Here is a 54,102-nt window from a genome sequence, read left to right as displayed (position 1 = left end):
CAGGAAAAAGCCGTCCCACCCGGCCTCCTCCGCAGCCACCCCCAGCGACACCAGCACCGACGGATCACCCAGCGACTCACCGAACGAAGGAACATAGATCGCGTATCGCATGCCCCGAGTGTCCCAACCACCCCCGACAAGATCATCAACAAGAACCCGACCAGCGCAAACGACCTAACGACCCTCGCCGGTCGCCCCGTCGAGCTGCTCCCGCAGGATGTCCGCGTGACCCGCGTGCCGCGCCGTCTCCGTCGTCACGTGCACCAACACGTTGAACAACATCACGTCAGGACGCGGCCACCACGGCACATGACCGGGGGAGTCCACCGCCACAGCCCCGATCGTCGCGTCCGAATGCGCCCACACCCGCCGATAGCGCGCCACGATCTCCTCACGCGACTCCTGATCCGTCGCCCGCATGTCCTGACCTCGCGCCGACAGGTCGTCCCACCGCGGCATCGGCTCCGGGAACGGCCGGCCGAACACCTCACCGAAGTAACGCGACTCCGACAACGCCAGGTGCTTCACCAACCCCAGCAGGTTCGTGCCGGACGCGGTCAGCGGCCGCCGCACGTCCGCCTCGCCGAGCCCCTCGAGCTTCCACACCAGCACCTCGCGCAACTCACGCAGATCGCTGTGCAGGTACGCCTTCGCGAAGTCATCGATCATGGCCGAGCAGCCTGCCACCGCGGCCGCACGAGTCCCTAACGCCACGGTGACGAAAGGCGGGAATGCGCCGCCGAGAGAGCGGCAGGCGTCCGACGCCGGCGGTTCCGAGCAAGCCGGCGGACGGACGGGACGAGCGGCCGACGCGAAACGCCCGCAGAAGCCGTCTGGGCGAACCGGCGCGGTGCCGCCGGGTGTCGTCAGGGCCGGAGGCGCCGGAGGAGACCGCCGGGACGGCAGCGGAGGCGGGCCCGATCTCGGTTACTTGACATAATGTAGATTATCGGCGAAACGGTGACCTGCGAAGATCGCATCGGAAGGGGCTGGAACGCCCGTGTTGGCGCGTCTGCAAGGCGCAGCCGACGGGCAGGCCCGCTGCACTTGCAGACGCCTCAACATCAGATCCACGGCGATGTCGGAGCGCGGTCGACACCGACGTGTCATCAGTGAGACGTACGCGCGGGGGCGCCATTACGCTCACGATCCCCGACAAGTGACGCCGCCCGGTTCAGGGTCGTCCGGCCGCCTGGTCGATCCCGGCGAAACGGACATTTGATGCATAATGGCGATTATCCAGCACAGCGGACCTGGTGAACCTGCTCGCGCCGGCCGTTCCGCATGAACGCCGCGACGAAGCGCCGTCAGGGCCCCGCAGCGCTCTCCCGTTCGCTCGATCGTGATCGTCCGACGCTGGGGTGAAAACACCGTCGCCGCAGCTCACGCGGCTGCGCACCGTGCACCACTCCCCTCCCCTCGTGCGGAATTGTCGGTGCCGTGCGGTACAAGATCCATATGCACGTGCTCGCCGCCCAGGACGCCTTCTTCCTCGCCCGCCGGACCCGCAAGGACTCGCCGCACACCACGGCCGCCTACCAGCGGGATCTCGCCGGCGTGAACGCGCTGCTGGCCGAGACCCTCTCCTGCCCCGTCGAGGACCTGACCACCGCGCACCTCAGCGGGTCGCACCTGCGGCAGGCCTTCGGGTTGTTCGCGGACACGCACGCCAAGAGCTCGGTGCTGCGGGCGTGGTCGACGTGGAACCAGTTCCTGACGTTCTGCGTGGCCGAGGACCTGATCGCCGGCAACCCGATGGGGGCGGTCGCCCGGCCGAAGACGCCGCCGCTGGTGCCGAAGCCGCTGCGGGGTGAGGACACGCCCGAGCAGTTGCTGACGGCCGCGGCGGAGGGGGCGCGGAAGGGGCGTGACCCGTGGCCGGAGCGGGACGTGCTGGTGATCGCGCTGGGGTTGGTGGCGGGGTTGCGCAGTGCGGAGATGCGGACGTTGACGCTGGCGTCGATCGTGGGCCGGGAGGGTGACCGGCGGTTGCACGTGAAGGGCAAGGGCAACCGGGACCGGTCGGTGCCGATCGAGCCGCCGATGGAGCGGATCGTGGAGGCGTACCTGCAGAGCTGCAAGCGGCGGTTTCCGCAGGGGCGGTTCGACCGGGACAGCGCGTTGCTGCGGGATCGGCACGGTGAGCCGATCGGGCGGGGTGGGCTGGAGTACCTGGTGAAGTCGTGTTTCCGGTGGGCGGGGTTGCACGACCGGGTGCCGACGGGGGCGAATCTGCACGCGTTGCGGCACACGTTCGCGACGCGGCTGGCCGAGGACGGGGCGAGTGCGAGCGAGATCATGGCTTTGCTGGGGCATGCGAGTCTGGCGACGAGTCAGAACTACATCGAGGCGACGGCGCGGGAGCGTCGGGCGGCGGTGGCGAGCAACAGGACGTATCGGGCGTTGAAGGACATGTAGTCCGGGATCGTCCGGTGGGCCGGGTCGGGGGTCGCCCGGTTGCCGGGCAGGTGGGCCGAGTGGGTGACCTGGTGGTGCGGAAACCGCATTTCAGGGGTACTCAATGAGGATGAGATCCGTGTGGCGTGGGGCCATCTCGTTCGGCTTGGTGACGATCGCCGTGCGTCTTTACACGGCTGTGGAGGAGCACGACTTCCGGTTCAACCAGGTGCACCGGGAGGACGGCGGGCGCATCAAGTACAAGCGCGTCTGTTCGGTGTGCGGTGAAGAGGTCGAGTATTCGGACATCACCAAGGGCTACGAGTTGGACGACGGCCGGATGGTGATCATGGAGAACGAGGACTTCGAGAAGTTGCCGGTGAAGACCGACAAGTCGATCGACGTCCTGGAGTTCGTGCCGGCGGAGGAGATCGATCCGATCTACTTCCAGAAGACCTATTACCTGGAGCCGGACAAGGCTGCGGCGCGGCCGTACGTGTTGCTCAGGGATGCGTTGGTGAAGACGGGTCAGCTGGCGGTTGTGAAGATCACGATCCGGCAGAAGGAGACGTTGGCGACGATCCGGGCGCGGGATGACGTGCTGGTGATGCACACGATGTTGTGGCCGGACGAGATCCGCAAGGCGGAGTTCGACTTCCTGGATTCGGACGTGGAGGTGCGGCCGCAGGAGTTGAAGATGGCGACGTCGCTGGTGGAGTCGATGGCGGGTGACTTCGATCCGGGCACGTTCACCGATGACTACCGGGACGCTCTGGAGAAGGTGATCGCGGCGAAGGCGGAGGGTGCGGAGTTGCCCGAGCAGCCGGAGGCCGAGGACAAGGGTGATGTCATCGATTTGATGACGGCTCTGGAGCGCAGTGTGGAGAAGGCGAAGGCGGGGCGGAAGGGCGCGAAGAAGGCGGCTCCGAAGAAGAAGGCTTCGTCGGCGTAGATGGCCGGGCTCGAGGAGTACCGGCGCAAGCGGGATCCGGGGCGGACTCCGGAGCCCGTGCCTGCTGCTGCGGATGTGTTGCCGAGGGGTGGCGATGACACGTTCGTGATCCAGGAGCACCACGCGAGCAGTCTGCATTGGGATGTGCGGCTGGAGCGTGACGGGGTGTTGGTGTCGTGGGCGGTGCCGAAGGGGTTGCCGCCGACGACTGATGTGGTGCGGCTGGCTGTGCACACCGAGGATCACCCGTTGGAGTACGCCGAGTTCTCGGGTGAGATTCCGAGGGGTGAGTACGGCGGCGGTGAGATGTTCATCTGGGATCGCGGCCGGTACGAGACGGTGAAGTGGTCGGACCGCGAGGTCGACGTGGTGTTGCACGGTGAGCGGGCCCGGGGTCAGTTCGTGTTCTTCCGGTCGGGTGCGGAGGGCAGGAACTGGATGGTGAAGCGGCGGCATGCGGCGGTGCGGCCGGATTGGCAGGTGTTGCCGGAGCAGGTCAAGCCGATGCTGGCGGTGCCGGGGCCTCTTCCCTCCGATGATGACGGCCAGTGGGCGTACGAGTTCAAGTGGGACGGGGTGCGGGCGGTCCTGCGGGTGGAGGGTGGCCGGGTGCAGGCGTGGTCGCGGTTGGGCAACGAGATCACGGTGGCGTATCCGGAGTTGCAGGGTGTGGGTGAGCAGCTGGGGTCGACGGAGGCGTTGCTGGACGGGGAGATCGTGGCGTTGCGGGATGGGCGGCCGAGTTTCAGCGCGTTGCAGAACAGGATGCACGTGAGCAAGTCGGATGCGGCTCGGCGGGCGGCGCGGCAGTACCCGGTGACGTTGTTGTTGTTCGACCTGTTGCACCTGGATGGCACGTCGCTTCTGGGTTTGCCGTTTTATCGGCGTCGTGAGTTGTTGCGGGGGTTGGAGTTGAGGGGGCCGCATTGGCTGACTCCCCCGTCGTACGACGAGGACGGGGCGTCGGTGCTGGCGGCGAGCCGGGAGCAGGGTCTCGAGGGTGTGGTGGCGAAGCGGCTGGATTCGGTGTACCAGCCGGGGGCGCGGTCGCCGGTGTGGCGCAAGATCACGGATCTGATGGCGCAGGAGGTGGTGATCGGCGGCTGGCGGATGGGTGAGGGCAAGCGGGCCGGGGTGATCGGCGCGTTGTTGCTGGGTATTCCGCAGGACGGTGGGCTGGCGTTCGCGGGTTCGGTGGGGACCGGGTTCAACGACGCGGAGCTGGCGGTGCTGACGCCGCGGTTGGAGGCGTTGGCGCGGCGGTCGTCGCCGTTCGTGACGGAGATGCCGAGGGAGAGGTCGAGGGGCGCGAGGTGGGTGGAGCCGGAGCTGGTGGCGGAGGTGGTGTTCCGGCAGTGGACGCCGGACGGGCGGATGCGGTTCCCGGCGTGGCGGGGGTTGCGGCCGGACAAGTCTCCCGGGGAGGTGCGGCGGGGTGAGCGGTGAGGTGCCGAAAGAGGTCGTGGTGCGGGTCGAGGACCGGGTGCTGAAGCTGACGAACCTGGACAAGGTGCTGTATCCGGGGTTCGGGTTCACCAAGGGTGAGGTGATCGACTACTACACGCGGATCGCGCCGGTGCTGCTGCCTCATCTGAAGGATCGTCCGGTGACGTTGAAGCGGTATCCGAACGGTGTGGACGGGAAGTGGTTCTTCGAGAAGAACGCGCCGGAGCGCCGTCCGGAGTGGGTGCGGACGGTGCGGTTGGAGTCGCCGGGCAGCACGAAGGGCAACGAGTCGGTCAACTACGTGATGGTGGACGAGTTGGCGACGTTGGTGTGGCTGGCGAATTTGGCGGCGTTGGAGTTGCACGTGCCGCAGTGGACGGTGGGGCCGCGTGGGGGTAAGCGGGATCCGGATCTGCTGGTGTTCGACCTGGATCCGGGTGCGCCGGCGACGGTGGTGGAGTGTGCGCGGGTGGCGGAGCGGATCCGGGTGGTGCTCGACGACGACGGGGTGGACTCGTGGGTGAAGACGTCGGGGAACAAGGGGATGCAGATGTACGCGTACGCGCCGGCGAAGGACACGTCGGAGTACGCGCGGGCGGTGGCGTTGCGGTTGTCGAGGGAGATGCCGGAGCTGGTGGTGGCGACGATGGCGAAGGCGCAGCGTCCGGGGAGGGTGTTGATCGACTGGTCGCAGAACAACCCGGCGAAGACGACGGTGGCGCCGTATTCGTTGCGGGCTCGTGAGCGGCCGGCGGTGTCGACGCCGGTGACGTGGGACGAGGTCGAGGAGTGCGAGGTCGTGGAGGACCTGGTGTTCACGGCGGATGAGGTGCTGGAGCGGGTCGGGGTCGTCGGGGACCTGTTCGGGAGTTGATGGTGTGGCGGGTCAGTGCGGGGGTGCCGGGCTGAAGCGGCGTCGGTAGTCGGAGGGGGTGAGGCCGGTTTCGCGGCGCAGGACGGTGCGGAGGTTGGCGGTGGTGCCGAGGCCGGTGCGGCGGGCGATGACCTCGAGGCGCCTCTCCCCCAGTTCGATCAGGCGGCGGGCCAGCGTGACGCGTTCGGCGGTGAGCCACGCGAGGGGTGTGGTGCCGAGTTGTGCCTGGAAGCGGCGGTGCAGGGTGGCGGGGCTGACGGCGGCGCGGGCGGCGAGCGCACCGACGGTGAGCGGGGTGTCGAGGTGGTGCTGGGCCCAGGCGAGGACGGGGGCGAGGGATTCGTCGGGCAGGTCGGGGACGGGGCGTTCGACGAACTGGCGCTGTCCTCCGTCGCGGTGGGCGGCGAAGACGAGGCGGCGGCTGACGGAGTGGGCGGTTTCGGCGCCGTGGTCGCGGCGTACGAGGTGCAGGCCGAGGTCGAGGGCGGCGGCGCTGCCGGCGGAGGTGAGGATGTCGCCGTCGTCGACGAAGAGGACGTCGGGTTCGAGGTGGACGTGGGGGAAGCGGGTGCGGAACTCGCCGGTCCACTGCCAGTGGGCGGTGGCGCGGCGGCCGTCGAGGACGCCTGCTTCGGCGAGGGTGAAGGCGCCGCTGCAGAAGCCGACGAGGCGGGTTCGGCGGGCGTGGGCGCGGCGGACGGTGTCGAGGACGTCGGGGCGGCGGGGTGTGTCGACGTCGGGTCGGTTGGGGACGATGAGGGTGTCGGCGGTGTCGGCGAGGGTGAGGTCGGCGACGCCGGTGAGGGTGAAGAAGCCGTCGCGCATGAGCGTGTGCGGGTCGGGTGAGCAGAGGCGGAAGTCGTAGAGCCGGCCGCCGAGTTCGGGGCGGTGCAGGCCGAAGATCTCGGTGGCGCAGCCGAGTTCGAACGGGTTGGAGTTCTCGTCGACGATCACGACGACGCGGTGCGAGGATTCTTGCGGCATGTGCGATTCCTAGCACTCACGGTCGTGTGGTGGCATGCGCGAGGGTCGTCTGCATGAATCCCATCGCTTTGGATGACGCCCTGGCTTTGTTCGACGTCCTGTGGAGTCCTCGGATCGTCACGCGTGTCAACGACTACGACGTGCGGATCGCGAAGGTCGAGGGTGAGCACGTGTGGCACGTGCACGACCACACCGACGAGTTCTTCCTGGTGCTGCGCGGCGAGTTGCGGATCGTGCTGCGTGAGGAGTCCGGGGAGCGCACGGTCGTGCTGCCGCGGGGTGCGGTGTTCACCGTGCCTCGCGGGACTTACCACAAGCCGGTCTCCCCCGGTGGTGCGTCGATCTTGATGTTCGAGCCGTCGGGGACGCTCACGGTCGGTGACCGCCATGACGAGGTTCCCGGTCATGTGGACGCGACGACGGGGCACGAGCTGTGACGCGGGTCAGCCCAGGCGCAGGACGAGCTCCTGTGGCCGAACAGTGTGATGCCAGGCCCAGGGCGGTGCCGACCGTGATCATGGGTCTCGTGCCGGGTTGTCTCCGTTCGTGAGTTCGTCCCGACCGAACGGAAGCAGTCCGCACGTGGCGGAGCTGATATGCGGCGTCACCGGGATGCGTCGACGGTCGGCCTGATCGGCCCGGCTCCCGTTTCGCCCGTGCGGAGCGCGTGGCTGGGGAACAATCTTGCCCGTGAGGTTCGGGGTGCTCGGTCCGGTGCTGGTCGACGGTGTGGGGGTGGCGGCGCCGCGGCAACGCGCCCTGCTGGCGATGCTGGTGTTGGGCGCCGGGCGGGTCGTGGGCCGCGATGAGCTGATCGGCGGCTTGTACGCCGAGCCTCCCGCCGGGGCGGCCAACGCCCTGCAGTCGCAGGTCTCGCGGCTGCGGCGCACCGTGCCGGGCCTGGTCGTCGAGCACCACCCCGCGGGGTACCGGCTCGTCGCCGATCCGGCCGAGGCCGACCACCGGCGGTGCCGCGACCTGCTGGCCGCCGGACGGGCGGCCGAGGCGCTGGCGTTGTGGCGCGGGCCCGCGCTCGCCGATGTCGAGGCGCCGTTCGCGCAGGTCGCGCGGCAGGGGTTGACGGAGCTGCTGATCGACTGCGCGATCGCGGGCGGCACGACGGCCCAGTTGGGCGACCTGCTCGCCGGGCACCCGTTGCGCGAGGACCTGCGGGCGGCGCTGATCCGGGCCCTGCACCGCGACGGGCGGCAGAGCGAGGCGCTGGAGGTGTTCGCGCGGGGCCGTGAGCTGCTGGCCGACGAGCTCGGGGTCGACCCCTCCCCCGTGCTGGCCGCCGCGCACCTGGCGGTGCTGCGCGCGCAGGCGCCGCACCGGGGTGTGCCCGCTCAGCTGACCAGCTTCGTCGGCCGGGACGACGACCTGCGTCGCGTCGCCCGGTCGCTGCGGGAGTCGCGGCTGGTCACGCTCACCGGCCCCGGCGGCACGGGCAAGACCCGGCTGGCGGTGGAGGTCGCGCACCGCGAACCGGGCGAGGTGGCGTTCGTCGATCTCAGCGCCACCACCGACGTCGCCCGCGCGCTGCTCGACGGCATCGGTGTGCGCGAGGCCGGGCTGTTGCCGGCGGGACCGGTCGGTGCCGAGGCGCGGCTGCGCGAAGCGCTCGCGGCCCGCGAGGTCGTGCTGGTCGTCGACAACTGCGAACACGTCGTCGAGGAGGCCGCCCGCGTGCTCGGCGGTGTGCTCGCCGCCTGCCCGGACGTGCGGTTCCTCGCGACCAGCCGCGAAGCGCTCGGGATCACCGGTGAGACGCTGAGCCCCGTGGGCGCGCTGGACGACGCCGCCGCCACCCGCCTGTTCCTCGACCGCGCCCGGGCCGTGCGGCCCGGCTTCACCGCCGACCCCGCCCTGGTCGCGGAGGTGTGCCGCCGCCTCGACGGCATCGCTCTGGCCGTCGAGCTGGCCGCCGCCCGCGTCCGGTCCCTGCCGCTCGCCGAGATCCTCGCCCGCCTGGACGACCGGTTCCGGCTGCTGTCGCGGGGCAGCCGCACCGCCGTGCCCCGCCACCGCACCCTGCACGCCGTCGTGGAGTGGAGCTGGGAGCTGCTGACCCCCGCCGAACGCGACCTCGCCGCCCGCTTCACCGTCTTCAGCGGTGGCGCGACCCTCGACGCCGTGCTGCGGGTGTGCGGGTCCGACGTCGACACCCTGACGTCGCTGGTGGACAAGTCCCTCGTCGAGGTCACCGGCGAGCGCTACCGGATGCTCGACACGATCCGCGCGTTCTGCGCGGAGCACGCGCCGGACCTGCGCGAGCGGCACGCCCGCTGGTTTCTCGCCTGCGTCCAGCAGGCCGAGCCGCACCTGCGCGCGCACGAGCAGATCGGGTGGCTGGCGCGGCTCACCGCCGAGCACGACAACCTCGCCGCGGCGCTCACCTGGGCCACCACGGGCGACCTCGGTCTCGCCTTGGAGCTGGTCGCGGCGCTGGCGACCTACTACTGGTGCCGGGGGCTGCGCACCGAAGCGGCCCGCCACGCCGACGCCGTGCTGCACGCGTGCGGCGAGAATCCGCCTTCTGGCCGTGAGCAGGAGTACGTGCTGTGCCTGCTGCTGGCCTGGCCCGTCGCCACCGGCGACCAGAGCGCGCGCATCCGGCAGGCCGGCGTCCTGCTCACGGCCCTCGACGTCCCGCCGCGCTACCCGATCATGACGATGCTGTGGGGCATGGCGCTCGGTGCGCCGGAGAACGATTCCGAGGTCCGGTACCACCGCGCCAGGTTGCTGGGCGACGACCCGTGGAGCGCGGCGCTCGCGCTGGTCGGTGACGGGCTGCTGGCCCGCATGGGCGGGGACGTGGCCACGGCCGTGGAACTGCTGCGCCGGGGCGCGGAGGCGTTCACGCGGGTGGGTGACCGGTGGGGTGCGGCGCTGGCGTTCACCCAGCTCGCCGAGATCGCCCTGGCCGGGGGTGACGCCGTGCACGCCCTGCGGCACGTCGAACGGGCCCGCGCGCTGCTCACCGAGCTCGGCGCCACCGAGGACACCGCCGAAGCCGTCTGCGGCAGGGCCCGGGCGAGGCTGGTCGCCGGTGACCTCGACGGCGCCCGGGCCGATTTCGTCCTCGCGCTCGGCCTGGCCCGCCGTGCCGGGGCACCGCTCGTGCGCGCGGGAGCCCACCTCGGTCTGGCCGGGCTCGCCCGCCTCACCGGGGACTTCGAGACCGCCTGGCAGGAGTGCGACCGGGCGTGGGAGCTGTGTCCGGGCGGCTGGTACGGGCCCGACGAGATGCGCTGCCACATCGCGGTCGAGCGGGGCCGCGTCGCCCGCCGCGCGGGCGATCCCGAGCAGGCCCGCCGGCACTTCGAGGACGCCCTGGCGCGGGCGCGGGCACAGCGCAACCGGGTAACCGAGCACGCCGTGCGCGCGGAACTCGCCTCCTCGGCCGTGCCCTGAGCCGCCGCCACCACAGCCACGGCGGCAGCCGGTGGTGCGCGACGAACGTCCACAGGTCGTCCTCGGCGGCGTCGTGGGGATGGCGGCGCAGCACCTGCAGGCATTCCCGCGACACCACGCCGTGCCGCCGCGCCACGTGCGCCAGCGCCGTCGCGCCCTGCCCGCGCACCTCGAGGCGGTTGTGGTCCAGGGCCCGCGCCACGCGGGGTAGCACGGCCCACGGGTCGGGGTGCGACAGGGCCAGGCCGATCACCGACACCCCCGCCAGGTCCTCGTCGCGGTCCAGCGCCGCGTCGACGTCCTCGGGGCGCGCGGTGCCCATCACCGCGGCGTGGCTGCGCCAGTCCACGCCCTCGCCCCGCTGTGCGCGCTCCAGCAGGAACCGCCTGCGGCCGTCCGAGCGCTCACCGGTGCCCGCCCAGTCCGCGGCCAGGTAGCGCCACACGGCGGTGGTGTCGGCGCGGGTGGTCGCGGCGAGCACCCGGCACAGCGCCAGCACGTGCGCGGCATCGGTGGCTCCGGCGAGCTCCTCCAGCACGCCGGGCGGGCGGCCCAGGTCGTGCCACGCCATCGCCGCGAGCGCCGCCGCCCCGGCGGCGTCCACCCAGCCGTCCGCGCCGCCCCGGCCGATCTCGGCGGGCGTCAGGCAGGCCCGGTGGCGGGCGTGTCCGGCCGGGATCACCCGGCGTCCCGCGGCCCGAGCACCGGCACCGCGGCCAGCAGGGCGCGGGTGTAGTCGTGAGCGGGGGTGAGGAGGACTTCTTCGGCTGGGCCTTGTTCCACGATGTTCCCCTGGTGCATCACCGCGACCCGGTCGGCGATCTGCCACGCCAGCCCTAGGTCGTGCGTGATGAGCAATGATGCAAGGCCCAGTTCGCGGCGCAACCGCAGCAGCAGTGCCACGACCTCCCCGCGCACGGAGGCGTCCAGCGACGCGACGGGCTCGTCGGCCACCAGCAGACGGGGCCGCAGCACCAGTGCCCCGGCGATCACCACCCGCTGCTGCTGGCCCCCGGACAGCTCGTGCGGCAGCGACCGCAGGTACAGGCTCGCCGGGCGCAGCTCCGCCCGTTCCACAGCGGCTGTGACCTGCGCTTCCTCGTCCTCGCGCAGCCCGTGCACCCGCAGGCCCTCCGCGACCGCCTCGAACACCGTGTGCCGCGGGTCGAGCGCGCTGGAAGGATCTTGCAGCACCAGCTGGACCTGGCGCCGGAACGCCTTGAGCGCCCTGCCCCCGCGCGGCACCTCCGCCCCGTCGAAGATCACCCGACCGGAGGACGGCCGGCGCAGCCCCATGATGGTGCGGGCGAGGGTCGTCTTGCCGGAGCCGGACTGCCCGACCAGCGCCACGACCTCGCCGTGCCCGACGGTCAGGTCCACCCCGTCGACCGCGCGCGTGCGGCCGTAGTCGACCACCAGGTCCCGCACCCGCAGCAGCGGCTGCGGCGCCGGCCGGGGTTCGGCCCAGCGGTGCCGCCGGTCGCCGATCACCGGGAACGCCGCCGTCAGCGCCGCGGTGTGCGGGTGGCGCGGGTTCGCGACCACCTCCCGCGTGCGGCCGCGTTCCACCAGCCGGCCGTGCTGCATCACCGCGAGGTCCTCGCACGTCTGCGCGAGCACCGACAGGTCGTGGCTGATCATCAGCAGCGCCAGGTCCCGCTCGGCCACCAGCCGCGTCATCAGCGCCAGCACCTGCGCCTGCACGACGACGTCCAGCGCGGTGGTCGGTTCGTCGGCGATCACCAGCCGCGGCCCGCACGCCAGCGCCATCGCGATCATGATCCGCTGCTTCTGCCCGCCGGAGAGCTCGTGCGGGTAGGCCCGTGCCTTCCGGCGCGGCAGCTCCACCTGCTCCAGCAGCTCGTCCACGCTGCCGGGCGTGCCGTGCAGGCGCATCGGCTCGGCGATCTGCTCACCCACGCGCCGCACCGGGTTGAGCGCGTGCATCGCCCCCTGGAACACCACCGACGCCGACGCCCACCGCACCGCCCGCAGCCGGCCCCACGACATCGTCCGCACGTCCTCGCCGTCGAGCAGCACCTGCCCGTCGACCCGCGCCGTCCTGGGCAGCAGCCGCAGCACCGACATCGCTACCGTCGACTTGCCCGACCCCGACTCCCCCGCCAGCCCGAGCGTCCGCCCCGGCGCCAGCACCAGGTCCACGTCGTCGACGACGCGTTTCGGTCCGTAGTGGACGGTGAGGTTCCTCAGCTCCAGCACCGGCTTCACCTCCTCGGCGTCACGACGGCTTCGAGCGCGCGCCCCACGAGCGTGAACGCCAGCACCACGGCCACGATCGCCAGTCCCGGTGGCAGCAGGAACCACCACGCCCCCTGCGGCACCGCCCCGTGCAGCTGCGCCTGGTGCAGCATCGCGCCCCACGAGATCCGCGCCGGGTCACCCAGCCCCAGAAACGCCAGCGTCGACTCCGCCACGATCGCCGACGCCACCGCCAGTGTCGCGTTGACCAGCACCAGCGGCACCACCGACGGCAGCACGTGCCGCGCGATCACGTGCGCGTGACCGCCGCCCAGCGCCCGTGCGCGTTCCACGAACGGACGCGCCTCGATCGTCAGCGTCTGCGCCCGCACCATCCGCGCCGTCGACGGCCAGCTGGTCAGGCCGATCGCGAGGATGATCGTGCCCAGGCCGCGCGGCAGCACCGTCGACAACGCGATCGCCAGCACCAGCGCGGGCAGCACCAGGAAGAAGTCCGTCACCCGCAGCAGCACCCCCGCCGGCAGGCCGCCGAAGTGACCGCTCACGACCCCCACGGCCGTGCCGATGCCCACCGCCAGCACCGCCGCCGTCAGCCCCACGAACAACGACGTCCCCGCCCCCTGGACCAGCAGCAGCGCCACCGACCGGCCGGTGTGGTCGGTGCCCAGCCAGTGCCGCGCGTCCGGCGCCTGCCACGGCGCCGCCGTCACCCGCGTGACGTCCAAGGCCCCCGGATCGATCAGCAGCGGCGCGACGACGGCGACCACGGCCGCCACGGCCAGCACCGCCGCGCCCGCCACCCCCGAGCGGTGCGTGAGGAACTTCGCGCTCATACGACCTTCACCCGTGGATCCAGGACACCGTGCAACACGTCGGCCAGCAGGTTCATCACCACGACCGCGCCCGCCGTCACGACCAGCAACCCCTGCAGCAGGAAGTAGTCCGGGCCCGTCAGCGCGTCGTAGAACAGCAACCCCAGGCCCGGCCACGAGAACACCGTCTCCGTCGTGATCGCCCCCGACACCACCAGCCCGAACCGCAGGAACACCAGCGTGATCGCCGGCAGCACCGCGTTCGGCACGGCGTGGCGCCGCCGCACCAGGTCGTCGCGCAGCCCCTTGGCCCGCGCCGTCGTCAGGTAGGGGGCGTGCAGCTCCTCCAGCAACGACGACCGCATCACCAGCGCGTACTCCGCGCACACCACCGCCACCAGCGTGATCGACGGCAGCACCAGGTGGTGACCGACGTCGAGCGCCTGCGAGAGGAAGTCCGGCGCCGTGTCGGTGTCGCGCATGCCCCCCGACGGGAACAGGTCCCCCGTCACCATCATCAGCAGCATGCCCAGCCAGAACGTCGGCACCGCCCACAGCGTCAGCGACACCCCCGTCGTGACCCGGTCGAACGCCGAGCCGCGCCGCCACGCCGCCAGCACCCCGAGCCACAACCCCAGCGCCACCGCGATCACCGTCGACGTGCCCACCAGCAGCAGCGTCGGCCCCAGCCGCTCGAGGACCACCTCGGCCACCGGGCGGCGGAACGTGAACGAGGTGCCCAGGTCGCCGCGCAGCAGCGCGGTGAAGTAGCTGGAGAACTGCTCGTGCAGCGGGCGGTCCAGGCCGAACTGCGCCCGCAGCGCGGCCTGGGCCTCCGGTGTCGTCGGCCTGCCGCGCGTCATCGACACCACCGGGTCGCCGGGCACCACCCGGAACAGGAAGAACCCCAGCACCGCCACCATCAGCAGGCTGAGCGCGGCCCCACCGGCCCGACCGAGCAGACGCACCTACTCGCGCTCCTCGGCCGTGGCCCTGCGCCGCCGTGTCACCAGCACCACCGCCAGCGCCAGCACCACGACCACCGCGCCGCCGATGGCGAGCCCGATCCACCGCGAGCCCCGCGCCCGGGCGACGCGCTCGGCCGGTTCGGCGCCGTAGTAGCCCCACATGCCGTTCTGCGCCATGATCACACCGCCCTGCGCGGGCTGCGTCGTGAACCGCGTGAAGCGGTCGGACCGGTAGCCCTCCAGCGCGTTGTCGTAGGCCAGCACCACCGCGGGCACCTGGTCGTGGAACCGCGCCTGCAGCTGCTTGACGAGCTCCACGCGCTTGTCCTCGTCGAACTCCGAGAGCTGCCGGGCGTAGAGCCGGTCGTAGGTCTCGTCGCAGAAGTAGGTGTCGGTGGTGCCGCCCTTGCCGTCCGCTCCCGGCCGCTGCGCACAGGTGTGCAGGCCGAGGATGAAGTCGGGGTCGATGTTGGCCGACCAGCCCGAGAACGCCAGGTCGTAGGTCGCGGCGGTGGTGGCCTCGTTGAGCTGGTTGTCCGACACCAGCCGCACGTCCAGCGCGATGCCCACGTCGCTCATCGACCGCTTGAGGTACTCGCCGGCCTGCTCGTCGTAGGCGCGCCCGGCCCGGCCGATCAGCCGCAGCGCGAACCGGGTGCCGTCGGCGCCGCGCGGGAACCCGGCGGCGTCGAGCGCCGCGCCGGCCGCGGCCGGGTCGAACGGGCGCTGCGCGGAGGCCTCCGGGCGCCAGTGCCACTTGCCGAACACCGGCGGCACCAGCCCGGCGCCCTTCTCCGCGTAGCCGAGGTTCACCCGCTGCACCAGCGCGTCGAGGTCGATCGCCTGCGCGAGCGCCCGGCGGACCCGCACGTCGCGCAGCGCGGGGTGCCCGTCGCCGATCGGCACGCCGGTGCGGGTCTGCGCGCCGGGGTTGATCATCAGCTCGGTGAAGCGGCGGCCCTGCGCCTTGTTGCGCGTGACGCCCGGCTTGCCCTGCAGCGAGTCGAACTGCGCCGGCGCCATCCGGTTGACCAGGTCGACCTCGCCCTTGGCCAGCGCCTGCACCGCCGCGTCGGAGTTCTGGAAGTACACGAAGTGCAGCTCGTCGACCTTCGGCGCGCCCCGCCAGTAGGTCCGGTTGGCCCTGAGCTTGATGAACTGCCCCGCCACGTGCTCGGTGAGCACGAACGGCCCCGACCCGACCACCGGCATCGCGTCGTTGGCGTGGTCCTTGACGCTGCCGACCTTCTCCCACACGTGCCTGGGCACGATCGGCACGTCCAGCGCCAGCATCGTCACCTGCGGCGTCTTCGTCCGGATCACCACCGTCCGGTCGTCGGGCGCGGTGACCGACGCGAAGTTGGTGACGAAGCTGCCGTTGGCGGTGCGGGCCACCTCGTCGGTCAGCATCAGGTTGTAGGTGAACGCGACGTCGTGCGCCGTGATGGGCGCCCCGTCGGACCACTTCTTGCCGTCGGGGACGGTGAAGGTCCAGGTGAGCTTGTCCGCCGAGGACTCCCACCTGTTCGCCAGGCCCTCGGTGACCGCCTGGTCCGCCGCGGTGTAGGCGGTGAGCGGGTCGTACATCAACCGGCCGACCTCGGTGCTCGACTGGAACACCGCGAGGAACGGGTTCAGCGAGTCGATCTGCTGCACGATCGCGACCTTGAGGACCACCGGTGGCCGCGCCGGCGCGGGCGGCGCCGACACCACCAGAAACGTTGCTGCTGCAAGCAATGCACCCAACTTCACCCGCACGAAATCCCCTCTTCCCCGGCAGTGCGCCGCTAACTTACCGAGATGTGCGGATCATGATCTCGGCGGACATGGAAGGCGCAACCGGAGTCACCTGGAGCGGGGACGTCGTGCCCGGCACCGAGCAGTGGCAACGGTTCCGGCGCCTGTTCACGGGCGACGTCAACGCCTGCGTCACCGGCCTCGTCGCGGCCGGAGCGGACCAGGTGCTCGTCAACGAGGCCCACTCCTCGCAGCGCAACCTGCTGCTCGAGGACCTCCACCCCTCGGCGCGGCTGCTCACCGGGCGGCACAAACCGCTGTCGATGATGCAGGGCGTCGACTCCGATGTGGACGGTGTGGTGTTCCTCGGCTACCACACCGGCGCGGGCTCACCGGGCGTGCTCGCCCACACCTACCTGGAGAACTCGATCACCGGCGTGTGGCTCGACGGCGTCCTGGCCTCCGAAGGCCGCCTCAACGCCGCCCTCGCCGCCGAGCACGGCGTCCCGGTGCTGCTCGTGACCGGTGACGACCTCACGTGCGCCGACGCCGCCTCCTACGCGCCGTCCGCTCTCGGCGTGGCGGTCAAGCAGTGCGTGTCGCGGTACGCGGCCGTGTGCCTTCCCCCAGCCGTGTCGTCTGCACAGATCACACAGGCGGCCTCGGCGGCGATGGCCTCGGCAGGGCGGGGCGACGCGGTGGTGGCGCCGCACCGCATCGAGGTCGAGTTCGACGCCACCCACCTCGCGGAGGCGGCGGCGGTCGTGCCGACCGTGGAGCTGACCGGGGTGCGGCGGGTCGGGTTCGACGCGGCGTCGATGACCGAGGCGATGAAGGCGTTCAAGGTGGTCACCCACATCGCGGGCGCGGCCGTGGAGGACCTCTACGGCTGACCGCCCCGCGGGGCCGTGCCGATTCCACGCGACCGCGCCGGTTACGGTGGCGACCATGACGCTGGACGTGGCGCAGCTGTGCGCGCAGCTCATCCGGTTCGACACGACCAACCGCGGCGGCGGCGAGGCCGCCGGGGAACGCGAGGCCGCCGAGCACGTGGCCGCGGTCCTGCACGACAGCGGCGTGCCGCCGACACTGCTCGAACCGGCGCCGCGCCGCACCAACGTGCTGGCCCGCGTCCCGGGCACCGACCCGTCGCTGCCCGCCGTGCTCGTGCAGGCGCACCTCGACGTCGTGCCCGCCGACCCCGCCGAGTGGAGCTTCGACCCGTTCGCCGGCGAGATCCGCGACGGGTTCGTCCACGGCCGCGGTGCCGTGGACATGAAGGACATGGCCGCGATGACGCTCGCGGTGATCCACCGCTGGCACGTCGAGGGGCGCAGGCCGCGCCGCGACGTCGTGCTGGCGTTCGTCGCCGACGAGGAGGACCAGGGCGCCTACGGGGCGCACTGGCTCGTCGAGCACCACGCCGCCCACTTCGCCGGCGTGCAGGCGGCCATCAGCGAGTCCGGGGCGTTCTCCTACGACGTCGACGGCGTGCGGCTGTACCCGATCGGCACGGCCGAGCGCGGCACCTCGCACATGAAGCTCACCGCCACCGGACGCGCCGGGCACGGCTCGCGCCGCAACGACTCCAACGCCGTCACCGCCCTGGTCACCGCGCTGGCCCGCATCGCAGCGCACGAACACCCCGTGCGCCTGACCCCGACGGCCGAGGCGTTCCTCGTGGGCGCCGGCAAAGCGCTGGGCGTCGAGGTCGACCTCGACGACGTCGACGGCACCATCGCCCGCCTCGGCCCGGCCGCGAAACTCGTCGAGAACACCGTGCGCTGCTCGACCACGCCGACCATGCTGCAGGCCGGCTACAAGGTCAACGTCATCCCCGGCAGCGCCACCGCCCAACTCGACGTGCGCACCCTGCCCGGCACCGTCGACGAGCTCGTCGCCACCATCGACGCGCTGCTGCCCGACGGCGTCACCCGCGAGTTCCTCGAGCACCAGCCGCCGGTCGAGGCCCCGATCGACACGCCCTGGTTCACCGCCATGGCCGAGGCCCTGCGCGACGAGGACCCCGGCGCCACCGTCGTGCCGTACTGCCTGGGCGGCGGCACCGACGCCAAGGCGTTCAGCAGGCTCGGCATCCACTGCTACGGCTTCTCACCGCTGCAGCTGCCCGCCGGCTACGACTACCGCGCCATGGCCCACGGCGTCGACGAACGCGTCCCCGTCGCGGGCCTGGAGTTCGGCGCACGGGTGCTGGACCGCTTCCTGTCGCGCTGACCGCGCGGCGCTCTCGGCGAGCCGGTCAGCGCGGCGGCAACGGCAGCGGCACCCCCGGCAACCCGTCGATGCTCGCGATGTTGTAGGGCTTGTTGTTGGTGTAGTCGCGGAACTCGTCGTCGCTCTTGCGGCCGAAGTAGTCCTTGTGCAGTTCCCGCTCGGACCTGTAGTCCATGAACGGCACCGCGAACCCACACGTGTCGCTGATCAGCTCCGCGCGCACCACGACCACCGCCCGCAACGCCGGGCCGTCCGCCTCGCCGAAGCCCGCGACGAGCTCGGCGAAGCGCGGGTCGTCGCGGAACACCGGCTCACCGCGGCCGTGGATCCGCACGATGTTCGGCGGCCCCTCGAACGCGCACCACATCAGCGTGATGCGCCCGTTCTCGCGCAGGTGCGCGATCGTCTCGGCGTGACTGCCGCCGAAGTCCAGGTAGGCCACCGTGCGGTCGTCGAGGATCCGCAACGTGCCCTGCCGGCCCTTGGGCGAGAGGTTGACGTGCCCGTCACCCGCCAGCGGAGCGCTCGCCACGAAGAACACCTTCTGGTTCTCGATGAACTCCCACAGCCGCGGCTCGATCCGCTCGTATTCCTTGCCCATGCCCCGCAGTATCGATCGCCGCGCGAACCCTGTCAGCCACCTTCCCAGGAGGTGAACCCGCTCCGGAGCACCTCCCGGCCGGTCACACCATGCCGGCGGCCTTGCGCGCCTCCCGCTCCACCCGGTCCCGGTGCGCCCGCCAGTCCTGCTCGGGCAGGTTCGAGTTTCCGGCCCGCAACCCGGCCATCCCGTCGAGTCCCTCGCGCAGGACGTCCGCGTGCCCGGCGTGCCGGTTCACCTCGGCGATCTGGTGCACCAGCAGCAGGTGCAGCGTCACGTACTTGCGCTCCTCGGGCCACCACGGCACCACCCCCGGCGCGTCCAGGGGCAGCTCCTCGATGCTCGTGTCCGCGAACGCCGTCGCCCGAGCGAACAACCCCAGCACGTCCTCCCGCGACTCCTCCGCCGTGGCGAACATGTCCGAGTTCGGATCGGCATCGACGTCGAAGGGCAGCTCCTCGGGGAACGGGCGGCCCAGGCAGTCGCCGAAGTAGCCCGCCTCCACACCCGCCAAGTGCTTCACCAGCCCCAGCAGGTTCGTGCCGGTCGGCGTCAGCGGCCGGCGCACGTCGTACTCCGACACGCCGTCCAGCTTCCACAGCAACGACTCGCGGGCGACCTTCAGGTAGCGGTGCAGGTCGGCTTTCACATCCTGGGCCATGCCGCTCACCCTGGCAGAGCGCGGCCGCGGGCGGCGGCGATTCGCCCGAGACGGGCGTGGTGCCGAACGTCCCGGACGGCACCGGCGGTCATGAGCACCAGCAGGTCCAGGTGGTCGACCACCGGCCCGGACTCCACCGCGACCACCCCGGTCCCCGCGCCCGCGTCCAGCACCGTGCGGTCCGGCAAGAGGTACGGCGTCATCCCACCAGGCAACCCCATACGGATGGCGGGATGACAGTGGGGCTTCACACGGACTAAACATCGGGGAGCCATGTCCCTGCCGTGGTACGAAAGGGTTGCCCTGCATGCGAAAGACCCATCTCAGACCCCTGATCGGGGTAACCGTCGCCGCGAGCGTCGTGTTCGCCATGGGAGGCGTGCCCACCGGCGCGGCCCCCGGTGCCGGGGAAACGTCGACCAACTACCAGGTCGGCAACGTGCGCACCGTGGAACAGCGCACCAAGCTCGCCAAGTCCGGCGCCGCGATCGACTCGATCGAGGAGCACGGCATCGTCGTGATCACCGCGACCGAGCGCGAGGTCAAGAGCCTGCGGGCCCAGGGCTTCGAGGTCACCGAGCTGCCCAAGCGGCTGGAGGCGAACTCGGAGGTCGGCCCGTTCGACTTCCCCGCCGCGGACTCGAACTACCACAACTACGCCGAGATGACGGCGGTGATCAACAACGCCGTCGCCGCCTACCCGGACATCATCTCCAAGCAGGTCATCGGCAAGTCCTACGAGAACCGGGACATCGTCGCGCTCAAGATCAGCGACAACGTCGGCGTCGACGAGAACGAGCCGGAAGTGCTGTTCACGCACCACCAGCACGCCCGTGAGCACCTCACCGTCGAGATGGCGCTGTACCTGGTCAACCAGTTCACGACCCAGTACGCGAGCGACGCCCGCATCAAGGGCCTCGTCGACACCCGCGAGATCTGGATCATCCCGGACGTCAACCCCGACGGCGGCGAGTACGACATCGCGACCGGCACCTACCGGTCGTGGCGCAAGAACCGGCAGCCCAACGCCGGCTCCAGCAACGTCGGCACCGACCTCAACCGCAACTGGGGCTACAAGTGGGGCTGCTGCGGCGGTTCCAGTGGCAGCACCGGCAGTGACACCTACCGCGGGCCGAGCGCGGAGTCCGCGCCCGAGGTGAAGGTCGTCGCCGACTTCGTGCGCGGCCGCAACGTCGGTGGCAAGCAGCAGATCAGCGCGTCCATCGACTTCCACACCTACAGCGAGCTCATCCTGTGGCCGTGGGGCTGGACCTACGACGACGTCGCACCGGGCCTGACCCAGGACCAGCGCGACACGTTCGCCACCATCGGCCAGCAGATGGCCGCGACCAACAACTACACGCCCGAGCAGTCCAGCGACCTCTACATCACCGACGGGTCCATCCCCGACTGGCTGTGGGGCACGCAGGGCATCTTCGCCTACACCTTCGAGATGTACCCCGGCAGCGCCGGCGGTGGCGGCTTCTACCCGCCCGACGAGGTGATCCCGGCGCAGACCTCCCGCAACAAGGAGGCCGTGCTGCAGCTGCTCGAGCGCGCCGACTGCCCCTACGAGGCCATCGGCAAGGAAGCGCAGTACTGCGGCACCACGCCGCCGCCCACCGGCAAGTACTTCGAGAACGCCGCGGACTTCCAGATCCGCGACAACACCACGGTCAACTCCCCGATCGCGGTGGCCGAGGTGGCCGGCAACGCCCCGTCGACCCTCAAGGTCGCCGTGGACATCAAGCACACCTACCAGGGCGACCTGAAGGTGGACCTGGTGGCGCCGGACGGCACCGTCTACGTCCTGCACAACCGCAGCGGCGGCGGCACCGACAACATCAACACCGCCTACACCGTCAACGCCTCCAGCGAGGTCGCCAACGGCACCTGGCAGCTGAGGGTGAACGACAACGCCGCCCAGGACACCGGGTTCCTCGACAAGTGGAGCCTGCAGTTCTGACCGGCTGAGGTCAGGGCGCCGCAGTCGCGGCGCCCTGACCCGCGTAGTCCCGCACCCGCACCGAGTCGTACACGCGCACGCCACCGGAGCTCAGCTTGGCCAGCGGCCGCGCCAGCCACGACGGCAGCGACGTGAACACCTGCATCCCGCGCGTCAGCCCCCACACACCGGTGCGGGTCGCTGGGATGAGCGTCTTGGCCATCCCCAGCGCGAACGTCCGGCTGGCGTGTACGAGGTCGCGCATCCCGTCCTCGTACCGCGCGAACGCCGCCCCGTGGTCCGCGCCCGAGGCCAGCTCGCCCGCCAGCACGTAGGCGCCCACCACGGCGAGGCTCGTGCTGCCGCCGATCGCCGCGCCGGGGCAGTAGGCCGCGTCGCCGACCAGCGCGACCCGTCCGCGTGACCAGGTGTCGCCCCGCAGCTGCGTGATCGAGTCGAAGTAGAAGGGCCTGTCACCGTCGAGGTGGCCCATCCAGGCGTCCACCTCCGGGTGCAGCCCCGCGAACGCCTCGCGCAGCAACTGCTTCTGCCGCGCCACGTCCCGGTGGTGGTAGGACAGCTCCCCGGAGCGGAACAGGAACACCGCCCGCGCGTCGTCGAGGTGCCGCGCCCCGTACACCGCGGCACTGCGGCCCGGTCCCAGGTGGCCGGTCATCTCGCCGGGCCTGCCCGCCTCCCGCGGCACCGACAGCACCGCCAGGTAGGCGCCCACGAACGTCTTCGCGACCTCACCGAACACCAGCCGCCGGACGTTCGAGTGCAGCCCGTCGGCGCCGATCACCAGGTCGAACCGCCGCGGCGCGCCCACCTCGAACGCCACCTCGCCCCCGGCGCCGATCGACGTGATCGAGTCGCCGAACACGTACTCCACGTCCGCGCGCGTGGCGTCGTGGTAGATCTCGCTCAGGTCGTCGCGCATGACCTCGACGTGCCGGTCCGCCGCGGCCGCGAAGATCTTCGTGACGTCACCGGTGACCGGCTTGCGCGTGCCCTCGCGCAGCACGGAGATGCGTTCGGTGCCTGTCGCCAGCGCCTCGATGCGCGGCAGCACGCCCATCTTCTCCGAAACGGCCATCGCCGGCGTGAACAGGTCGACCGCGTGCCCGCCGGTCTTGCGCAGCACCGGCGACCGTTCGACCACCGTCACCTCGTGCCCGTACCGCGTGAGCCAGTAGGCCACCACCGGTCCCGCGACGCTGGCCCCGGAAACGAGTATGCGCACGTCACACCCCCTTACTTAACGGTCGGTAAGTCCCCTGGGTCGACTGTAGCACCGCGACTTACCGACCGTTAAGTAGGATTCGGGCCGTGGCACGACAGTCCGACACCAAGCAGCGGATCATGCAGACCGCGAGGGAGCTGTTCGCGCGCCAGGGCGTGCAGCAGACCAGCCTGCAGGAGATCGCCGACCGCCTGGGCATCACCAAGCCCGCGCTGTACTACCACTTCACCTCACGCGAGGACCTCGTGCGCAGCATCGTCACGCCGCTGCTCGACGACGGCGAGAAGTTCCTCTCGCGCATGGAACAGCGCTCCGACGTGACACCGCGGGAGATCGTCGAGGGCTTCTTCGACTTCCACCACCGCCACCGCAAGGACATGTTGCTGCTGCTCACCGAGATGACGACGCTCGCGGAGCTCGGCCTGATCGACGTCGTGCTCGCCTGGCGCGGCCGGCTGACGCGCATCGTGTTCGGACCGGACGCGCCCCTGTGGCAGCAGACCCGCGCGGTGCTGGCGTTCGGCGGCCTGCAGGACTGCACCATGCAGTTCCCCGACGCGCCCTTCGACGAACTGAAGGCGGCGGCGGTCGAAGCCGCGTGTGCCGCCCTGGGCACCGACTCGTAGCGCCCCGGGCTCCACGGGCCATCATGATCCGCACCACACCAAGATCAACGGGCCGTGCCGGGAGGCCGGGGAACACCGGTCACCCGGCATGTTCCGGTCCCGGGGAAAGTTACTGCGGCAGCGCGATTCCCGGCACCCCGGACACCTCTAGGATCTCGCGCACCAGATGAGAAACGGCTCTCGAAAAGCGGGCTCCGCCCCCGTGGCCGCGGGGTAGGGTCCCGGACACCACACCACCGCCGGGAGAGACATGCGCGCCGTCGAGATCAGACCTGGGGTCCGGATCCGCTGGGTCGAGGTGCCGGGCGCGACGCCCGCCCGCGTCTACCTGCACGGCCTGGGCGCGTCGTCGGCGCCCTACTACGCCGAGGCAGTCGCGCACCCCCTGCTCGCCGGCCGCCGCAGCCTCATGATGGACATGCTCGGCTTCGGCATCAGCGACCGCCCCAGCGGCTTCGCCTACTCGCTCGAGGGCCACGCCGACGCCCTCGCCGTGGCGCTGGCCAAGATCGGACTGCGCCGCTGCGAGATCATCGGCCACAGCATGGGCGGCGCCGTCGCCATCGTCCTGGCCGCACGCCACCCCGAAATGGTGCGTTCCCTCGTGCTCGTCGACCCCCACGTCGACCCCGCCACACCCTCGCTCGGCGCCCCCGGCAGCCGGGGCATCGCCGCCTACAGCGAGGCCGACTTCCTCAGCCACGGCTACGACCGCGTACTGCGCGACGTCGGCCCGCACTGGGCCGCCACCATGCGCATGGCCGGCCGCGAAGCCCTCTACCGCAGCGCCGTCGACCTCGTGCGCGGCACCTCGCCGACGATGCGCAAGCTGTTGCTGGAACTGGACATCCCGCGCGTGTTCCTGCACCCCGAGGACGCGCCCCCCAGCGGAGGACGCGAACTCGCGGGCGCCGGCGTCCAGATCGTCTCCGTGCCGAACGCCGGCCACAACATCATGATCGACAACGTCGAGGGCTTCGCCCGCGCGGTCGCCCAGCAGCGCCTGTCGGTCTAGCCGAGGACCCACTTCACGGCACGCGACGGTCCGTACGACCAGCCGGCCCCGAAGGTCCCAGTGGCGACCGCGTTCGGACGGTGCCAGGTCAGCGTCCCGGCACCGTCCAGCGCACCGCGTGACTGGACCCGCCTATGGCGTGACCCACCACCTCGCCGAGCCGGTTGACGCCGTGGCCACTGGTCGCGCCCCCGCCGGTGAGGCGCGACAGGGGCGCGCAACCCGCGCACGCCATCCTCGACGGGGGCGGGGGAAGGGATCAGCGGCGCTTGGCCGGTCGCGCCGTCCAGTGCGCGGGCCGCGTCAACGAGGCGGGCAGCTTCGTCCTCGCGTCCCCGCGCGCCGCGTTGACCTGCGGCTGGGTCAGGAACAGGCACGTGCTCAGGTCCGCGCCCGACAACTCCGCACCCCGCAGGTCGGCGCCGATCATGTCCGCCCGTGACAGGTCGGAGCCCGTGAGGTCCGCGCCGATCAGGTACGCACCGCGGAAGTCGGCGTTGCTCAGGTTCTTGTTGCGCAGCCGTGCGCCGATCAGGTCCGCGCCCCGGTACGACTTGGCGCTGGTCCGCAGGCGTTCGCTGGTGCGCAGCAGCAGGACGTTGACCTTGGCCCGGATCTCCGCGACGTCGAGCGCCAGGATGTCGTCCGGCGAGGCGACCGTGTGCCGCTCCACCTCGGCGTAGGCGGTGACGAGGTCGTCGTGCGGGTCGAGGCGGCGGGCCTCGGCGAGGTAGAACAGCAGCTCGTGCAGCTGCCGGACCACGGGGAACACCGCGAACATCCGCTGCCGCTCGCCGGTGCGCCAGTCGTTGCCCCGGAACACCGTCTGCGAGACCTTCTGACCGGCGCCGAAGCAGTCGTAGACCGTGCAGCCGGGGTAGCCCTTCTGCCGCAACCGGTCGTGGATGCCGCAGCGGTGGTCGGCCAGCAGGTTGCGGCACGGTGTGCCCGCGTCTTTGGAAGCCGCGAAATCGGCTGACTTCGCGAACGGCAGCGCGACGCAGCACAACCCGAAGCACTGGGCGCAGTCGCCCTTCAGCTCGTCCATCGCCGATCAGCCTACTTCGCCCTCGCGCGGCTCTCGCCGTGCAGGCGGACCTCGGCGGTCACGGCCACCGCACCCTCCGGACGCGTCCCGCGGTCGCGGTAGCGGAACAGCAGCCGCTGGATCGACGCGGCGATCTCCGCCCTCTCCTCGGGTGTCACGTGGATGAGCGCGCTGAACGACTCCTCGGTCACCGCCGGTTCGTCGGTCTCCCACCGCAGCCGCCACGGACGCGCCTTGCCGCCCCGGTGCGGCGCCTCCTCGATCAACCCCAGCTCGGCGAGCCGCCGCAGGTGGAACGAGCACAGGCCGGAACTCTCGCCGAGCCGCGCGGCCGCCTGGGTCGAGGTGAGCGTGCCGTGCTCGGCGAGCAGATCGAGCAGGGCGACGCGAACGGGGTGGTCGGGCAGCGGGCGACGGGGCATGATCACCACCCTACCCGTTGCTTTGCAAAACCTGCTACTTTGCAAAGCATGTCTTCCCGAGGTACCCCGCTCCGCATCACCGTCGTGGGCGAGGAGGTCCTGCACCGCCGCTGCCGCGAGGTCACCGAGTTCGGCACGCCCGAGCTCTCCCGCCTCATCGACGACATGGTCGCCACCAACCACGTCGCCGAGGGCGCCGCCATCGCCGCGAACCAGGTCGGCGTCGACCTGCAGCTGTTCGTGTGGGACATGACCGACGAGTGGGGCGTCCACCACACCGGCCACATCCTCAACCCGGTGCTCGACGACCTGCCCGCCGACCGCCGCCGCCTACTCGAAGAGCCGGAGGGGTGCCTGTCGGTGCCCGGCCCGTACCGCGTGGTCGCCCGCCCCGACCGCGCCGTCGTGCGGGGCCTCGACAAGAACGGCACCCCGATCGTCGTCGAGGGCAGGGGCTACTTCGCCCGCTGCCTGCAACACGAGACCGACCACCTGCACGGCCGCCTCTACCTCGACCGCCTCACCCAGCGCGAACGCAAGTCGGTGCTGCGCGAGATGGCCGCCGTTCAGGACGAGGTCTTCGCCCGCCGAGCCGCTCGCAATTCCTCCGCGGCCTCGTCGAGCTGACGTTCCGCGCGCTCGGCACGCGTCAACGTCTGAGCGCGCGCGTCCTCGACGACCGCGAGCGTTTGCCGTACCGCGGCGACCTGGTCGGCGCCTTCCTGCCTGACCTGCGCCAGCCGCGCCTCGAACTCCCCTCGCGACCGCTCCAACTCGGCGCGCGCGTCGGCGGCGGCCTGCTCGGCCCGTTCCGCCCGCACCACCGCCTGGTCGCGCGCCTTCGCGGCCCGGCTCACGGTCTCCGCCGCCTCGGCCCGAGCCCGTTCGGTGGCTTCGGCCGCCTGGGCGACCTCACTGCGTGCCCGCTCCGTGCTCTCGTGGGCCTCGGCTCGCACCCGTTCGACCTCGGCACGGGCTTCCGCCCGTGCTCGCTCGACCTCGGCCTGCGCCTCGGCACGGGCCTGTTCGATCTCCTTGGCGGCCTGCCGCCGGGCCTGCTCGGCGTGCTTCACCGCGTCCGCCTTCGCCTGCTCGGCCTCGGCCCGGAGCTCCTCGACCAGCGCCGCCGCCTGCGCCCTGACCTCGGCGATCTCCGCCTCGGCCCGTTCCCCGGCGGCCCGCGCTGCCTGCAGAGCCTCGTCCCGTTCGGTCACCGCGGTGGCCACGGCGTCATCGGCCTCTTCCGCCGCGCGCACCGCCTGCTCCGTGGTCTCCTCGGCCACCTTGCGCGCCTGTTCGGCCTCACGCCGGCGCCGTTCCGCTGACGCCACCTCGGCCTGGGCCTCCGCCACCTTCCTCGCCGCCTCCGCCTCAGCGGCCTGGACCATGCTCTCGGCCACGCTCGGGTCCGCCATCGCGTTCAGCTCGCCGACGGCCCTCCCGAGCGTCTGCGTCATCTGCTCGGACAGCACCCGGAACCGGTCGAGGAGCTCTTCAGCCCTGATTTTGGCGGTACCGGAGACCCTGGGGAGATTCGTCACGGTGACGACCTCCAGGTTTTGCTCGGGCGCTTCCGCCAGCCGCTGCCGCTCCCTCCACGCGCGCCACCGGGTGTGCTCGGGCAGGTCGCAGTACTCCGACGGCCTGCCGGGGCCTCCACCTCGGATAACAGGGCGTTCACAGCCGGGGAAGTTGCAGCTCGTCTCCACGGCGATATCGTAGCAGAATTACGTGCGCAATAACGTTAACCAACGCAACGCTACTCAATAAGGCGGGGAAACCTGGCCGCCGATAAGTGAACGTTATCGGCGGCCAGGATTCCGGGGCGTCAGTGCCGGGATTCGAAGCCGCCCCTGTGACGCGTAGATCCAGCGTCAGCGCTCGACCAAGACAACGCGGCGGCATGTCGCGCATGCGCACGTGAACTGTCAGTGGAAGCGCGAGGCGGAATGTCAGCGACCGATCCAGATCTTGGGCGGCAGGTAAGCAACTACGTTGGCGGCCCACCCCTCCCTGCCGCACACCCACGAGATCAAGGACGTCATCTGTAACTGTGTTGTGGCGAATAGGGGTCGTTATCCACCGCAACATCAACGAACCCGCGCGACCAGGTGATCCGCGAGCCGTCGGAGACTGGGTCCTGACTGCAGTTGACCGCGCCACCCAGGGGCAGCGGATCTTGTCCTGCGAGCTGCGCAAGGTTCAGCCGCCGGATGAGCACGGTCGACCGCGGAGACCTGCCGTCCTAGCCTGGAATCTGACCGAAGTGCGGCGCGTGTGGCATGTCTGGCCCATCCTGGTTTGCCAGCCATTAACGTCACGGTGACGCCATCTGGCTGAACGCCCGCCTAGCAGGGAGACACGAGTTACGAGACTCCCGCCGGACACGGGGGTTTCACGCAGCGTAGGTGATGCGTGTTTCGGCGGGGGTTCGATAGCCGAATGTCGAGTGCAGACGGTCGTGGTTGTGGTAGTGCGGGTTACGGAAAGTAGCGGATCGTGCTTGGGAAGAGCGCACTGCTTGCAGACAACATCTCCCTCGTCACCAGAGCGTGATGAGCTCCAACGACAGTGCCGCAGCGAATAACCCCGACAGAATCGCCACCAGCGGCGGAGGCAGCGCCCTGACCGCCTCCGCCGCAGCGCGCAGCACGATCGACAGCAACCGATTGATCCAGAACGAGGTCCGCCCGACGATGTCGCCGTAGGTGTAGGCAAAGGACGACGGGGGCTTCTTGCTACGCCGACTCCGGGTGCTCCAGCGGTACTCGGGGAAGATCAGCAGCATGGCCGCTACGGCGATGGCGCCGCGTAATGCCGACGACGCCAAGCGCAGGAGGAACGGTGCGACCCAGCGGGTCGTCAGCCAAGCGCACACGACTGCGATCGCGACGAACAGGACGCCCGGAGGGACAAGCGGGCCGACGATCTTCGCGGCGATGATCACGGCAGGCTTGAGCTGCCGTTGCCGCTGGCCACCGTGTCCCTGATCGCTTCACCGGATGGGACCAGGCGCGGCTGCCCGCTGCCGGTGAGCACTCTGAAGATCGATTCTTGCGCCATCTGCAGGGCCGTGCGCACCTGGTCGTCGATCTGCCAGCGGTCGAGCGCGTCGGATTCGAGCAGACGGTTCATGAAGTCGAAGGTCGCCCGGAGGCGGCTGTCCCGTTCGTCGACGAGGACCTTGACCACGGAGCCGATGTCCTGGGGCTTCAGGGTGAGCTGCAAGGCGAACTGGTCGAAGTCACCTTCGGCGATGATCGTGCGGAAGTGGTTGACCTTTCGCTGGATGTCCGACTGTGCGAGGCTCGTGTCATCCAGCGAAAGACGGACGTGCGGCTGCACCCACAGGCCGCGGTTCGCGCCCAGCTGCTCCTCGTCCAGCTCCCTGTTGGCGGAGTTCTCGGCCTCGGCGGCCTCCGCGATGTCGAACCTTCGCGTCACCTCCCGCAGCCGTGCGAGCAGCCGTGGGGTCAGCATCTCGCGCACGTTGGTGACGCCGGCCTGGACGACCTGCGTCGGGTCGGCCACATTCCACTCCAGGTCGATGGTCGCGTTGAAGTAGATCTTGTCGCCACGGCTGGGCAGTTCGGTGCTGACGGTGGACACGTGGGTGCCGAGATCGACCTCGTACACCGTGCGCACCTTGTTCCACACCAATTCCCCCGTGGTGGGCTGCTCCGTCGTTGGATAGGTGAGGCACCTGCCCGAACGCGTGACGAAGACCCTGGCAGTTCGTGCTCCGACCGGCAGTCGCCGGTAGAGCAGTTCGAGCCAGCTCAAGTGGCGTTCGCTCACGATCGGGCTACCAAAATCCGGCGCTGCGATGGATGCACGTGGCCGCGTGCGGTCCTCCTTGCCCTCAACAGCCGAGGGCTCGTTCTCTGTCGGCTCGGGGGCTTTTTCGGAGTCCGACTTGAGGTCCGGCTGGGTCATGACGCTTCCTTTCTGGGCGCGGGGATGCGGATGGCGGCTTCGAGCAGCCGTGCGGCGTCGTCCTTGAGCGGGTCGCTCCAGTCGTGCCGCAGACGGTTGACCAAGTAGTGGAGCCGGCGCACATCGACCTCGTCATGCACCAGATGCGGCACGAAGGTGATCAGGGCATGCAGGCATTCGTTGTCCTTCTCCGCCGCACGGATCCACGGTCCGAACAGGTACCTGGCGACGAAGTCGCCCCGCCGGCCACGCAGGCCCCACCGCAGCAGGTCGGCGATCGGGGTTGCCAGATGCGGTTGCTCGTCCTGCAACGCCAGCAGCAAAGGCCAGTGCTCTCGAGTTGTGGGTGTCGGGCGTTCCACCCGCCCCGCGGACAGCCCGAGCTGGTTGAGGTCGAAGCCATGCATGTGGATCAGGTAGAGCATCGCCCACCAGGCCAGCTTGCGAACGCTCTGCCGGTCACTGGAGGTCCACTCGGCGAGCTTGCCCAGCACGGGCTCCACCTCGCCGAACGCGAACAGGTTTGCCACGCTGTAGGCGGACGCTCGCACCAGGTTGGAGTCCGTCCAGTCCTCCAGGGCCGACTGCTGCTCGGACGGCGTGCCCAGGACGCGCAACTCCTCGAAGGTCGAGTCGATCGACCGCCGCCCGAGGTCATAGCCCAGCGCTGAAGCGGCGGTCCAGCGCTCGGCGACCGTGCCGTACCGGCGCCAGGTCTTAAGTCGTTCGTCGACCGCGTCCGCGACCCGCTCGTCCCGCGCCGCCTGGTCCAGCGCGACGGCGGCGAAGAGCCTGCGCTGCCTTCTCCGCCTGCCCATCGCCGTGGCACCCGGCTGAATCATGCTTTGGAAGGTGAAGTGGAAGTCCAGCGAGCAGAACAGCCCCGTGGCCTGCGCAGCACGAACCCAGATCATCGCGCGCCCGTCCTTGCTCAGTGCCTTGAGCCAGCGGACCATGACCTTGCGCAGACCATGGTGGTTCTTCCACACGTAGCTCAGCAGTACCACCGGTAGCCGGTCGTCCGAGTATTTCGCGAGCCCGACAGGAACACGCTCCAGGCCGAACGAGACCGAGCCCTCCACCACTTCAGCCCGCGACCTCGGCAACCGGCTCCGATGGTCGTCGGCGAACAGCGAGGACTCTTTCGTGGACACCCCTTTGAGATCCTTGACGAACAGGTCGGCGAGCTGGCTGCCGGCCTCAGCGACCATGTTGTAGGGCGATCTGTTCAGCACCGCGAGCGCGATGCGGAACGCTGCCAGTCGCAGAGCGTCGCCCAACTCGACCGTGCCGAGCCCCGCGAGCCCGGCGAACCACTCCACGACCTGGCGTTGAACGAGCTGGGCGGCTTGGGCCTCGACCCCTTCCAGGGTGATGGCGCCACGACCGTGTTCGGCGAGCAGCCGGGCCATCTGGGCGACCTCCACCAGCCGTGGGGCCGGACCGAGGGCGCGGCGCAGGCGAGGCGTTTCGCTGAGCCTGAGCAACAGCGACTGCGCGTCCTGGTCGTCCCCGCGCACCTCTTCCACGAGGTGGCTTTCCAGGACCCGGTCGGACTCCGGCGGGCTGTACAACACCGCGTACTTGCCCAGGTGTCGCCCTTCGAGGTCGTCGCGTTCGACGATGACGACGAGGTGGCCGCCGCCGGTCTCCACGACGTTCCGCAGCTTGTTGAGCTGCGCCTCCGTCGTGGAGCTGCCTGCCGCGCCGAGAAGCTCCACGACGTAGCCGTGCCCGCTCTCGAAGTCGTTCGACGTCAGCGCGCCGACGTCCTGACCGGCGTCGAATTGCGAGATCACCTGGGACCCCACATCGTCGAGCAGACGCACCGCCGTGGTAAAACGGCCCGTGTCAGGTTCGCCGCACAGCGCGAGGACCCGGCGGTCCTCCAGGATCGACAGCATGTCGTCGTACCCGGCGACCGGTACGTAGCGTGCGCGCACCGCATCCAGCTCGTCCTCAAGCACCGAACCGGATCGGCGTCGGCCACTACTGCCCGCCGCGTAGTGGTAGTGCCGATCTCCGACGTGGACTTCCTCTGCGACTGAATCGCGGATGAACGCCATCGGGCCGTCGGTGGTGAGGTTGCGACCCTCGTCATACGCCTCACCGAACGCGCGTCGGTCAGAACCGTAGGGCGCCTCCGGGTCGTTGCTCTCCGACGCGGTCGTCCCGTTGTCCGCGCCGTCCTTGACCGCATCCGCGCTCCTGGCCGGTCCCCCGCGCCGCTCACCGCCGTGAGCGGGCCCACCGCCCTTCGTGGGGCCGGTGCCCGACGTGCCAGGAGCCGCAGGCCGGTCGGTTTCGCCGGTCGCGCCCTCACCGCTCATCGCGACGCCTCGCGTTCATGTTGATCACCGCTGCGTTGAACTGCTCGCCGATTCGCGCCCGGCCCTGGACGTACACGGTGGGCCCGTTGATCACGTCTGGCGAGCGGTCGCCGCGATGTCGTTCCTCTGCCCGGACTGGTCTCGGTGGTACCGAGTAACCCGGTACACGCACCCACCCGCCCAGATGTTCGTCAACCTGCCGATAGGAACGCTCCTCGTTCCAGACTCCCCGGCGGCGCACGACCGACTCATGCACGTCATCCGACACGACGACAACCAGGTTCTTGGTTCGGGCCGCAGCCAGGACCCGCCTGGCGTAGTCGGAACCGGCCAGGCTGGTAGCCAGCTCCTCGTCCTCGGCGGACACGCCGACCTGGACCGGGAACCGCACCTCGGAAGCGATGCGGTCGAGCCAGGAGGTGAGCACTTCGGCGTGCGGGATGTCAGCAGGCACCACGCAGACCACCCTGTCGTCTGCGGTGCTGATGTCGATGCCGTCCCAGCGCAACGACTGAGAGATCGCCGTCCGCAGTGCGCTCAAGTCCTGACCGTCGGGCCGTAGCACGACGACGAGCTCTCGCCGGACCTCCTGGGCAGAAGCTAGGGGAATGGGGATGACCTGGGCTGGGTACGGCACGGCGTTGTCGATGATCATCCGCTGCAGCTTTTCGAGTTCCGTATCCACTTCGAGCCCTCCGATCTCGACGATTTGCTTGCGATACGTGGCGAAGGTGTCCAGCGCGTCCTGTGTGCGGCCGGCGAAGTGCAGGGACGACATCGTGAGCCGGGTGACGTCTGCGTTGTCACGGTGCTCAAGGAACAGTTGGGTTAGACCCGGTATGCAGTCGCGGTACCGCCCCAGACGGATTTCGATCTCGGCAAGGCGAATCTGGGCAGCGAGGCGTTGTTCGACCAACACGGTCCGGTGGGCCTCGATCCGGCGGCTCCGCAGACCTGCTAGAGGCACCCCGTCGGCCAGGTCCAGCGCTTCCGCGAGCAACGTGGCCGCCTGTCCCTCAGCAACAGAATGGGACCGTGCGATCAACGCCTCGAAGCGACGGACGTCCACCTGCGCGTCCTCGACGTTCAACCGACAAAGCCTGTTCCTGTTGTCCAGCAGGTCTCCGGCTCCGGCCTCGACGAGGCACTTGCGCAACCGCGTCATGTAACGGTCTATCTCCGCCGCAGCGTTGTCCGGAGGGTCCTCCCACACCCACTCCGCCAAGGCATCGCGTGGCACCGGCGTGCTCTTCAGGGCGAGTGCGACGAGCAAACACTGCTCCTTCTCGGTGCCGAGCTGCACGTACTCACCGTGGCGGTATGCCGCCACCCGCCCCCACAGTCTGAATTCGACAGGCTTATCAGCCATTTTTCCCTTCCGGTTCAGTGTTTCAGCGAGCGGAAATGCGTCGGTGCAGCAGCCCTGTCAGTTGGATGCAGCGCTCCTGCCAGTCGCTTCCAGCGGCAGGGCAAGCTGTTCGGCCAGTTCTGCGATCCAACCTATGTTCATGCGACGGAAAAGCCGGAGCGGAACAGGAGAAGGAATAGTGGACAACACGAGCAGGAATTGGAAAAAGAGCTCGTTCAGCGAGGGTGGCAACGCGTGCGTCGAGGTGGCCATGGTCTCGACCGGTGTACTCGTGCGGGACTCGAAGAACCCCAGTGGGCCGGAGTTGTGGTTCACCTCCCTTGAGTGGATCGCCTTCCTGTACGGCGTGATGGCCGGCGAGTTCGGCCTCCGATGACGGATCGCTGAGGGTGGGTGCCGCGGCCGCGGCACCCACCCTCAGCCGGTGGACGAGCGGATTTCGTCGATCAGAGTGAGCAGCAACGAACGGGCGGGTTCGTCAAAGATCGCCATCTGATCCAGACGGGACCAGCGATTCTCGTACAGCTCAGTGCCCGCGAGGTCCGTCACCTCAACGGGACCGTGGATCATCTCGACGGCCACCAAGGTCTCGTGGTCGTCGTAAGGCCCGTCGTAGATGACAAAACCGTGGGAAAGGGTCGTCGCCGCTTCGGCGCCGAGAGGGATCAAGCCGAGCGACACGTTGTCGAGCGTGCTGATCGAGGCGAGGCGGTCAAGCTGGGCGACCAGCATCCGGGGCGGGCCTGGTCGCCAACGCAGGGCCGCCTCGGTGATCAAAAAGTCGAAGCGTCGATCCGGCTCGAATACCAGCTGTTGCCGGCGCAGGCGGGCGGCGACGGCAGCACTCCGGTCTTCCTCGGAGTACGGCACCTGAAATAGGGAAAAAACTCGGTTTGCGTAGTCGGCGGTCTGGAGCAGACCAGGTACCACCGAGTGCTGGTATTCGCGTATCCGGATCGCCTTGGCCTCGAGGGCTTGAACCTCGTCCTGAAGATGCCTGCGGTCCTCGAGCAAGGCTGGCCAGTGCTGCGCCTCGCGGTGAGCGCTTCTGGTCAACGCGTCGAGTCGTTGCCTCGTGCCGGTGGACGCCGCCAGCGCGGCCCCCCACGCATCGACCTCAGGGAGCGAGGGCAGCACGGTTCCCGCCTCGATCCTGGACACCTTCGACTGACTCATGTCGATGCGCCGGGCGAGCTCGCGACCCGAGACGCCGGACAAGCCACGCAGCTGACGCAGCTCAGCGGCCAGCCGCGCGCGCCCGGTCAACGCCGAGTTGATGCTCTCCGCCGCTACGTCCATCTGACATTCAACCCCGTTTCGGACGCTGCTGATTCAAAATGACTTGCGTTGATTCAAAATGATTCAACACTCAACCAGTGCGAGGTGGCCATGTCAAGCATTTGCGGATGACTTTCAATAGTTCACGTGAGCAGGAATGACCTGAACGCCACCCGATGAGATCCTGCGGCTGCGCATGACATTCCGCCCCTCGTCCTCGGCGTAAAGCAGATCGGGCTGGCCGGTCTGGTCGGCATCATGACGACCAGCTGATGGGGAACCGTGCCCGTCAAGGCGCGCCGGGCACGGCGCGGTGCGCGGATCGTCGTCGTCCGGGGGAGAGCTCGCGATGCCGTCTAAGGTCCCCCGTTGGACCCCGGCGACGTGAGGTCAAACTTCCGCGAAAGGTCCCATAGTTGCGGTCGAGGTTGAGACCAGGGAGCCGCGGGGCGCCGCGCATGGGCTCGGAACATTCGCCAATGCGGTGGTCATCTGGCCCTCAAATGTCATGACCAGCCTGGATCGATCACTGACACTTGCGATGCGCGTCACCGAGCCGACCGCGGCTCGGCCGATCGGTGGAAACGCCTCGGCTGACGTATCCGGCCGTGCCAAGGTCGTTCTTGATCAATGCCGGACCGCGTCGGAGGGGAGCGCCGTGAGCCCGTACCCAGGACTGCGCCCGTTCGGGATCGAGGACTCCTCCGTGTTCTACGGGCGAGACCGGATGATCGAGGACCTGCGAGCCGCGGCGGTCGGCCCAGGCCTGCTGGTCCTCCTCGGCCCGGCCGGCTCGGGTAAGACGTCCTTGCTGCACGCGGGGCTGCTGGCCGCACAGGAGCGGCCCTGGTTGTCGATCACTCCCCGCGCGCGCCCCGGCACGGTCACCGCCGACCCCGTCGACCTCGTGGTCGTCGATCAGGTGGAAGAGCTGTTCGCGCTCGATCGGCACGAGCGTGAAGCGTTCCTCCAGGCCCTGATGTCCATCAGTGACACGACCAGGATCGTGCTGGCACTGGACGCGGACTTCTACCGGCCGGCGACCGAGCACCCGGAACTCGCGAGGGCGTTGCGCGACAACCAGCTCCTGATCGAGCCGATGACGCAGGCCGAACGACGCGCCGCGATCGAGGGTCCAGCTGCCGTGGCCGGTCTGACGCTCGAAGACGGGCTCGTGGAGGAAGTCCTGCGCGACGCGGTGACGTTGCCGCAGCTGTCGCACGCGTTGTGGGCGACGTGGCGGCAAAGCTCCGAAGCGCGGCTCACCCTGGACGTCTACCGCGCGAATCGCGACGTCGGAACAACAGCCGAGCGGGTGTACGCGGAATTCGAGGCGCCCGAGCAGGAGGCCGCGCGGCGCGTGCTGCCGCGACTGGTTCGCGTCGGCGAAGGGAGCCCGGACTCCAGGGCATCCGTCCCGATCGAGGAGCTGGTGAGCGGCCTTCCGGACGCGAAAGCCGGTCAGCGGGTTGTCGACCTGCTCACCGAGGCGTGTCTGGTCACTCGGACAGGGGACGTCGTCCGGCTCGGTCACGCGGTGCCTCACTCCTGGCCGCGGTTGAGGGAGTGGCTCGACGCCGAACGGGACTGGCGGCACGCCCGCCGTCAGTTCGACTCCGACGCGGAACGGTGGCACCGCGCCGGACGCGTCAAGTCGCTGCTGTACCGGGGAGACCGCCTGGCGGAGGCGAACCGCCGGGCCGCGGCGTCCCCGAGCCGGGCCACCGACCTCGATCCCGCCACCGCCGAGTTCATGGACGCTTCGTGGCGCGGTGGGCAGCGGAGGCTGCACCGCCGCAGGACGGCGCTGGCCGTGCTGGCTGTGCTCGCGGTCCTGGCACCGGTAGGCCTCGCCGCGGCCGCGAAGTTCGCGCAGCAGGCCGAGCAGGCGCGGACCCGCGACCTCGCGCGGTCCCTCGCGGCCGAGGCGGAGGTCCTGCGCGAGCGCAAGCCAGGGCTGGCCAAGCAGCTCAGCGTGCTGTCCTACCGCCTCGACCGCGAGGCGGGCCGGCGGGCGATGCTCAACAGCCAGGGCACGCCGGGCGTCATCGCCGACGAGAAGGTCGTCACCGACGTCGTGCCCGACGCGGAGGGCAGGTTGCTGGCGGTCGTCGCCGTCGACGAGATCATGCTGCGCGGACGGGAACGGTCGGGACGGCTCACGGACCTCACGCCCGGCGCGGTCGCGGTGAGCAGGGACGGCACCCGGCTCGTGGCGGCGGACTTCGACACCATCGAGGCGAAGTCGGGCGTCCTGCGGTTCTACGACGTCGTCGACCCGTCCCGTCCGCGGCAGACGACGGAACTGCCGATGCCCGCGGTGATCCGCTCGCTCGTGCTCAGCGACGACGGAGAGACGCTGTACGCGGGGACCGGCGGCGGCGAGATCCTGCTCTGGGACCTGACCAGGCCGGACGCGCCGAAAGCGCTGGCGACACCGGAGGGGCACGGCTCGGCGGTCGACTCGCTCGCCGTCGCGCCACGCCGCGGCCTGCTCGCCTCCGTGAGCGTGGACGGGCAGGTCCGGCTCTGGGACGTCGTCGACCCCGCCCGCCCGGTCCCCGTCACCACCCTGGCCGGAGAGCCGTTCAAGGCCGCCCGCAGCCCGAGGGAACCGCTGCACCGCGTCGCGTTCGACCGCACCGGTTCGCTGCTGGCGACGTCCGCCGGGCCCAAAGGGCCGAACGTCTGGCGGTTGAACGACCCCTCTGCACCGCAACGGCTTCCTCACGAGGACAACCTCGGCCAGTGCCACGATCCGGTCCTGTCGCTGGCGTTCAGTCCGCACGGCAACCAGTTGGTCCTCGCGTGCGGATCGAAGTGGCGCGTGCTGACCCACACCGCCGAGCCGGGAGCGGGAGTGCTGAGGCAGTCCGCCTCCTCCGACCGCGGCGGCCTCCAGCCGGGCCCCGTGGTGTTCGACCCCACCGGACGACGCCTGCTGCAGGTCGACGCGGTGGGGGTGTCCGTGTGGGACCTCGGCAATCCCGACAGGCCGGGTGCGAAGGGCTTCGTCCGGGAGGTACCGGGAACCGGCGGACAACTCTCCTACCGGGGGACCGCGGACCGGCAGCTCATCGCCGTGAAGGGCGTCGGCACGAACACCCTGTGGGATGTCGGAGACCCTGCCGCACCGAAGAAGCTCCACACCGCACCGGCGCCGAACCTGTTCACCAGCGCCGCCATCGCGCTCAGCGAGAACGGAGAGCTGCTCGCCGCGGCCGAGCTGTACGACGACGGCAAAATGGTCGGCGTCAGCCTGCGCGACACCGCGATCCCCGGTGGCCCGCCGCTGGCCATGATCGAGGACCTGGACAACGGTGTCGCCGAGATCGCCTTCAGCCCTGTCCGGCCACTGATGGTGATCTCCGACGTCAACGGCGTGGTGAAGAGCAACCAGAAGCCGCCGAGCCTGCGGTTCTACGACATCACGAACCCCGCGCAGCCGCGCCAGATCGCGAAGCTGCCGATCGAGGCATGGGACGCGAAGTTCTCCCCGGACGGGACGGCGCTCACCGTCCTGGCACACGGTGAGCTCGCATCGCTGCCCATCAACACGAAGGCGGGCAAACAACTGCGCGGCCTCGACCTCACCGATCCCGCGCACCCCACCGAGCTGTGGCGCAAACCGCTGCCGCCCGGCCTCAGCGCCGAGTTCGCCCACAGCCCGGACGGATCGCTGTTCGCCGCGCTCGACAGCACGCAGACGCTGCGGCTGTGGCCGGTGCGGGACCGCAGGCCGGCCGGTGACGCGGTGAAAGCCACCGTGGGCAGCCGGGCGGCCGGCGGCAAGCTGGCGTTCAGCCCGGACAGCAAGCGCATCGCGTTGCTCGCCACGGAGCAGCGCGGGTCGGACTCCACCACCCGCGCGGAGATCTGGGACGTGTCCGACCCGGACGCGCCGGTCCAGCAGCTCTACCTGCCCGCGGACGACTCCACGTCTTCCTTCTACGACCTCGAGTTCAGCCCGGACGGGACGACGCTGGCGATCGTCAGCGCCAGTACCGGCGTCGAGTTGTGGGACACCGATCAGGAACGCATCGTCCCCGGGCTCTGCAACGCGGCCGGGGACCCGATCACGGAGCAGCAGTGGCAGCGTTACCTTCCCGGCCGGGACTACCGGCCGCCCTGTGCGTGAAGCTCAGCCACCCGCGATCCGCACCACCCGGCCCAGTGCCGAACTCGCCTCCGACATGGCGTTCGCGAGCTCGTCGAGCGACCTCAGGAGCAGCCGCTGCGGACCCGCCTCCAACGCGGTCACGCAGTGGGCACTACCGCGTTGCGCCAGTGCGACGAAACGACTCCAGTGCTGCTGAGCCACCGCGTCGGGCACCCGGAAGTAGCGTTGTGCGTCCTGCGCGATCTGCCCGAACTCGGCGCAGGTCTTCCTCAGCGGCGAGAGGTCGACCCGGCCCGTGGCGGATCCGGGTGCGTTCAACGCCTCCGTGTGGCGCTTCATGGTGTCCGCGAGGCGCCGGTTCAGATCCATGCCACCGTATCGGGTCCACGCGTACACCTGAGCGGCCTGGGTTCGGGCTGGAACCTGCGCGGTCGCGGCGGGTGCGAACACCGCCGTCACCTGGTCTTGGGACACCTCGCCGCTCGACCGGTCCCACAGCATCGCCCCGGCGGAGGCGACCGCGACCGCCGCGACGCAGAGAACGGCGACCACTCGGCGACGCACAGCCAGCGTGCCCGGCGCTCGTGCCACGACCACGGGCGTTCGCCGGACGATTCCGACCACAGCGGCGGCCACGAGGGCCGCGATCGTGGCGATCACGAACACGGGAGCGAGCATCGTCCGCGCAGCCATGCCGGACATGGCGAAGTGCGGACCGCAGGTCGACTCCACGACCCTCAGCGGCTCGACGCAGCCGTCCAGGGACAGCAACACCAACGCCAACCCGAAACCCGTCACGGCCGCCACCTGCGCGGCGATCAAGGCGGCCAGGAGCCGGTGACGACCGGCCAGCACGGCGGTGACGACCGCGGACACCGCCGGCGCCGCGACCACCGCCACGAACACAGCCGTCTGGTACGTCAACGCGAACAGTGCGCCTGATCCCGGGGGCAGAGGCCGCCACGTGTGCAGGTAGGCCTGCACCGCCACCACGGCGGCGCCCGCCACGGCACCGCCGGCCACGCCCGGCAGCAGCGCTCGCCGCAGCAGAGGTATCGGTGCCTCCCTGACCACGACGACGCCGGAGAGGGCCGCCCGCAGCCAGCGCGGCGTGCCGTCCGCCGGACGCACGGTCCAGGCGAGCAACGGCACGATCCACAACGCGCACACCGACACCACAGCCAGGGCGGGGGTGGACAGGCCGTTCAGCACCGGCATCCCCGCGGCGACGGCGGACAACACCGGCGCGTGGTCCGCGGCAGGACCGCCCAGGCCCCGTACGAGCAGGTCCCGAACCTGGTCGGTACCGATCGGCGTGCCCCGCGTGTACATCGTGCCGTTGCTCTGCCACCAGACGAACCACGACGACAACGCCAGCCAGGCGGCTCCCAGAACGGCGGCCGTCACCGGCCACGTCGTGCGCCCCACGACGGCCCAAAGGTGCGCGCACTGACCGATCCACCAGACGAGCCCCGCGCCCGCCAGCACGACGAGCAGCAGGAACTCGGGATGCGGAGGCAGCCATTCGGTCACCGCGACCCGGTTCAGGAACAACTCGCCCACGGCGAGCCCCGCACCGAACCACAGGCCGATGCGCCACCCCGGGGGCGCGGGTCGCGAGGTCCGCACCGAGTGCACCACGGCCCTCCACAGCGCGATACCGACCACCCCGACGGCGAGTGCCGACGACACCAACGTCAGCGCCTGGCCCGTCGACTCGCGGAGCAGGCCGCCTCTGGCCAGGTAGGGCGCCACGTACGACAACACCTGCGCGTTCACCAGGGTCGCGGCGACGCCGGTGAGGAACATCGGCAGTGCCCGCAACCCGAACAGCTCCCCGGCACCGGCCACCGCCGCCCGGCGGAGGTCCGACCGCGGATGGGTGCGCCACAACTCGACGAACGACGCTGTCCACCGCCTCGCGGGTGCGGGTGCGGGTGCCGTCGTGGTCCAGATGCGCGTGGCCGCGCCCCACCGGGCCGCGGCGAGATCGGCGCACACCTCCCGGCTGCGCAGCACGTCCGCACGTGCCAGGTAGACCAGCAGCACCAGCAGCAGCACCAGGAGTATCCGGCGCGCCTGGATCGGCTGGTCACCCGACCACCAGGTCGGCTGGGCGAGCATCACGGCTGTCCACACCCCGTACGGCACCAGGACCGCGGCGAGGAACATGCGCCACACCGCAGTGGTGATGTAGTGGAGGGTGACGTCGCCGTTGCGGATGTGCGCCAGTTCGTGGAGCACCACACCCCGGAAGTGCTCGGGATCAGCGGTGGCTTTCAGCAGCAGCGCGGCGCTGAGCCGCAGCGTGGGCCGCCGGTTGCTCCCGTACACCACCACGCCCTTGGTCGGGTCCACCACCAGCCGCGGCGTCCTGACCAGTCCGGCGGTCGCGACCGCCTCGGCGACCAGTCGGTGCGCGTCGTGCGTGTCGCCGAGTGGCTTCACCCAACGTGAACGCGCCCGCCACGCGGGTATCGCCCGGAACAGCACGGCGGTGCCGAGCAGCACGACGATCGGCCATCCCAGCACCACCCACCACGGCGGTTGCGGTTGATGACGAGCCACGCACTCGTCGTACGCCGGCATCTGCTGGAGCAACACCAGCTGGACCTGAAGTGTGCTCGCGTCGGGATCGGCACCCCCCGCCAGCAAGCACCCCACGTCGTCCGAACCCGAGACGCCGCCGGCGACCTCGCTCATCATCGAGCCGCTGGCCACGAACAGCAGCACCATCAGCAGCACGAACCGCACGGTGGTGCCCGCACCGATCACCCGTTCGTCCGCGCCTGCCGAGACCGGCTCCACCGTCACACTCGCCCCCGCACGTCCCCCTGGTCGTGCGAGTCAGTGTGCGGTCCCCCGCCGCCCGCGCGAGCCGGTTCGGAGCCACAACACCCCAATGGGGCAGAGACCGAGGCAGGTCGTCGAAGTGGCTCCGAAACCCGCTGTCAGCGGGTGCCGACCGCCCGAAGGGTGGCGAGGACCAGGGACCGGGTGACCGTGACGACCTCGTTGACGGAGACCTGCTCCTGGGGACTGTGGGCCACCCGCACGTCACCCGGCCCGTACTGGAGGGTGGGGATGCCCTCCCCCGCGTACAGCCGCAGATCGCTGCCGTAGGGAGCGCCCCGCTCGGAGGGGCGCCCGGTGCCGGTGACGTCGGCGTGCGCCTCACCCACCAGGGCGGCCAGAGGATGCCCCGCCGGGAGCCGCCCGCTGGCGAACTGACCACCGGGCCAGGTCACGACGGCCGGGTGCGCCCGCAGCCAGGGGTCCGCGGCGCAGGCCTCGGCCACGCACGCTTCGAGTTCGGCCCGCGCGCGAGCCGGGTCCTCCCCCAGTGCCACGCCCAGCCGTCCCTCGGCCACCAGCAGGTCGGGCACGGTGCTGGCCCAGTCACCGGCACGGACCGTGCCGATCGACAGCGGGTACGGGATCTCCCAGGCCGACATCAGCGGGTCGGTGTCGGCGTTGCGACGCGTCTCCAGCCGGGCCAGCGCCTGGTGGACGGGCAGGTAGGCGTCGATGGCACTGATCCCGGCGTAGCGGGTGCTGCCGTGGGTGGCCTGGCCCGCGACTTCGACGCGGAACGTCAGGGCGCCGGCGTTGGCGACCATGAGCGCGCCGCTGGTCGGTTCGGCGATGATGCAGGCGTCGCCGGTGTGCCCGCGCCGCAGCGTGCCGAACGCTCCGAGCCCGCCGTCCTCCTCGCTGACGACGAAATGGGCCGCGACCTGGCCGTTCAGCCTCGTGCCCGCTGCCTTGACCGCGCTCAACGCGGCGAGGATCGCCACCACGCCGGCCTTCATGTCGCAGGCGCCCCGGCCGTGCACGACATCGCCGTCCACCCGTGGGCGGAACGGATCGCCCTTCCACTGCGCGAGGTCGCCGGGCGGCACGACGTCGACGTGTCCCTGCAGGACCAGCGACGGACCGTCGCCCTGCGTCCGGGTGCCTGCGACCAGGCCCCACGCCTCGGTCCGCGGGGCTTCGCCACCGGGGAAGTCCGGGTGCGACCGCAGGGCGGGCAGGTCCATCGACCACAGGTCGACGTCCAGGTCCAGCCGCTCCAGGTGCCCGGCCAGCACGTGCTGCAACTCGGACTCCGCGGCGGTGCCCGTCACGCTCGGCACCTCGAGCAGGTCCAGCAGGAGCCGGCCGATCGCCGCCTCGTCCACCGCGGCCAGCGCCGCCGCCTCGACATCGTTGATCGTCACGAGGCGGAGGTTAGGGTCGGCCGGGCAGCGCGAACAATCGCCAAAACCCGCTTCAAAAAACGGTTTCTTGCAAATTCGGAGGGCCTCTGGCGGTTCTTTGCGCGCGATCGGATGCTTTTGCTCATGGACGCCATCGACGAAGCGATCATCCGGTGCGTGGTGCGCGACGCCCGCGCCACCTACGCCGAGATCGGCAAGGCGGCCGGGCTGTCCCCGTCCGCCGCCAAGCGACGACTCGACCGCCTCGTGGCCACCGGCGCGATCCGCGGGTTCAGCGCGGTGGTCGACCCGCAGGCGATGGCCTGGCACACCGAGGCGTTCGTGGAGATCTACTGCACCGGCAACCCGACCCCGGCCGCGCTGCGCAAGGCGCTCGACGACATCCCGGAGGTCATCGACGCGTGCACCGTCTCCGGCGCGGCCGACGCGATGCTCTACATGCTGGCCAAGGACATCCCGCACCTGGAGCAGGCGATCCAACGGGTGCGTTCGACCGCTCTCGTCCAACGGACCGAGAGCGCCATCGTGCTGTCACGGCTGCTCACGAGGCCACGTCTCTAGCGGCTCAGACGCAGGTTCGCCTCGTCCGCGGCGTCGGTCATCCGCCGCAGGAACATCGCCACGACCTCAAGCTCCTCGGGCGACGTCGTGCGGAGGACTTCGGCGATCTCGGTGCCCGCACGTCCGATGAACTCCTGGGCGCGGTCCCTGGCAGCGGACGTCGGACGCAGCGTGACCCGGCGGCGGTCCGCGCTCTCCCGGCTGCGCGTGATGTGACCTGCGGCTTCGAGCCGGTTGAGCAGGATCGTCGTCGCACCGCTCGTCATGCCGATCTGCCGCGACAACTGCGCGGGCGAGAGCGGCGCGCCCGACTCGGCCGCCCAGATGATCTGCCCCAGGGCGTTCGCATCGGCTCCCGGCAGCGCCATCCACGTGGCGAGGTGCTGGGTGAGCTGGCCGAAGTCGACCACCCAGTCGCGCAGCCGGTGCATCACCGCCACCTGCGCGGATGTCCAGTCCGTGGTCAGCGGGTTCGTCTCTGTCATGCAAGCACCTTTAGGTCAAAGTAGCTTTGCGTCAAAGCTTTCACTGGCAGGGGAGTTCAGGATGTCGACACGGCACGCGGTGGTCTCCGGTGCGAGCATCGCCGGTCTCTCGGCCGCTTTCTGGTTGCGGCGCACGGGGTGGGAGGTGACCGTCCTGGAGCGGTCCGAGACCTTCCGCGACGGTGGGCAGAACGTCGACGTGCGCGGGATCGCCCGCGAGGTGCTCGCCCGCATGGGCCTGACCGAGGCGGTGAAGGAGCAGAACACCACGGAGACCGGCACGGTGTTCGTCGACGAGAACGGCGAGGTGATCGCCGAGCTTCCGTCCAACGGCCCGGACGGTGCCACCGCCGAGTTCGAGGTGCTGCGCGGCGACTTCGCCACCACGATCCTGCGGCACCTGCCCGAGGGCGTCGAGGTGGTCTACGGCGACACCATCGCCGAGGTCACCGACGACGACCGGGTCACCATCACCACCGCCTCGCGACGGGTGCTGCACGCGAACCTGCTGGTCATCGCCGAAGGAGTGCGCTCGTCCACCCGGGACCTGCTTTTCGGCGACCAGGTCGACCGCCGCGACCTCGGCATCGCCATGGTCTTCGGCACGATCCCGCGCACGCCGGCCGACGACAGCCGGTGGCGCTGGTACACGACCACGCAAGGACGCCAGATCCACCTGCGCCCCGACAACCACGGCACCACCCGCGCCATGCTCGCCCACGCCCGAGCCGCCGACCTGACCCGCCGCGACCGCGCCGGAGCCCTGGCCGAGATGCGCGAGCGCTTCGCCGACGCGGGCTGGGAGGCCGGCCGCGTCCTCGACGGCTTCGACACCTCCGCCGACGTCTACGTCGACCAGCTCACCCAGATCCGCATGCCCACGTGGCACCGCGGCCGGGTGGTCCTCGCCGGCGACGCCGCCTGGTGCGTGACCCCGATGGGCGGTGGCGGCGCCTCGCTCGCCCTGGTCAGCGGCTACGTCCTGGCCGCCTGCCTCTCGACGACCGAGGGGCTGGCGGGCTACGAGAAGTGGATGCGGCCTCTGGTCGAGGATGTGCAGGACTTCCCGGGCTGGATGGTGCCGTTCGCCTACCCGCGCACGCGGCTGGGCCTGGGGCTGACCCGCGTGGTCAACAGGGTGATGACCTCACGGCTGCTCGCCCCGCTGACCGAGAGGATGACCCAGGTCGCCTACACGGAGCAGGCGCTGCCGCCGGTCGCGGCCGCGCACCACTGATCACGGGGCGGGCCACGCCCTGAGCACGGAGTCGAGCGCGTCGAGGGCCCGCGTCCACGACGCCTCGACCCCGCGCGGATGGCTGTGGAAGGCCCCGGCCCGCTCCAGCGACACGTACCCGTGGAAGGTGCTGTGCAGCAGCCGCACGGCGTCGGTCTGGTCGGGTTCCCACAGGTCGTAGCCCCGCAGGAGCGCGCGGGTCAGCTCGGCGTGCCGCCCGGCGGCACTGGTCGCGGCTGTGTCCGGGTCCAGCGCCAGCTGGGTCGCGGTGTAGCGGCCGGGGTGTTCGCGGGCGTAGGCGCGGTAGGCGCCGGCGAAGGCGACCAGGGCGTCCTTGCCGGAACGGCCGCCGATCGCCGCGGCGACGCGGTCGGCCAGCTCGGCGAGCGCGAGGACGGCCAGGCGGACCCGCAGGTCGTGGGCGTTGCGGATGTGCGAGTACAGCGAGGCGTCCTTCACGCCGAAGCGGCGGGCCAGGGCGGACACCGTGACGTTCTCGAAGCCGACCTCGTCCGCCAGGTCCGCCGCCGCCTCCGTCAGACGCTCCGCGGTGAGCCCCGCACGTGCCATCCGCCACTGCTCCTAGGGTCCTTAATGATTTGCCTAGGACCTCTAGGCAAGCCTAGCGTCCCGGTACGTGAAGCCGCTGACCGAACTCGAGATCCGCGCGTCCTTCGTCAATTCCACCAAGGGCGAGGCGAAGCGCATGCACGTGCCCAGGGATCTGGGTGACCGGCCGTGGGACGACCTGGACTTCCTCGGCTGGACCGACCCCGCGGCGCCGGACCGCTCGTACCTCGTGGCCGAGCTGGACGGCAGGCTCGTCGGCATCGCGCTGCGGCGGGCCGCTCAGGCGGGGCGGGCGCGCAAGACGTTGTGCGCGTGGTGCCTGACCACGCACTCCGGGGACGGGGTGTCGCTGATGACCGCGCGCAAGGCCGGGAAGTCCGGGCAACTGGGCAACTCGGTCGGCGCCTACGTGTGCGCCGACCTGGCGTGCTCGCTCTACCTGCGCGGCAAGAAGAGCGCCGGACCCGGCTCGCGGTTCAAGGAGGCGATCACGCTCGGCGAGCAGGTCGAGCGGATGCTGGCCGGCGTGAACGCGTTCGTCGAGCGGGTGTGCTCGTAGGCGTCAGAGTTCGAGGACCAGCTCGGCGCTGCACGCGCGAGCGCACGGCCAGGGGTCACCGCACTCGGTGCAGCCGCTGGTGGCGGGCAGGTGCGTGTCGAGCACCTGGACCGCTCTGATCCGGTAGCGCTCCAGGTCCGACTCCCAGTTGTGGCGGGGGCCCGCGGTCGCACTGGTCATGGTCATCAGTCCTCGGGTCGAGGGGTTTTGCCGCTCACAAGGATGCACCCGAATCCGGTCGTTCGGGTGGCAATCAGGCGATTCCCGACCATCGGAGGGTACGGCGTTCGACAGCGCGCCCGTTGAGCTGCGAGGGGATGCCCGCGCCGTCGATGGCACGCACATCCCCTCGGCGTGTCACCACGGATCGGGCAGACCCCGTCCCGTCGTGATCAGGCTGTGCAGGCTGCCGTTGACGTAGTGCAGCCACGCCGTCGAACACGCGCCGAAGCACTCGACGTCCGGCACCAGACCGACGTGGGTGAACCTCAGCTCGGTGCCGCCACCAGCGGGAACGATGTCGAACACGACCTCGCTGCCGGTCCACTCCGCCGGCTCCGAGACGAACGACAGCCGGCTGTCGGTGACCAGCCACACCACCCGCCGGGCCGGCTCCAGCTCGGTGACGCGCTGACGGCTGTAGTGCTGCGGCGGGTGCCGGTAGGTGAACTCGGCGCCCACCTCGTCGGTGCGTCCCTCGACCTCGCCGGTCCACCAGGCGCGCACGTCCAAGACGGCCGCGTAGACCTCGTCCGGCGACTGCTCGACCACGTACGACGTGGTGTAGCCCCGTTCGACCTCCGTCGTCACGACGACTCCTTCTCGCGCTGGATCCGCTCGGCGATGCGCTTGATCCGCTGCAACCGGGCGTCCCAGGTCGCCCCGACCGCGGACAGCTGCGCCACCGCCCGGGCGAGCTGCGCCTCGTCGACCTCGTAACGGCGTTCGCGGCCGGCGGCGGTCGCGTGGACCAGGCCGACGCGGTCCAGCACGCCGAGGTGCTTCGCGACCGCCTGCCGCGTGACCGGGAGCCGATCGCTCAACGTCGTCGCGGTGCCACCACCGTCGCTGAGCAGCAGGTCGAGCATCCGGCGACGGGTCGGGTCACCCACTGCGGACCACAGCTCGTCGTCGATCGCCGTGCTCACGAGCGCGCGACCAGACTCGTGGCGCGGGCGACCAGGCGCGGCAGGAAGTGGTTCCAGCCCTGGACGTGGTCGTTGTACGCCTGCTCCAGCACGGCGGCCTCCCAGCCGCGCTCGCGGAAGCCGGTCTCCCTGAACTTGAGCAGCGTGCCCCCGCCCGACGGCTCCAGGTCGATCGTGACGAGCAGCGAGTTGTCCGGCGCCGCCGTCTCACCCCGGTCGTAGACCCAGCGGAACGCGAACCTGCGGGGCGGGTCGGCCTCCACGACGGTGAGCTGCTCGACCTTCGCCTCCGGCGAGGCCGGGTCGCCGAACGTGATCGTGCCCGTGCCGCCGACGACCGCGTCGAACTCGGCCTCGTCGGGCCACCACTCGCGCAGGTGCTCGGGCGAGCTGACCACCTCGTAGACGACCTCGGGGCTGGCGTCGATGCGCAGCTCGCGTTCGATGCTCCCGTGCTCCATGCGTGCTCCCGTGACTCGAAGTGCAACCCTTGGTTGCGCATCAAGTTAGCCCGTGGAGCCACAACGCGCAACTCATGGTTGCACGTTGTCGGTCCTGACCAGTCGCAGGAACGACGCCCACTGGTGGGCCGCGAGCGGCAGCTCGACCGAGGGCGACTTGCTGTCCCGCAGCCCGACGCCCCGGCCCACCTCCACGCAGTTGCCGTCGTTGGCGCTGTAACTACTCTTCCGCCAGCTGGTCACCACAAGCCTCCTCACCGATGATGTCGGTGATCAGCTTCCTCGTTTGCACCTCGTCCAACGCCGTCCGTCCGAGTGACTTCACGACGGTGTCGTACAGATCGACAGAAGTCTGATCTTCGAGGAAGACGTTCGCCCCGTGGCTCTCCAGATAGACGATCGGCGGGATCTTCTTGAACTTGAGGAGGTCGAAGTCACCTGCGAGGCCTGCGTGCGGCCCGACCGCGGTGGGGATCACTCGAATGGTCAGATAGGGGCGAACCGACAGCCGAAGCAGGTGGTGGAGTTGTTCTGCCATTACTTCGGCATCGCCCACGGGAAGTCTAAGAGCCTGCTCGTGCATGAAAACGGTGAGCGTTCGACACCCGTCGAGCACGGACCTCTGCCGCGCGGTCCGGGTCTTCACGACATCGGCCTGGAGATTCACGGCTGAATTGGCCAGGCTGAGCGTGTAGGCGGGTATCTGGAGCAGACCGTGAACGACGTTCATCGACCAACTGGTGATCTCCGACGCGATCTTCTCGTGTTCCCTCAAGGTTCGTGCCCGGTCCGGCGAACCCGAACCGACCGACTGCAGCCAGTCCCGCTCACTGGTGCTGCGGTGCAGCGTCATGAGGTGGTCGAACTCGGCTGGTGGCGTCCGCAGCAACCCCAGCAACTTGGCCAGGTCGAGGTCGGTCGTGCCTTCCTTGCCGTTGACCAGTTCCGAGACTTTGGCTTCCTGCCAGCCGAGCAGATCCGCGGCGGCTCGGTTGGTCAGGTCGGACGCCCGCAGCAGCGCCCGTATCGCGTCGCCGAACTCGCGGCCGCGCACCGTTGATCTCCGCAAAGGCATGCCGGAAAAGGTAGAGCCGCATTTCCGTTTGGCTCCACCCATTCCGCGCAGGTCAACCTGAAAGCATGCTCTTTGGCGGTCTTCCAAACTTTCCTATGGCGCCGTGGCACGCCGCACGGTGTCACGCAGGAAGTCGCGACGGCGTTCGTGGACCTCGGGGTCCTCGTCGGCCGTGGCGGCGTAGACGTTGCTGACCGGGGACCACGCCATCGACATCGCGATCACCACGGCCATCACGTCGAACGGATCGCCGGCGCGGACCAGCCCGGCCTCCTGCGCATCGGCGATCGCGCGCAGCTTCTCCTGGTCGATGCGGTCGGCGACGAGGTGGCCAGCCGGGCGGCGTTCGAGGCGGTTCCACGTCGCCAGCCGGATCAGGTCGGGCCGGTCGAGGTACTCGTCGTAGAGGCGCACGGCCCAGTCGGCGAGATCGGTGGCGTCGATGGGGACGACGTTGACGATCCGTTCCAGCGACCCCAGGAAGATCGCGTCGAAGAGGCCGTCCTTGTTGCCGAAGTAGGCGTAGAGCTGGGCTTTGTTGGTGCGGGCTGCCGCGACGACCCGTTCGATGCGGGCTCCGGCGATGCCGTGTTCGGCGAACTCGCGGGTCGCGACGTCGATGATGCGCTGCCGGGTGGCCTCGCCCCGGGCGGTCAGCTGCTGGTCAGCCATGCGCTGCACTCTACCGACAGAACAGTCGGTTTACTTTTCCGCCGACGCGGCCTAGCCTCGAAATAGACCGAACAGTCTGTTTGAAGGAGCGTCATGCGCAGCACCACCGGTTGGCAGGCCCACGGCGGCACCCTGCGGAAGGAGCCGATCTCCCGGCGTGACCTGCGGTCCGACGACATCGCGGTCCGGGTCGACTTCTGCGGGGTCTGCCACACCGATCTGCACGGCCTCAAGGCCCACGACGGCGAAAGCCCGCTCGTCCCCGGCCACGAGTTCACCGGCGTCGTCACCGAGGTCGGCCCGGACGTGACCGCGTTCCGGGTCGGCGACGCGGTCGCCGTGGGCAACATCGTCGACTCCTGCGGGACGTGTTCGATGTGCGCGGCGGGGCAGGAGAACTTCTGCCGTGAGTTCCCCACGCTCACCTACGGCGGCAAGGACCGTCACGACGGAACGACGACGTTGGGTGGCTTCTCCCGTGAGTACGTCGTCCGCGACAAGTTCGCCTATCCCCTGCCCTCAGGCCTGGACCCGGCGGCCGCGGCGCCGCTGATGTGCGCGGGGGTCACCGTGTGGGAGCCGCTGCGTGCACTGGGCGTGGGGCCGGGGATGCGCGTGGCGGTGGCCGGCCTGGGCGGGCTCGGGCACCTCGCGGTGAAGTTCGCCGTGGCGCTCGGTGCGGAGGTGTCGGTCGTGAGCCGGTCCGCCGATCGTGCGGAGGACGTCGTGCGGCTCGGTGCGCGCGATGTCGTCGTCTCCAGCGATCCGGAAAGCGTGGAAGCGTCGCGTGACCGGTTCGACGTCCTGATCGACACCATCCCCGTTGCGCACGACCTCGCGCCGTACCTCGCGCTGGTGGCGATGGACGGGACGCTGAGCCAGGTCGGGTACCTGGGCGGCATCACCGTGGAGGCGATGGCCCTGCTCGTCGGCCGCAAGAAGCTGACCTCCGGCGGCAGCGGCGGTGTTCCCGCCACCGCCGCGATGCTGGAGTTCTGCGCCGCCCACGGGATCACCGCCGACGTCGAGGTGCTGCCGTCTGGCCGCGTGACCGAGGCTTTGGAGCGGCTCGAACGCGGTGACGTGCGCTACCGGTTCGTGCTGGACCTGTCCGACCTCGGCTGAGCGGCTGTTTTGATGCTCAGATCTGGCAGGACGACTCACTCGTTCACGATGGCAATCGCCCGTACCGGCATGGTGCCCATACCGACAACCGGCATCGGCAACGCCGTGAACCGGGCGCCGCGGGCAGGCACCTGCTCCAGGTTCGTCAGATGCTCGACGATGGGGATACCCGCGCGCAACAGCCCTTGGTGCGCTGGCCGACTCGGATCCGTGGCGTCATCGATGTTGAGAGAGTCGATGCCGACCAACGCGGGCCCGACGGCGATCAACGCGTCGACAACATCCGACGTGAGGAACGGATGTCCGTCCTGGTAGGTGTCAGTACCCCAATGACGGGACCAGCCGGTGTGGAACAGCACCGCGAATCCCTCCAGCTCCGGGAGGATCGGATCACCGGGCCGCAACACGACGGCAGGCACATCCGCAACTCGTTCCAGCGGAAGACCTGCCGTGTCGTAGCCGTCCTGGTGGTAGTGCGACGGCGTGTCCAGATAAGTTCCGGTGTTTGCGATCAAATCGATCTGCCCGATCTCGAACGACACGCCAGGCGCCATACGGGCAGCGGTTTCCTCGCGGCTCACGTAAGTCGTGACACTCGGTGTTTTCATGCCACGAATCGTGGTCATCCCGTGATGGATGGGGTGACTGAGATCAATGATGCGACGCATGGGCACAGTATGAAGTGCTCTACCGCGTGCATCAGGCCGTGGTGCGCCGTGCCGACTCCGCCAGCCGCTCGGCGAGCGCGGCCACCAGCTCCCGCAGCTCCTCCGGCCGCTCGACCACGAACGGCAGGTCCAGCGCCGCGAGCACACCGGGCACCCAGTCGAGCCGTTCCACCCGCAGCTCGACCCGCGACCACGACCCGTCCTCCTCCACGACCGCGACGCTCGCGGGCAGCCGGGTGCGGATCTGCTCGGCACTCCCGCGGATCCGCAGCACCACCTCGTGCCGGTACGGCGCGGTGGCGAGCCCGATCAGGAGGCGCTGCGCCGGGTCGAGGTCGTCCGGCGGGTCGAACGTGCCCGGCAGCGTCCTGGCGTGCGCGATGCGGTCGAGCCGGAACGTCCTGTCCTCGCCGATCGCGGGATCGGTGCCGGTCACGTACCACCGCCCCGAGTGGGCGACGAGGCCGTGCGGGTGCAGCGCGCGTTCGCTCTGGCGGCCGTCGGCGGAGGTGTAGCGGACCGCGACAGGCCGGTGGTGGGTCACCGCGTCGGCGATCGCCAGCAGGACCGACGCGTCCGGGACCGCCGGCTCTCCGGCCGGGGCGGTGAAGGCGACCGAGCCGAGCACGGCGTCGAGCCGGTGGCGCAACCTTGCAGGCAGCACGCGCCGGATCTTGGCCGTCGCCGTCTCGCTCGCCGCGTCCGTCATCAGGCCTGATCGGCGGCCCGCGACCAGGCCGAGCAGCACCGCGAGGGCTTCGTCGTCGGTCAGCATCAGCGGCGGCATCCGATACCCGGCGGCGAGCCGGTAGCCGCCGTGGCGTCCCCGCACCGACTCGACCGGGACGTCGAGGTCGAGCAGGTGGCCGACGTAGCGCCGCACGGTCCGTTCGTCGACTCCCAGGCGGTCGGCGAGCTCGGCCACGGTGCGGACGCCTCCCGACTGCAGGAGTTCGAGCAGCGTCAGCACGCGAGCGATGGGCCGGGGCACGTCCTGAATTCTCCCTCGAATACCGGGCGGGTTCTGCCCGGTATCGCTCCTAGCGTGCGGTCATCAACCCGTTTGAGGAGAGAACCGTGCACTTCGTCTCGATCCGCGTCATCACCGCCGACGTCGCCCGCCTCGTCGGCTTCTACGAACGCGCCACCGGCGTGGCGGCAGACTGGGCCACCGAGGACTTCGCCGAGATCAAGACCACCTCGGCCACCCTCGCCCTCGGCAGCACCCGCACCGTCGGCCTGTTCGCGCCGGGCTCCGCCGAACCGGCCGCCAACCGCAGCGTGATCGTCGAGTTCCTGGTCGACGACGTGGACGCCGTGCACCGCGACCTGACGGGGTTCGCCGAGGTCGTCGCCGAGCCCGCGACCATGCCGTGGGGCAACCGGTCGCTGCTGGTCCGCGACCCCGACGGCACCCTGGTCAACTTCTTCACGCCGGTGACCCCGGCCGCCCTCGCGCGGCAGGGCTCGGCGTCCGGGCACTAGCGCAACTTCTCCGCCTTCTCGGCCACATCCCTGATCTGGTCCTCGGTGAGACGGCGGCAGTCCCAGACCAAGGCTCCGACGTCTGCGGGCGGCGCTTGCGGGACGACTCCGGTCAGCTCTTCGAGGACGCCGACCGGCAGGTCGATGAGCGCGGACAGGTCGCCGAGCAGGTCGGGCGTGAGTGCCTTGCGCCCCACGCCCAGCATGTTGTAGCTGGAAGCAGCCCAGTACCTGCGGCCGCCGGTCACGGTGTGCACCGCCTTCGCGACCGATGTCGAGGACAGGTTCCGGTTGCCCAGGAGGCGCATGACCACCGGACCTGGTTCGCCGGTCGAGGAGTAGGACCTGTACGCGGCGGGCATGCCGCTCGACGCGGTGCGCTGGTACTGCGGCTGCGAGGTGACGAGTGCGTGGATCTCCTGCCGGTGGTGTGGACTCAGCTGTACGAACTCCCGCAGCAGTGAGCAGACTGCGCTTCCGGCGATGCGGTCGTGCGGCATCAGTTCCTCCGGCAACGGCTGTCCGGCGACCACGAGTCTGTCCGATTCACGCAGCTTCTCCCCCATCCGCGCGACCCTACCCAGGAGATCGCTACCCTGGATCCCGTGTCCGGCCCAGGCAGCTCGCGAACCCGTGCGCACCTCGCACGCGTCCTCGCCGTGCTCGCCCTGGTGGCCGGAGTCGCGATGATGCAGGGCACCCCGTGCGAGACGGAGTTCGCCTGGACCGCCCAGTGCCCCACGTCGGGCACGCACGCGGTCGTCCACTCCGACCAGGCCGGTGAGAGCGGGCTGGTCGAGGGCATCCTCGTCGCCGGTGCCTGCCTGGTGGTGGCGCTCGCGGTGCTCATCGGGTTCGCCGTGCTGCGGCGGACCGGGTCGTTCCGGGTGCTGTGGCAGCGCCTTCCCGACGTTCTGCCCCCTCCTTCACGCCGGCTGGAAGTGCGGCTGTCGCAGCTCTGCGTGCTGCGGGCCTAGGCCGAACCCGTTCTGCGGTTCGGTCCTGCCAGCCTTCGTGGAGGTTTTCCCAGTCATGTCCAAGAACGCCCGGTTGTCCCTGATCATCGTCGGTGTCGTGGCGGTGGTGATCGCCGGTTTCTTCCTGTTCGGCCGCGACGGCACCACAGCGGCGCCGCAGTCGGGCGACGGCAAGGTGACCGTCGTCGAGTACCTCGACCTGGAGTGCCCGTCCTGCCGCGCCGCG

The 54,102-nt window shown here is 70.3% G+C and carries 53 protein-coding genes (1 of these 53 cut by a window edge); 21 read left to right on the top strand and 32 right to left on the bottom strand.

What is annotated here, in order from left to right; all coding sequences use genetic code 11:
* Positions 1 to 174 precede the first annotated feature (174 nt).
* The gene (locus L6E10_RS34895) at positions 175 to 669 is read right to left on the bottom strand and encodes a DinB family protein (protein ID WP_236224413.1); all 495 of its coding nucleotides are present in this window, start codon (positions 667 to 669) and stop codon (positions 175 to 177) included.
* A gap of 771 nt (positions 670 to 1,440) precedes the next feature.
* Here L6E10_RS34895 and L6E10_RS34890 point away from each other — a divergent pair.
* The 4 genes from L6E10_RS34890 (at position 1,441) to ligD (L6E10_RS34875) (ending at position 5,669) form a co-directional block, all read left to right on the top strand.
* Positions 1,441 to 2,418 carry a tyrosine-type recombinase/integrase gene (locus L6E10_RS34890; protein ID WP_236224412.1) on the top strand — a complete coding sequence of 326 codons (978 nt, stop codon included), beginning with the start codon at positions 1,441 to 1,443 and terminating at the stop codon, positions 2,416 to 2,418.
* Positions 2,419 to 2,527: 109 nt separating this feature from the next.
* Positions 2,528 to 3,349: a Ku protein gene (locus tag L6E10_RS34885; protein ID WP_236224411.1), complete on the top strand. Its 822-nt coding sequence runs from the start codon at positions 2,528 to 2,530 to the stop codon at positions 3,347 to 3,349.
* A complete protein-coding gene (ligD, locus tag L6E10_RS34880; RefSeq protein ID WP_236224410.1) occupies positions 3,350 to 4,795 on the top strand; it encodes a non-homologous end-joining DNA ligase in 1,446 nt (481 codons plus the stop codon).
* Positions 4,785 to 5,669: a non-homologous end-joining DNA ligase gene (gene ligD, locus L6E10_RS34875; RefSeq protein WP_236224409.1), complete on the top strand. Its 885-nt coding sequence runs from the start codon at positions 4,785 to 4,787 to the stop codon at positions 5,667 to 5,669. Before ligD (L6E10_RS34880) ends, ligD (L6E10_RS34875) begins: the two co-directional genes overlap by 11 nt.
* A 12-nt stretch (positions 5,670 to 5,681) precedes the next feature.
* On the opposite strand, the gene L6E10_RS34870 is transcribed toward ligD (L6E10_RS34875), so the two are convergent.
* Complete coding sequence (locus tag L6E10_RS34870) at positions 5,682 to 6,653, bottom strand: GlxA family transcriptional regulator (protein WP_236224408.1); 972 nt, start codon at positions 6,651 to 6,653, stop codon at positions 5,682 to 5,684.
* 53 nt (positions 6,654 to 6,706) lie between these two features.
* Here L6E10_RS34870 and L6E10_RS34865 point away from each other — a divergent pair, with 53 nt between their 5' ends.
* A complete protein-coding gene (locus tag L6E10_RS34865; RefSeq protein WP_236224407.1) occupies positions 6,707 to 7,090 on the top strand; it encodes a cupin domain-containing protein in 384 nt (127 codons plus the stop codon).
* 253 nt (positions 7,091 to 7,343) lie between these two features.
* A complete protein-coding gene (locus tag L6E10_RS34860; RefSeq protein WP_236224406.1) occupies positions 7,344 to 10,067 on the top strand; it encodes a BTAD domain-containing putative transcriptional regulator in 2,724 nt (907 codons plus the stop codon).
* Between the two features lie 678 nt (positions 10,068 to 10,745).
* Here the strand turns inward: L6E10_RS34860 and L6E10_RS34855 are convergent.
* Genes L6E10_RS34855 through L6E10_RS34840 form a run of 4 tightly spaced genes read right to left on the bottom strand, consistent with a single transcriptional unit; the run spans position 10,746 to position 15,777 of the window.
* Complete coding sequence (locus tag L6E10_RS34855) at positions 10,746 to 12,296, bottom strand: ATP-binding cassette domain-containing protein (protein ID WP_236224405.1); 1,551 nt, start codon at positions 12,294 to 12,296, stop codon at positions 10,746 to 10,748.
* Complete coding sequence (locus L6E10_RS34850) at positions 12,293 to 13,120, bottom strand: ABC transporter permease (protein WP_236224404.1); 828 nt, start codon at positions 13,118 to 13,120, stop codon at positions 12,293 to 12,295. The genes L6E10_RS34855 and L6E10_RS34850 overlap by 4 nt, the downstream gene beginning before the upstream one ends.
* A complete protein-coding gene (locus tag L6E10_RS34845; RefSeq protein ID WP_374237590.1) occupies positions 13,117 to 14,067 on the bottom strand; it encodes an ABC transporter permease in 951 nt (316 codons plus the stop codon). Before L6E10_RS34845 ends, L6E10_RS34850 begins: the two co-directional genes overlap by 4 nt.
* The gene (locus tag L6E10_RS34840; protein WP_236224403.1) at positions 14,068 to 15,777 is read right to left on the bottom strand and encodes an ABC transporter substrate-binding protein; all 1,710 of its coding nucleotides are present in this window, start codon (positions 15,775 to 15,777) and stop codon (positions 14,068 to 14,070) included.
* Positions 15,778 to 15,869: 92 nt separating this feature from the next.
* Here L6E10_RS34840 and L6E10_RS34835 point away from each other — a divergent pair, with 92 nt between their 5' ends.
* Both L6E10_RS34835 and L6E10_RS34830 read left to right on the top strand, forming a co-directional pair.
* Positions 15,870 to 16,697 (top strand): M55 family metallopeptidase, encoded by an 828-nt coding sequence (locus L6E10_RS34835; protein WP_236224402.1) that lies wholly within the window; start codon positions 15,870 to 15,872, stop codon positions 16,695 to 16,697.
* Positions 16,698 to 16,752: 55 nt separating this feature from the next.
* On the top strand, positions 16,753 to 18,039 hold the full coding sequence (locus L6E10_RS34830) for a M20/M25/M40 family metallo-hydrolase (protein WP_236224401.1): 1,287 nt from the start codon (positions 16,753 to 16,755) through the stop codon (positions 18,037 to 18,039).
* Positions 18,040 to 18,064: 25 nt separating this feature from the next.
* On the opposite strand, the gene L6E10_RS34825 is transcribed toward L6E10_RS34830, so the two are convergent.
* The 3 genes from L6E10_RS34825 to L6E10_RS34815 form a co-directional block, all read right to left on the bottom strand.
* A complete protein-coding gene (locus tag L6E10_RS34825; protein ID WP_236224400.1) occupies positions 18,065 to 18,640 on the bottom strand; it encodes a pyridoxamine 5'-phosphate oxidase family protein in 576 nt (191 codons plus the stop codon).
* 82 nt (positions 18,641 to 18,722) lie between these two features.
* Positions 18,723 to 19,301: a DinB family protein gene (locus L6E10_RS34820; RefSeq protein WP_236224399.1), complete on the bottom strand. Its 579-nt coding sequence runs from the start codon at positions 19,299 to 19,301 to the stop codon at positions 18,723 to 18,725.
* Between the two features lie 5 nt (positions 19,302 to 19,306).
* A complete protein-coding gene (locus L6E10_RS34815) occupies positions 19,307 to 19,504 on the bottom strand; it encodes a hypothetical protein (RefSeq protein WP_236224398.1) in 198 nt (65 codons plus the stop codon).
* A gap of 104 nt (positions 19,505 to 19,608) precedes the next feature.
* On the opposite strand from L6E10_RS34815, the gene L6E10_RS34810 reads away from it, so the two are divergent.
* Positions 19,609 to 21,267, top strand: coding sequence for a M14 family metallopeptidase (locus tag L6E10_RS34810; protein WP_236224397.1), 1,659 nt, complete (start codon positions 19,609 to 19,611; stop codon positions 21,265 to 21,267).
* A gap of 10 nt (positions 21,268 to 21,277) precedes the next feature.
* Here L6E10_RS34810 and L6E10_RS34805 read toward each other — a convergent pair whose 3' ends face one another.
* Positions 21,278 to 22,489 (bottom strand): FAD-dependent monooxygenase, encoded by a 1,212-nt coding sequence (locus tag L6E10_RS34805; RefSeq protein WP_236224396.1) that lies wholly within the window; start codon positions 22,487 to 22,489, stop codon positions 21,278 to 21,280.
* A gap of 86 nt (positions 22,490 to 22,575) precedes the next feature.
* Here L6E10_RS34805 and L6E10_RS34800 point away from each other — a divergent pair, with 86 nt between their 5' ends.
* On the top strand, positions 22,576 to 23,115 hold the full coding sequence (locus L6E10_RS34800) for a TetR/AcrR family transcriptional regulator (RefSeq protein WP_236224395.1): 540 nt from the start codon (positions 22,576 to 22,578) through the stop codon (positions 23,113 to 23,115).
* Positions 23,116 to 23,365: 250 nt separating this feature from the next.
* Positions 23,366 to 24,130, top strand: coding sequence for an alpha/beta fold hydrolase (locus L6E10_RS34795; protein WP_236224394.1), 765 nt, complete (start codon positions 23,366 to 23,368; stop codon positions 24,128 to 24,130).
* Positions 24,131 to 24,389: 259 nt separating this feature from the next.
* Here the strand turns inward: L6E10_RS34795 and L6E10_RS34790 are convergent, their stop codons facing one another.
* A complete protein-coding gene (locus tag L6E10_RS34790; RefSeq protein WP_236224393.1) occupies positions 24,390 to 25,178 on the bottom strand; it encodes a pentapeptide repeat-containing protein in 789 nt (262 codons plus the stop codon).
* Between the two features lie 11 nt (positions 25,179 to 25,189).
* Positions 25,190 to 25,600 carry a winged helix-turn-helix domain-containing protein gene (locus L6E10_RS34785; RefSeq protein WP_236224392.1) on the bottom strand — a complete coding sequence of 137 codons (411 nt, stop codon included), beginning with the start codon at positions 25,598 to 25,600 and terminating at the stop codon, positions 25,190 to 25,192.
* A 48-nt stretch (positions 25,601 to 25,648) separates the two neighbouring features.
* On the opposite strand from L6E10_RS34785, the gene def reads away from it, so the two are divergent.
* Positions 25,649 to 26,227, top strand: a complete 579-nt coding sequence (gene def / locus L6E10_RS34780) for a peptide deformylase (RefSeq protein WP_236224391.1) — start codon at positions 25,649 to 25,651, stop codon at positions 26,225 to 26,227.
* Here the strand turns inward: def and L6E10_RS34775 are convergent.
* From L6E10_RS34775 to L6E10_RS34755, 5 genes are all read right to left on the bottom strand, one after another.
* The gene (locus L6E10_RS34775; protein WP_236224390.1) at positions 26,167 to 27,309 is read right to left on the bottom strand and encodes a hypothetical protein; all 1,143 of its coding nucleotides are present in this window, start codon (positions 27,307 to 27,309) and stop codon (positions 26,167 to 26,169) included. The two genes, def and L6E10_RS34775, sit on opposite strands and share 61 nt — an antisense overlap.
* A gap of 833 nt (positions 27,310 to 28,142) precedes the next feature.
* Positions 28,143 to 28,547, bottom strand: coding sequence for a hypothetical protein (locus L6E10_RS34770; protein ID WP_236224389.1), 405 nt, complete (start codon positions 28,545 to 28,547; stop codon positions 28,143 to 28,145).
* Positions 28,544 to 29,536: a hypothetical protein gene (locus L6E10_RS34765; RefSeq protein WP_236224388.1), complete on the bottom strand. Its 993-nt coding sequence runs from the start codon at positions 29,534 to 29,536 to the stop codon at positions 28,544 to 28,546. Before L6E10_RS34765 ends, L6E10_RS34770 begins: the two co-directional genes overlap by 4 nt.
* A complete protein-coding gene (locus tag L6E10_RS34760; RefSeq protein ID WP_236224387.1) occupies positions 29,533 to 31,866 on the bottom strand; it encodes a hypothetical protein in 2,334 nt (777 codons plus the stop codon). The genes L6E10_RS34765 and L6E10_RS34760 overlap by 4 nt, the downstream gene beginning before the upstream one ends.
* Positions 31,856 to 33,169, bottom strand: a complete 1,314-nt coding sequence (locus tag L6E10_RS34755) for a BTAD domain-containing putative transcriptional regulator (RefSeq protein ID WP_236224386.1) — start codon at positions 33,167 to 33,169, stop codon at positions 31,856 to 31,858. Before L6E10_RS34755 ends, L6E10_RS34760 begins: the two co-directional genes overlap by 11 nt.
* Positions 33,170 to 33,368: 199 nt before the next feature.
* On the opposite strand from L6E10_RS34755, the gene L6E10_RS34750 reads away from it, so the two are divergent.
* The gene (locus tag L6E10_RS34750; protein ID WP_308102934.1) at positions 33,369 to 33,611 is read left to right on the top strand and encodes a DUF397 domain-containing protein; all 243 of its coding nucleotides are present in this window, start codon (positions 33,369 to 33,371) and stop codon (positions 33,609 to 33,611) included.
* Positions 33,612 to 33,652: 41 nt separating this feature from the next.
* Here the strand turns inward: L6E10_RS34750 and L6E10_RS34745 are convergent, their stop codons facing one another.
* Positions 33,653 to 34,534, bottom strand: coding sequence for a helix-turn-helix transcriptional regulator (locus L6E10_RS34745; RefSeq protein WP_236224384.1), 882 nt, complete (start codon positions 34,532 to 34,534; stop codon positions 33,653 to 33,655).
* A gap of 637 nt (positions 34,535 to 35,171) precedes the next feature.
* On the opposite strand from L6E10_RS34745, the gene L6E10_RS41035 reads away from it, so the two are divergent.
* Positions 35,172 to 38,651, top strand: a complete 3,480-nt coding sequence (locus tag L6E10_RS41035) for a hypothetical protein (protein WP_236224383.1) — start codon at positions 35,172 to 35,174, stop codon at positions 38,649 to 38,651.
* A 3-nt stretch (positions 38,652 to 38,654) separates the two neighbouring features.
* Here L6E10_RS41035 and L6E10_RS34735 read toward each other — a convergent pair whose 3' ends face one another.
* The gene (locus L6E10_RS34735; protein WP_236224382.1) at positions 38,655 to 41,447 is read right to left on the bottom strand and encodes a M48 family metalloprotease; all 2,793 of its coding nucleotides are present in this window, start codon (positions 41,445 to 41,447) and stop codon (positions 38,655 to 38,657) included.
* 137 nt (positions 41,448 to 41,584) lie between these two features.
* Positions 41,585 to 42,853 carry an ArgE/DapE family deacylase gene (locus tag L6E10_RS34730; RefSeq protein ID WP_236224381.1) on the bottom strand — a complete coding sequence of 423 codons (1,269 nt, stop codon included), beginning with the start codon at positions 42,851 to 42,853 and terminating at the stop codon, positions 41,585 to 41,587.
* A 123-nt stretch (positions 42,854 to 42,976) separates the two neighbouring features.
* Between L6E10_RS34730 and L6E10_RS34725 the strand changes: the two genes are divergently transcribed.
* Positions 42,977 to 43,414, top strand: coding sequence for an Lrp/AsnC family transcriptional regulator (locus tag L6E10_RS34725; RefSeq protein WP_236224380.1), 438 nt, complete (start codon positions 42,977 to 42,979; stop codon positions 43,412 to 43,414).
* On the opposite strand, the gene L6E10_RS34720 is transcribed toward L6E10_RS34725, so the two are convergent.
* Positions 43,411 to 43,899, bottom strand: a complete 489-nt coding sequence (locus tag L6E10_RS34720; RefSeq protein ID WP_236224379.1) for a MarR family winged helix-turn-helix transcriptional regulator — start codon at positions 43,897 to 43,899, stop codon at positions 43,411 to 43,413. The two genes, L6E10_RS34725 and L6E10_RS34720, sit on opposite strands and share 4 nt — an antisense overlap.
* Positions 43,900 to 43,960: 61 nt before the next feature.
* Here L6E10_RS34720 and L6E10_RS34715 point away from each other — a divergent pair, with 61 nt between their 5' ends.
* Entirely contained in the window at positions 43,961 to 45,136 is a 1,176-nt protein-coding gene (locus L6E10_RS34715; protein WP_236224378.1) for an FAD-dependent monooxygenase, read from the top strand.
* Here L6E10_RS34715 and L6E10_RS34710 read toward each other — a convergent pair whose 3' ends face one another.
* Positions 45,137 to 45,706, bottom strand: coding sequence for a TetR/AcrR family transcriptional regulator (locus L6E10_RS34710; protein WP_236224377.1), 570 nt, complete (start codon positions 45,704 to 45,706; stop codon positions 45,137 to 45,139).
* Between the two features lie 67 nt (positions 45,707 to 45,773).
* Here L6E10_RS34710 and L6E10_RS34705 point away from each other — a divergent pair, with 67 nt between their 5' ends.
* Positions 45,774 to 46,265, top strand: coding sequence for an FBP domain-containing protein (locus L6E10_RS34705; RefSeq protein WP_236224376.1), 492 nt, complete (start codon positions 45,774 to 45,776; stop codon positions 46,263 to 46,265).
* 3 nt (positions 46,266 to 46,268) lie between these two features.
* On the opposite strand, the gene L6E10_RS34700 is transcribed toward L6E10_RS34705, so the two are convergent.
* The 7 genes from L6E10_RS34700 to L6E10_RS34670 all read right to left on the bottom strand — a co-directional run bounded on the left by L6E10_RS34700 (position 46,269) and on the right by L6E10_RS34670 (position 49,621).
* Positions 46,269 to 46,445 carry a hypothetical protein gene (locus L6E10_RS34700; protein ID WP_236224375.1) on the bottom strand — a complete coding sequence of 59 codons (177 nt, stop codon included), beginning with the start codon at positions 46,443 to 46,445 and terminating at the stop codon, positions 46,269 to 46,271.
* 177 nt (positions 46,446 to 46,622) lie between these two features.
* Entirely contained in the window at positions 46,623 to 47,075 is a 453-nt protein-coding gene (locus L6E10_RS34695) for an SRPBCC domain-containing protein (protein WP_236224374.1), read from the bottom strand.
* The gene (locus tag L6E10_RS34690; protein WP_236224373.1) at positions 47,072 to 47,413 is read right to left on the bottom strand and encodes a metalloregulator ArsR/SmtB family transcription factor; all 342 of its coding nucleotides are present in this window, start codon (positions 47,411 to 47,413) and stop codon (positions 47,072 to 47,074) included. Before L6E10_RS34690 ends, L6E10_RS34695 begins: the two co-directional genes overlap by 4 nt.
* Positions 47,410 to 47,874, bottom strand: coding sequence for an SRPBCC domain-containing protein (locus tag L6E10_RS34685; protein WP_236224372.1), 465 nt, complete (start codon positions 47,872 to 47,874; stop codon positions 47,410 to 47,412). Before L6E10_RS34685 ends, L6E10_RS34690 begins: the two co-directional genes overlap by 4 nt.
* A gap of 72 nt (positions 47,875 to 47,946) precedes the next feature.
* Positions 47,947 to 48,117, bottom strand: a complete 171-nt coding sequence (locus L6E10_RS41030) for a DUF397 domain-containing protein (RefSeq protein ID WP_236224371.1) — start codon at positions 48,115 to 48,117, stop codon at positions 47,947 to 47,949.
* Positions 48,095 to 48,928: a Scr1 family TA system antitoxin-like transcriptional regulator gene (locus tag L6E10_RS34675; RefSeq protein WP_236224370.1), complete on the bottom strand. Its 834-nt coding sequence runs from the start codon at positions 48,926 to 48,928 to the stop codon at positions 48,095 to 48,097. The genes L6E10_RS41030 and L6E10_RS34675 overlap by 23 nt, the downstream gene beginning before the upstream one ends.
* Positions 48,929 to 49,042: 114 nt before the next feature.
* Complete coding sequence (locus L6E10_RS34670) at positions 49,043 to 49,621, bottom strand: TetR/AcrR family transcriptional regulator (RefSeq protein WP_236224369.1); 579 nt, start codon at positions 49,619 to 49,621, stop codon at positions 49,043 to 49,045.
* Between the two features lie 93 nt (positions 49,622 to 49,714).
* Here L6E10_RS34670 and L6E10_RS34665 point away from each other — a divergent pair, with 93 nt between their 5' ends.
* Positions 49,715 to 50,746, top strand: a complete 1,032-nt coding sequence (locus L6E10_RS34665; RefSeq protein ID WP_236224368.1) for an NAD(P)-dependent alcohol dehydrogenase — start codon at positions 49,715 to 49,717, stop codon at positions 50,744 to 50,746.
* Positions 50,747 to 50,781: 35 nt separating this feature from the next.
* Here L6E10_RS34665 and L6E10_RS34660 read toward each other — a convergent pair whose 3' ends face one another.
* A complete protein-coding gene (locus L6E10_RS34660; protein ID WP_236224367.1) occupies positions 50,782 to 51,414 on the bottom strand; it encodes a cyclase family protein in 633 nt (210 codons plus the stop codon).
* Positions 51,415 to 51,445: 31 nt separating this feature from the next.
* Positions 51,446 to 52,405, bottom strand: coding sequence for a YafY family protein (locus L6E10_RS34655; RefSeq protein ID WP_236224366.1), 960 nt, complete (start codon positions 52,403 to 52,405; stop codon positions 51,446 to 51,448).
* An 86-nt stretch (positions 52,406 to 52,491) separates the two neighbouring features.
* Here L6E10_RS34655 and L6E10_RS34650 point away from each other — a divergent pair, with 86 nt between their 5' ends.
* Complete coding sequence (locus tag L6E10_RS34650) at positions 52,492 to 52,899, top strand: VOC family protein (protein WP_236224365.1); 408 nt, start codon at positions 52,492 to 52,494, stop codon at positions 52,897 to 52,899.
* Here the strand turns inward: L6E10_RS34650 and L6E10_RS34645 are convergent.
* On the bottom strand, positions 52,896 to 53,465 hold the full coding sequence (locus tag L6E10_RS34645) for a hypothetical protein (RefSeq protein ID WP_236224364.1): 570 nt from the start codon (positions 53,463 to 53,465) through the stop codon (positions 52,896 to 52,898). The two genes, L6E10_RS34650 and L6E10_RS34645, sit on opposite strands and share 4 nt — an antisense overlap.
* 39 nt (positions 53,466 to 53,504) lie before the next feature.
* On the opposite strand from L6E10_RS34645, the gene L6E10_RS34640 reads away from it, so the two are divergent.
* Both L6E10_RS34640 and L6E10_RS34635 read left to right on the top strand, forming a co-directional pair.
* On the top strand, positions 53,505 to 53,876 hold the full coding sequence (locus L6E10_RS34640; RefSeq protein WP_236224363.1) for a hypothetical protein: 372 nt from the start codon (positions 53,505 to 53,507) through the stop codon (positions 53,874 to 53,876).
* 55 nt (positions 53,877 to 53,931) lie between these two features.
* Positions 53,932 to 54,102, top strand: the 5' portion of a protein-coding gene (locus L6E10_RS34635) for a thioredoxin domain-containing protein (protein ID WP_236224362.1). 426 nt of this gene lie beyond the right edge of the window; the window shows 171 of its 597 coding nt (coding positions 1-171); the start codon lies at positions 53,932 to 53,934; its stop codon lies beyond the right edge, outside the window.

It is taken from the genome of Lentzea sp. CC55, from assembly GCF_021056325.1.
Taxonomy (GTDB): domain Bacteria; phylum Actinomycetota; class Actinomycetes; order Mycobacteriales; family Pseudonocardiaceae; genus Lentzea; species Lentzea jiangxiensis.
The sequence above is the reverse complement of the archived record's forward strand: the minus strand, read 5'-3'. Positions and strand labels throughout refer to the sequence as shown.

Excerpts from the sequence above, each read along its gene's own strand:
- L6E10_RS34895 (WP_236224413.1), bottom strand. The coding sequence starts at position 669 with ATGATCGATGACTTCGCGAAGGCGTACCTGCACAGCGATCTGCGTGAG.
- L6E10_RS34885 (WP_236224411.1), top strand. The coding sequence starts at position 2,528 with ATGAGATCCGTGTGGCGTGGGGCCATCTCGTTCGGCTTGGTGACGATC.
- ligD (WP_236224410.1), top strand. The coding sequence starts at position 3,350 with ATGGCCGGGCTCGAGGAGTACCGGCGCAAGCGGGATCCGGGGCGGACT.
- L6E10_RS34870 (WP_236224408.1), bottom strand. The coding sequence starts at position 6,653 with ATGCCGCAAGAATCCTCGCACCGCGTCGTCGTGATCGTCGACGAGAAC.
- L6E10_RS34865 (WP_236224407.1), top strand. The coding sequence starts at position 6,707 with ATGAATCCCATCGCTTTGGATGACGCCCTGGCTTTGTTCGACGTCCTG.
- L6E10_RS34850 (WP_236224404.1), bottom strand. The coding sequence starts at position 13,120 with ATGAGCGCGAAGTTCCTCACGCACCGCTCGGGGGTGGCGGGCGCGGCG.
- L6E10_RS34830 (WP_236224401.1), top strand. The coding sequence starts at position 16,753 with ATGACGCTGGACGTGGCGCAGCTGTGCGCGCAGCTCATCCGGTTCGAC.
- L6E10_RS34825 (WP_236224400.1), bottom strand. The coding sequence starts at position 18,640 with ATGGGCAAGGAATACGAGCGGATCGAGCCGCGGCTGTGGGAGTTCATC.
- L6E10_RS34820 (WP_236224399.1), bottom strand. The coding sequence starts at position 19,301 with ATGGCCCAGGATGTGAAAGCCGACCTGCACCGCTACCTGAAGGTCGCC.
- L6E10_RS34815 (WP_236224398.1), bottom strand. The coding sequence starts at position 19,504 with ATGACGCCGTACCTCTTGCCGGACCGCACGGTGCTGGACGCGGGCGCG.
- L6E10_RS34810 (WP_236224397.1), top strand. The coding sequence starts at position 19,609 with ATGCGAAAGACCCATCTCAGACCCCTGATCGGGGTAACCGTCGCCGCG.
- L6E10_RS34795 (WP_236224394.1), top strand. The coding sequence starts at position 23,366 with ATGCGCGCCGTCGAGATCAGACCTGGGGTCCGGATCCGCTGGGTCGAG.
- L6E10_RS34790 (WP_236224393.1), bottom strand. The coding sequence starts at position 25,178 with ATGGACGAGCTGAAGGGCGACTGCGCCCAGTGCTTCGGGTTGTGCTGC.
- L6E10_RS34785 (WP_236224392.1), bottom strand. The coding sequence starts at position 25,600 with ATGCCCCGTCGCCCGCTGCCCGACCACCCCGTTCGCGTCGCCCTGCTC.
- def (WP_236224391.1), top strand. The coding sequence starts at position 25,649 with ATGTCTTCCCGAGGTACCCCGCTCCGCATCACCGTCGTGGGCGAGGAG.
- L6E10_RS34765 (WP_236224388.1), bottom strand. The coding sequence starts at position 29,536 with ATGACCCAGCCGGACCTCAAGTCGGACTCCGAAAAAGCCCCCGAGCCG.
- L6E10_RS34760 (WP_236224387.1), bottom strand. The coding sequence starts at position 31,866 with ATGAGCGGTGAGGGCGCGACCGGCGAAACCGACCGGCCTGCGGCTCCT.
- L6E10_RS34750 (WP_308102934.1), top strand. The coding sequence starts at position 33,369 with ATGTTCATGCGACGGAAAAGCCGGAGCGGAACAGGAGAAGGAATAGTG.
- L6E10_RS34745 (WP_236224384.1), bottom strand. The coding sequence starts at position 34,534 with ATGGACGTAGCGGCGGAGAGCATCAACTCGGCGTTGACCGGGCGCGCG.
- L6E10_RS34725 (WP_236224380.1), top strand. The coding sequence starts at position 42,977 with ATGGACGCCATCGACGAAGCGATCATCCGGTGCGTGGTGCGCGACGCC.
- L6E10_RS34720 (WP_236224379.1), bottom strand. The coding sequence starts at position 43,899 with ATGACAGAGACGAACCCGCTGACCACGGACTGGACATCCGCGCAGGTG.
- L6E10_RS34715 (WP_236224378.1), top strand. The coding sequence starts at position 43,961 with ATGTCGACACGGCACGCGGTGGTCTCCGGTGCGAGCATCGCCGGTCTC.
- L6E10_RS34710 (WP_236224377.1), bottom strand. The coding sequence starts at position 45,706 with ATGGCACGTGCGGGGCTCACCGCGGAGCGTCTGACGGAGGCGGCGGCG.
- L6E10_RS34700 (WP_236224375.1), bottom strand. The coding sequence starts at position 46,445 with ATGACCAGTGCGACCGCGGGCCCCCGCCACAACTGGGAGTCGGACCTG.
- L6E10_RS34685 (WP_236224372.1), bottom strand. The coding sequence starts at position 47,874 with ATGGAGCACGGGAGCATCGAACGCGAGCTGCGCATCGACGCCAGCCCC.
- L6E10_RS34670 (WP_236224369.1), bottom strand. The coding sequence starts at position 49,621 with ATGGCTGACCAGCAGCTGACCGCCCGGGGCGAGGCCACCCGGCAGCGC.
- L6E10_RS34665 (WP_236224368.1), top strand. The coding sequence starts at position 49,715 with ATGCGCAGCACCACCGGTTGGCAGGCCCACGGCGGCACCCTGCGGAAG.
- L6E10_RS34660 (WP_236224367.1), bottom strand. The coding sequence starts at position 51,414 with ATGCGTCGCATCATTGATCTCAGTCACCCCATCCATCACGGGATGACC.
- L6E10_RS34645 (WP_236224364.1), bottom strand. The coding sequence starts at position 53,465 with ATGGGGGAGAAGCTGCGTGAATCGGACAGACTCGTGGTCGCCGGACAG.